Source organism: Bradyrhizobium sp. CCBAU 11361, from assembly GCF_028128935.1.
In the GTDB taxonomy this organism is placed as follows: Bacteria; Pseudomonadota; Alphaproteobacteria; order Rhizobiales; family Xanthobacteraceae; genus Bradyrhizobium; species Bradyrhizobium niftali.
The window spans coordinates 114,746-171,302 of record NZ_LBJZ01000192.1 but is presented as its reverse complement, the minus strand read 5'-3'; the positions used below and the strand labels follow the sequence as shown (position 1 = coordinate 171,302).

The following is a 56,557-nucleotide window of genomic DNA, read 5'->3' as shown; positions in this document are numbered from 1 at the left end:
CGATCGAGGTCGCAGCTCCCAGCAGCCCGTTGCAGGCGGCGTAGTAGCCCTGCCCCCGCGCGATCTGATGCGACGGCACGCGCTGCACCAGGAGGTTCATGGTGCCGACCATGGTCATGCCGAAGGAGAGGCCGTGGCCGAGCTGCACGATCGCGAGCCACGCCAGCGACGGCTCGCTGGCGGTGACGATCCAGCGCACTACGGCGCTTAAGCCCCCGATCGCCATCAGCGTGGATGGATGCGGCGAGAAGCGCGGCGACAGCGCGAACACGACGATCTCGGCGATCACACCCAGCGTCCACAGCCCCGCGATCGTCAGCCCGCCGAGACCATGGAGCTGCCAGGTGATGGCCGAGAACGTGTAAAAGGCGATATGGCTGCTCTGGATCAGCGCCGCCGAGGCGATCACGGCCCAGAAGCCGCTATCGTGCAGCAGCGTCTTGCCGGCATGCGTCTCCGTCGTCCTCCGCCTGACATCGTCGAGCGGCTGAAGCCGCAGGCTGGCTGCGACCGCAACGACGGCCCACGCGACGATGACCCAGATCAGGTCGCGCGCCGCGATGTGGTCTACGAGATAACCGCAGGCGAGCGAGCCGGCGGCGAACGCCGCCGAGCCCCACAGCCGCAAGGGTCCGTAATCGAGTCCGTAACGGGCGACGCCGCGCAGCGCATAGGCATCGGTCAGCGGCATCGTCGGCGTCCACATCGTGCAGGTCAGCCCGTAGATCAGGAACAGCGCCAGCGGCTGCTGCTGCAGGCCGAGGGCCGCAAATCCGATTGCCGTCGCCAGCACCGACACCATGATGCCGGCGCGAATGGCATGTCGCTTTTCGGCGAAGGCCGCGACCTGCGGCAGCGTGGTGAAGCGCGTGATCGCCGGCAGCGCGTTGATGAGGCCGATCCAGGCCGCGTCGATACCGATCGCCTTCAGCCAAACCGGGAAGAAGGGCATATGCGTGCCCAGGACCGCGAAGAAGGCCGAGTAGAACAGGGCCAGGCTCACGGCGAATCGCCGCTTCACGGCGGCTTGCGTGGGGATTTGTGATTCGCCTGCCATCAAACCAATTGCGATTCGGTCGATATCGTGGTGATCGTTACAGTAACGCGCAGTGATTTGCGCGACGAGATTGACATGGCCAACGAAGCATTCGCCCTCTCGCCTATGTCTGCCCGTGCGGCCGAGCCGAACGAGCAGGATTACGACGCGATCCGCGAAGCCTTCATGGAGACCGCGCGCGGCCGCTGGTTCCTCGGCGAATATGCCAAGCGCAACCGCAATGCCGACACGAGCATGGTGCTCGATGCGGTCGCCAAGATCGAAGAAACCCTTGCGGCACAGCGGCAACCGGTCGTCGAGGACCGCCTGCCCGAGGCGCTGGTCGAGATCCGCCGCGCCGTCCGCGAGGCCGAGACCATCGCGATCGCCGCGTTCGACCCCGCCGCGATCGAGGCGAGCCTTGCCCCGATCCCGCGCGGCGTGCGCATCATCAAGGAGATCTCCTGGCGCTGGCGCGAGATCGGCGCCGACGGGCGAATCTGCGACCTCATTGATTCGCAGCTCGCCTCGATCGAGGCCGCCTGCGGACAGATTTCGACCATCGACCCCCGCACTGAGCTCAAGGCCGCATTCGATCTGCTGAAGGATCGGGTCGAGGAGCTTGATGCCGACGGCGACGCAACGCCGCAGGCATCGGCAGTGCCTCCTTCGCCGGCTCCGGTGTGGGAAGCACCGCCGGTCGCAGAGGCTTCGCCTGTCGAGGCCGCGCCCGCCGCGATGGAGAGCGAAGCCCCCGTGGCTTTTACGGAGACGCCGCAGGAGATCACAGCGTCTGCCGAGCCCGAAGCCGCCGCGCAGACGGCCGGCACCGCCGAAGCGTTCGCAATCGCCGAGCAGGCAATGGACGCTGCCGTCGCGCCGGAGATCGCAGCCGAAAGCCGGATCGCGCCTGAAGATGCCGCGCCGGAAGACGCGGCTTTCGAAGAGCCCGCCGCGTTCGCGGAAGTCACCGACGAGTTCTCGCTCGATGCCGCCGCGGAAGCCGAGGACGAGGCCGTGCTCGAGGCCATCGCGCTGGAGATGGCTGCGCCCGATCCGGATTTCGACGAGATCATCGAGCCGGTCGAGATGGCAGCAGCCATTCCCGAGCCGGTGGCTGCGGAGGTCGCAGCACCCGTCGCCGCCGAGCTTGCGCAGCCAGTCGCGCCGGAACACGCCGCCGCGCCGATCGTGAAGGAGCACGCAGAGGAAGCGCCGATCGCGATGGAATCGCTGGCGCGCCTCACCAATGCCATCGCGGAAGCCGCCGCCGAAGTGATGGAGCAGCCGGCCCCGGCCATGGCGGCCACGGCATCCTTCGCAGCAGCGCCGGCCGCGCCGCTGCCGATGCCCTCACCCTTGTCGGCGTCCTTGCCCGAGTCCTCGCTCGGCGCCAGCATCCTCGCCAGCGGCATCCTGCAAAAACCCCGCGCGCCCGCCAACGACCCGCTCGCGCCGATCCGCCGCATGACCCAGGCCGAGAAGATCGCGTTCTTCTCGTAAGGGGCGCTTCCTCCGCATCGTCGTTGCGAGCGCAGCGAAGCAATCCAGAATCCCTCCGCGGAAAGACACTGGATTGCTTCGCTGCGCTCGCAATGACGAAACAATCAACTCCATCATCCCCGCGCAACGGCGAAGCCGTTGTCGCTGGAGGTGCGAGCCATGGGACGCAACGCGTCCCATGGGGAGCCTCGAAGGATGCACGGCCGAGATGCAGCCGGGCCGTCGCCCTTCGAGGCTCGCCGAAGAGGCGAGCGCCTCAAGGGTGACGGTGATTGATGCGAGCGCGCTGCTTACTCCCGTCATTGCGAGCGCAGCGAAGCAATCCAGAGTCTTTCCGCAGAGAAATTCTGGATTGCTTCGCTTCGCTCGCAATGACGGATTGACCGCCGCACCCGCCCCATCATCCGCAATTCCACACCGGGCCAATCGGCGTGCGCGTCCAGCACGGACCGAAACTGCCGCCATTGTAGCGGCCGCCGCCGAAGCCGGGCTGGCCGAAATAGTGCCACTCGCCATCCCAGCGGTAATATTGGGGAACCGGATCGATGTACCAATGCCGCCGGTCGTTGCGCGCAAGGCGCCGCATCGCGTCCTTCTGTTTGTAGAGCGGAATGCTGTTGCTCAGCGGTTGACGGTAGCCCGGCAGGAAGCCGTAGCCATGCCAGACCGGCTTGGGGCGTTTTTGAATTGACGCAGCAGGCGCAACCGCGGGCAGCAGCGACAGGATGACAGCAACAGATAGACACATAAGGCGCGACATGGATCGACCATAGACAGGCGAATATAAGAAGGCCATTCAAATTCGAGTGCGAGACTTATCGTCTCACCAGACTCCGATGAGAGACTAGCCGATCTTCTCGCGCACATGGGCCTCCGCGCGGTCCAGCAGATGATCGAGCGTACTCTCGGCCGTATCAAGCACCAGATGCTCCCGATCCCACGGCTGATAAGTCCGGCTCACGACTTCATCCCAGCTTGGAAGGTTGAGACCATCGATATCGGGTGAACGGCTTTCCACGCGCTGCCTGTGCACCGCCGGTTCGCTGCAAACCACTTCAATTTCGACCATGCATGCCGAGCTCTGCGAGGCAGTCTGTCGCCATGCAACGCGGCTTGCCAGCACCGGATTGACGCAGTCCGCGATGACGATGCGCCCGAGCTTGAGATTCTCGGCCGCCAGCGCATTGGCGACGGCATAGCCGGCTGCGCCGACGATGAGCCCTGCGTCCCGCAATGTCTGCTCGATGGCATCGATACGAAGATATGTCGCCGCCAGCCGAACGGTGAGTTCGCGAGAGATCGTGGTCTTGCCGGTGCCCGGAAGGCCGCCGAACACGATGAGTGCGGATGTAGATGATCGGTTCATAGCGGCCTCTAGCTGATCACGCCCTTGCGGATCAGGAAGCATCCATAGCCCCTGCTGTCGCCGACCTGCACGACGCCAAAGCCCGCCGCCGCCGCGCGATAGAAATCCGGTCGCGCGAGCTTGCCGGGGCTGACGGGGTGACCCACGGCGCGCTCGATCTCCGCCAGCACCGCACGCTGCACGTCGGGCACGCGATCGGGATCGTCCACGGGCATCATCACGCGCACCGGATCGGGATCGAAATCGTCGAGCGGGTATACCGACATGATGGCGCGGGCGGCCGTCTCCATGCGCATGCCCGGCAGCCGGATCAGGCGCTGCGAGGACGTCGTTTTGGCGATACGCGTTGCCGGATGATTGGCGTCGACGAAAACGAGGTCGTCGCCATGGCCCATCGAGGCCAGGAGCCAGAGCAGATCGGGCGTCAGGATCGGATCGATCGATTTCAGCATGTGACGGCATTTCCCCTGAAGGCTTGTCTCTTCTTTCGCCGGCGACACCGGCCATTCACCATAGCAGGTTCCAAGCGTGATTCAGATCACGCAGCCACCCATGGTGATGGCCATCACGGACCCCGGGCTCGAACGCGGCCAAGCTTCCTCGCAACCAATCTCGTATCGAGATCAGTGCCAGAGGAGCACGCCATGTTCCGCCTAAAGCCTTTCCTGATGACAGCTAGCCTCATCGGAAGCCTGTTCGGCTTCGCCTGCGGGCCTGTTTCCGCGCAAGTCGCCCCGGTCGAGCCGGCTCCCACCGCGCTGCAAGGCCCGGAGCAGCGGGTGGCGCTGGTGATCGGCAATTCGAACTACAAGAACGCGCCACAGCTCGTGAACCCCGACAACGACGCCGAGTCGATGGCGAAGTTCCTGAATTCGGCGGGCTTCGAGGTCGTCGCCGCGACAGACCTGACCCAGAACGACATGCTCCGCGTCGTGCAGGATTTTTCCGCCAAGGTGTCCTCACGTGGCCCCAACACGGTGGCGATGGTCTATTACGCCGGTCACGGCGTGCAGCTCGCCGGTGAGAACTATCTCGTTCCCGTCGACGCCAAGGTCTCCAGCCCGACCGAGCTCGTCAACAATTCGGTGCGTCTGGTCGACGTGATGTCGACGCTGGAGACGATCCCGAGCCGCATGCGCATCGTCATCCTCGATGCCTGCCGCAACAACCCGTTCCCGAGCATCAACGACGCCGGCCGCGGCCTTGCCATCGTCGATGCGCCGAACGGCTCGATCGTCGGCTATTCGACCGCGCCGGGCGCCGAGGCGCTCGACGGCACCGGCGGCCACAGCCCCTACACCCAGGCCTTCCTCAACGTCGCGCGCGAGCCCAACGTGCCGATCGAGCAGCTGTTCAAGCGCGTGCGTCTGCAAGTGAACCAGACCACCAGCGGCGCGCAGATCCCGTGGGAGAGCTCCTCGCTGACATCGGACTTCACCTTCTTCGGCGACACCGCTGTCGCCGCCAACCGCGCGCCGGTGAATGCGCCCGTCGTGCAGATGGCCTCCAACCTGCCGAGCCGCTCGACGCGCCAGGCCTATGACTACGTCGTGTCAGAGGGTCGGCCGGAGTACTATCAGGAGTTCATCCAGATGTATCCGCACGACCCGCTGTGCGATCACATCCGCTGGCTGCTCAACAACCTCCTGCTCACGCAGGCCTGGCACAAGGCGGTGCTCGCAAACTCGCCGCTCGGCTACCAGACCTTCTACGACAGCTACGGCACCAGCCCCTATGCCGTGTCCGCGCTGAAGCTCGCAGCGCAGCCGAAGCTGATCCCCTTGATGCAGGCGACGAAGTTCCTGGCCCCGCAGAACATTGCCCCGACCTTCAAGATCGGCAATCTCGGCCAGCCCAAATACATGCCGATGCAGCAGGGCAATGGCGGTGCGCAGATGAATGGCAATCTTCCGGTCGTGCAGAAGCCTGTCGACGGCAATGTCATCGGCAAGCTCGGCAATGGCGGCCAGATCGTCAACCTGCCGGCGGGCAACAACCAGCCGAACGGCACGCCGTCGCAGCCCCCGGGCAAGATCGTCACCCTGCCCGCGCCGACCAACACCACCAACAACAATGGCGGCATCGGCAAGATCGTGACGCTGCCCGCGACCAACAACACCACGCAGAATGGCGGCAACGCCAACGGCAAGCCGGGCAAGATCGTGAGCATGCCGGTGAATGTCGGCAAGGGCGGTTCGACAGTCGAGGCGAAGCCCGTTCAGACCCAGAACAACCCGATCCGCGTCAACAATGGCAACACCGGTATCGTGAAGCTCAACAACAACCCGGTGAACAAGGTGCAGGCTGAGAACAACCAGCAGAACAACCGTCCGCAGCTCAATGCGACCAACCGTATGGTCAACAACGGCGGCAACAACTTCCGGCAGTCGATGAACCAGGCGCCGGCCACGGGCAGCGGCAACAATCAACGCGGCTTCATGCACTGATCGCGCAATAAGCGCAGACGACAAAGGGGCGGAGCAGTGATGCTCCGCCCCTCCTTCGTGTGAGCTCTCAAACGTCGTCATTCCGGGATGCGCCGCAAGGCGCAGGCCCGGAATCCAGACTCATTATCGTGGTTATAGATTCCGGGTTCACGCTTCGCGTGCCCCGGAATGACGACTAAGCCACCAGCTCGGCGAACAGATCCGCGTCGACATTGCCGCCGGAGAGTACGATGACGACGTTCTTGCCGGCGACGTCAAGACGCCCCGCGAGCAGCGCGGCAAGGCCGACCGCGCCGCCGGGCTCGACCACCAGCTTCAGCTCGCGATAGGCGAACGCCACCGCCGCGCCGACTTCCTTGTCGGATGCGGTGACGCCGCGCGCGAGCAGCTTGCTGTTGATCGCAAAGGTCATCTCGCCGGGGATCAGCGCCATCAGCGCATCGCAGATGGTGCGGCCAGCCGGCCCATGCGGCTCGCGATGGCCGGCGGTCAGCGAAATGCCGTGATCGTCGAACGCTTCCGGCTCGGCCACCACGATCTGCGCCTGCGGATATCGCGCCTTCACGGCGGTCGCGACGCCGGCGATCAGGCCGCCGCCAGAGGCCGGTGCCACCACGATGTCGGGGCTGAGGCCCAGCGTTGCCATGTCTTCCGCGATCTCGCGGCCGGCGGTGCCTTGGCCAGCGATCACGAAGGGATCGTCATACGGCCTGACCAGCGTCGCGCCGCGCTTCTCGGCGATGCTGCGCGAGATCGCCTCGCGGTCGTCGCGGTCGCGGTCATACAGCACGACCTCGGCGCCATAGGATTTGGTGCGCTCGCGCTTGGAGAGCGGCGCGTCCGCGGGCATCACGATGGTCGCCTGCATGTCGAGGATCTTGGCCGCCGCCGCCACGCCCTGGGCGTGGTTGCCGGAGGAGAATGCCACGACGCCGCCGGCGCGCTGGTCCTGCGGGATCGAGGCGACCTTGTTGAAGGCGCCGCGGAACTTGAAGGAGCCGGTGCGCTGGAGCATCTCCGGCTTCAGGAACACTTTGGCGCCGACGCGCTCGTTGAGCACGGGAAAGGACAACAGCGGGGTGCGGATGGCGAAGGGCGCGATCACCCGCGCTGCGGCATCGATATCGGCGGGGCCGATCGGAAGGGGCTGTTCGGTCATGGCTGACCTTATCGCGGCGGATGAGGCCCGGGCAAGACACCTCCGCGCGAGGGTTTCGAAAGCGTTTTCGAGCGAAGTGGATACCGGTTCGCGTGAAGAAAACGCGTCAAAACAAGAATCTAGAGCCCGGTCCGATCCATCGGAACGGAAATGGCTCTAGCCCCTTCAGGCGACGAAGCGTGGCTGTTCCCCGCCGTTCCCGCCGGGCAGCACCGCGCCGACCACCCTTATGCTGTCGATGAAGGCCCTCGCCGAGGCTTCCCAGGTGTAGTTGGCGGCGAATTCGACGCAGGCCTGCCGGGAGATGTCGAGTGCGGCAAAGCAGGCATTGCGAAGATCGTGATCGAGTGCACCGACCGGCGCATCGCCGATCACGTCGCGGGGGCCCTTCACCGGGAAGGCCGCGACCGGCAGGCCGCTTGCCAGCGCTTCGAGCAGGACCAGGCCGAACGTGTCGGTCTTGCTGGGGAACACGAACACGTCGGCGGCCGCATAGATGTCCGCCAGCGCCTCGCCGTGCTTCTCCCCGAGGAAGATCGCGTCCGGATAGGCCTCTTCGAGCGAAGCCCGCGCCGGGCCGTCGCCGACGACCACCTTGGTGCCCGGCAGCTTGAGGTCGAGGAACGCCTCGAGATTCTTCTCCACCGCGACGCGGCCGACCGAGAGGAACACCGGGGCCGGCAGGCAGAGATCGATCGCGCGGGGATGGAACAAGTGCGTGTCGACGCCGCGCGGCCACAGCACGACATTGTCAAAGCCGCGCTCGGTCAGCTCGCGGGCGAGCGCCGGGGTCGCCGCCATCACGGCGCGGCTCGGCGCATGGAAGCGGCGCAGCGCCCGCCAGATCAGGGATTCCGGAACCGGCACCCTGGCGCGGACATATTCGGGGAAGCGGGTGTGGAAGCTGGTCGTGAACGGCAGCTTGCGCTGTCGGCAATAGCGGCGGACCATCAGGCCGATCGGCCCTTCGGTCGCGATATGGATGCTGTCGGGCCGGGCTTCCTCGATCAGCTTCGCGATTCGCGCCGGGCGCGGCATCGCGAGCCGCACGTCGCGATAGCTCGGCATCGCGAAGGTGCGAAACGATTGCGGCGTCAGGAACGTGAACTCGACGCCAAGACCTTCAACGTTAACACCTTCAACGTTAAGCCCTTTGGCGGCGTCAGCAAGCTTGGTCAGCGTCCGAACCACACCGTTGACTTGCGGGTGCCAGGCGTCGGTCGCGACCAGAATGCGCATCAAGCGGCCCTTGCTGCGACCTGCGGGACGGCTGCCGGCTTTTGCGCCTGATCCGCCCAGGTGATGATCTCGAAATGGCCGTCGTCGTGCTCGACCAGCGCGGTGCAGCTCTCCACCCAGTCGCCGCAATTCATGTAGCGGATGCCGGCCTCGTCGCGGATCACGGCATAGTGGATGTGGCCGCAGATCACGCCGTCGGCGTCGTGACGGCGCGCTTCGGCGGCGAGCGCCTGCTCGAACGCGCCGATATAGTTGACGGCGTTCTTGACCTTCTGCTTGGCCCATTGCGACAGCGACCAGTAGGGCACCTTGAACATGCGCCGGAAGAAATTGACGAAGCGATTCATCTGGATCGCGAAGTCGTAGGCCTTGTCGCCGAGATGGGCGAGCCAGCGCGCGTTCTGCACCACGAGGTCGAAGATGTCGCCGTGGATGACGAGATAGCGCTTGCCGTCCACGCCGGTGTGGACGGTGTTCTCGACCACGTCGATGCCGCCGAAATGCGTGCCGTAGTAATTGCGCAGGAACTCGTCGTGATTGCCGGGGATGTAGATCACCTTGGCGCCCTTGCGCGCCTTGCGCAAAAGCTTCTGGACGAGGTCGTTATGCGATTGCGGCCAGTGCCAGCTCGATTTCAGCGCCCAGCCGTCGACGATGTCGCCGACGAGATAGATCGTCTCGGCGTCATGGTAGCGCAGGAAGTCCAGCAGAAGGTCGGCTTGCGAACCGCGGGCTCCGAGATGAACGTCGGAGATAAACAAGGTGCGAAAGCGCCTTTCAGGGCTCTCGTCACTCACATCGTAGCTTCCCATGCGACAGCCTGTAACAATATCCCGTGACAGGGGGATGACCATTGAACCTTTGAGGCACCCTCAGATACGAATCAAACCTCGCCTCGCCCTCCCCGCGAATATCAGTCGCATGCGACAATCAGGCGACATGAAGCGGCCATGGCTGTCCCCAAAAGCCCGGACCCGTCGCCTTATTGGTTAACGGCGGGGCCGGCGCGCAGCTCGAGGTCGGCGTCAGTAGAACTTGTGGAAATGATGGATCGGCCCGTGGCCGTGGCCGACGCTGAAGCGGTCGGCAGCCGCAATCGCGGCGTTGATCCAGGCCTTGGCGTTGCGCACCGCCTGTTCGAGAGTCTCGCCGCTGGCAAGACCCGCCGCCACGGCCGAGGACAGCGAGCAGCCGGTGCCATGGGTGTTTCGGGTGGCAACGCGGGGCGCGGCGAGCGCGATCGTGTTTTCGGACGTGACGAGATAGTCGATGCTCTCGGCCCCCTCGCCGTGCCCGCCCTTGATCAGGACGGCACGGCAACCGAGCGCCAGCAGGCGCCGCCCCTGGCTTTCGATCCCGGCCTCGCTGGCCGCGACCTGCTCGTCGAGCAGAGCCGCTGCCTCCGGCAGGTTCGGCGTGATCACCGAGGCCAGCGGCATCAGTCGTGTGCGCAGGGCTTCCACGGCCTCGGAGGCCAGCAGGCGATCGCCTGACGTTGCGACCATCACGGGATCGAGCACCACATGGCGCGGCTTCCAGCGCGCCAGCGCGGCCGCGATCGCATCGATGCTGGCGACCTGGGCCACCATGCCGATCTTCACCGCGCCGACGTCGAGATCGGAGAACACCGCATCGATCTGCGCAGTGACGAAATCAGCCGGCACTGCGTGAATGCCGGTGACGCCGCGCGTGTTCTGCGCCGTCAGCGCCGTGATCGCGGAGGCGCCGTAGACGCCGAGCGCCGCGAAGGTCTTCAGATCCGCCTGGATGCCGGCGCCGCCGCTCGAATCGGAGCCGGCTATGGTGAGCGCCACGGGCGTCGTCATCGCCGGATACAGTCGTTTGAGAGGAACACCGCCATGGCCTGTCCTAGCGCGACCATGGAACGCCAGCAAGCGGGACCGGCCGCGGCAGCGGTGATTTGCGGCACCGCCGATCCGGGCCCAGGCGAGTCAGGCGGAGCCGGTCCCGCGCAGCATTGTCGCCCCGAATCAGGCACATGCTGCAATATACGGCCGACACGGCCTCGGCCCTTGGCCTCCACCATCGATGAGTGAGACCTTGGGCGGCAGAGCCGTCCAACGGCACCAATGCTGCGGGCCGACCCGACCTGCAAGCCTTTCGGGGTGGAACCATGTGGGCCTTCTTCGAACGTCTCCTCGACTCCTCGATGTTCTCGCCACACGGGATCTGCCTGCTCTGGGAGCCCGAACTGATCTGGCTGCACGTCGTCTCGGACGCCTGCATCGCTGCAGCCTATTTCTCGATCCCGTTTGCACTCGCGATCCTCGTCACCAAGCGGCGCGACCTCAAGTTCGGGTGGCTCTACTGGGCGTTCGCGGTCTTCATCATGGCGTGCGGCCTGACGCATCTGCTGTCGATCTACACGCTCTGGGTCCCGGTCTACGGCATCGAGGGCATGGTCAAGGCGGCGACGGCCATTGCGTCGGTCTTCACGGCCGGTGCGCTCTGGCCGCTGCTGCCGAAAATCCTGACGATCCCCTCGGCGTTCGAGTTCCGGCAGGTCCAGGCCGCGCTCGAGGAGGAGGAGACCAAGAGCCGGGATGCGGCCCAGCTGCTCGGACAGGTCCGTGAAGCCCAGCGCGCGCTGCGCGAGAGCATGACGCGCCTCACCGCCGTGGTCGAGACCGCGGTCGACGGCGTCATCCTGTTCGACGCGCAAGCCCACATTCTGCTGTTCAATCCCGCCTGCGAACGGTTGTTCGGCTATCGCGCCGACGAGGTCATGAACCGCGACATCGGCATGCTGATGTCCAGCGAGGCGAGGCCCTCATCCGCGGGTCGTGCGCGGCGCTTCGCAACCGGGGAAGCCGGCGGCCTGCGCAAGGACGGATCGACCTTTCCGATGAATCTGTCGGTGGGCCAGGCGTGGCAGGACGGCGAGCTGATCTACGTCGGAATCGTCCACGACCTGACCAACCGCAAGCTGACCGAGCAGCAGCTTCAGCAGGCGCAGAAGATGGAGACGGTCGGCCAGCTCTCCGGCGGCATCGCCCACGACTTCAACAATCTGCTCACCGTCATCATCGGCAACGCGGAATTTCTCAGTGACCAGCTCAAGGCCCGTCCCGACCTCAGGCGTTTCGCCGACGATATCTGCCTGTCGGGCGAGCGGGGCGCGGAGCTGACGCAGCGGCTGCTCGCGTTCAGCCGCCGCCAATTGCTGCAACCGCGCGCGATCGAGTGCCGCGACCTCCTCGAGTCCATGCACAAGCTGCTCAAGCGGACCTTGCGCGAAAACATCGAGATCAGGACGGCGTTCGGCGCCGGCTCCATCATGGCCTTCGCCGACCGCGCCCAGCTCGAATCCGCAGTCCTCAATCTCGCGCTCAACGCGCAGGACGCCATGCCGGCCGGCGGGCATCTCACCCTGAGCACCGAGCTCGCCGCGATCGACGACGACTATCGCGCGCTTCACCCGGAAGTGGCCTCCGGCAGCTACGCCCTGATCTCCGTCACCGATGACGGCGAAGGCATGACGCCTGACGTCATCGAGCATGCTTTCGAGCCGTTCTTCACCACCAAGGAAGTCGGCAAGGGCTCGGGCCTCGGCCTCAGCATGGTCTATGGCTTCGCCAAGCAATCCGACGGCCATGCCGCGATCTATAGCGAGCAGGGCCTGGGGACGACGGTCCGGCTCTACCTGCCGCGCGCCGGCGCCGGACAATCGGTGGCCGACGTGCAGGAGAGCGAGGAGGCGGCGCCGCGAGGCTACGAGACGATCCTGATCGCGGAAGACGATCCGTTCGTGCGCTCCTCGGCCATCCGCAGGGTGGAATCTCTTGGATATCGCGTGATTGCGGCCGTCAACGGCAAGGAGGCCCTGCAGCGACTGCGCACCGATCCCGGCATCGACATGCTGTTCACCGATATCGTGATGCCGGGAGGCATGAGCGGCTGGGAGCTCGCCGATCAGGCCCGGCTCATTCGCCCCGGTCTCCCGGTCCTGTTCACCTCGGGCTACGCGCTGGAGACCCTGGTCGAGCAGGGCCGAGCGCGCACGCAATCTCTGACCAAGCCCTATCGCAAGATCGAGCTTGCGCAGCGGCTCCGGGATGCATTCGCCGCAACGGCCCTGACCTCGTAGGGCAGGACCGGCGTCCGCGCGCGAGGCGGTCTCTCCCGGGCGCCCAGCAAGTTCGCTTGCCAAGCCCGGCCGGTTTTGGCCTATTAGCCGTCAGATATGCCTTCGGAGTGACTGCAATGGTTCCTTTTTTCGTCCAGATCAAATGCAAGCTCGGCCAGTCCTACACGGTCGCCAATGCGCTCGCCGAAGCCGAGATCGCCTCCGAGATCTACTCCACCGCCGGCCAATACGATCTGCTGGTGAAATTCTACGTCGACAAGGACACCGACATCGGCCACTTCGTCAACGAGAAGGTGCAGGTGCTGCCCGGCATCCAGGACACGCTCACCATCATCACCTTCAAGGCGTTCGGCACGGGCTAGCGCGACAAAGGATGCTGGCGCGATCCCTGCGTGCCAATCGGGGGAAGGACCGGCCCTACGCGCCACCCTCCTTGCGCTTCGGGCGCGGCGGACCGTCCACCGGCGGCAGCGACTTGACGTAGTCCGCCATCGCCGCGATGTCCTCCTCCGACAATTGCGAGGTGTTCTTGATCACACGCGTCATCGCCCCGCCGACGCTGTCGCCCTCGGGCAATTCGCCCGTCTTCAGGAGGTTGGCGATATCCTTCGCGCTCCATTCGCCGATGCCCTTTTGCGTGATGTTCGGCACCCACCCCTCGCCTTCCGGATTGGGCCCGCCGGCGAAGCGCTGCGCGGTGATGATGCCGCCGAGCAGATTGCGCGGGCCATGACACTCCGCGCAATGGCCGAAGCCGTTGACGAGATAGGCGCCGCGATTCCATTGCGGTGACTTCGCGCCGTCGGCGACGATCGGCTTGCCGTCCATGAACAGCAATTTCCAGATGCCGACATTGCGGCGGATGTTGAAGGGGAACGGCAGGTCGTGGTCACGCACCTTGCCGGACACCGGCGGCAGCGTCTTCAGGTAGGCGAAGAGATCGCGAACGTCGTCGACCTTCGCCAGATGGTAGGACGTGTAGGGAAAGGCCGGGAAATAGTGCTTGCCATCGGGCGACACGCCGCGCATCACGGCGCTGACGAAGTCGGCCTCGCTCCAGCGCCCGATGCCGTCGGCGGGATCGGGGGAAATGTTGGGTGCATAGAACGTGCCGAATGGCGAGCCGAGCGCCAGGCCCCCGCCCAGCCGCAATCGGTCTGGCTGGTTGGGCACGGCATGGCAGGATGAGCAGCCGCCGACGTTGAATATCTCCTGCCCGTTGGCAAGATCCGGCGCGCGGGACGGCAACGGCACGGCCGATGCAGCCGGCGCGGTCAGCCACCAATAGACGCCGAAGCCCGCAACGGCGGCCATCAGCATGACAAGAATTGTTCGTCGCGGCATCGAGGTATCCCATGGAGATCAGGCGAACTTACGGATTCGGCGGTGGCTGCTCCAGCCACGAATAATTTAGATGGTTTGAGCCCGATCCGGGAATAAACTCGGACGCGCACTGTTTGCAGGTTCATAGCAATCAGGCGTCAACAGGGAGAGACCCATGAACAGAGCACTTTTTGCCACGCTGGCACTCGGAGCTGCCGTCGCGTTCGCCGCCCCGGCCAGCGCGGAGAAACTGAAGGCGACGCTGGATGGCAAGTCCGAAGTGCCCGCCACCACCACCAGCGGCACCGGAACGGCCGACCTGGACTATGACGCCGCGAGCAAGAAGCTCTCCTGGAAGGTGACCTATTCGGGCCTCTCCGGCCCCGCCACCGCCGCTCATTTCCACGGGCCGGCCGAGGCCGGCAAGAACGCCGGCGTCGCGGTCGCGATCCCGAATGCGGCGTCGAGCCCGGTCGAGGGCTCTGCAACCCTGACCGATGCGCAGGCCGCCGATCTGCTGGCCGGCAAGCTCTACGTCAACATTCACACTGCGGCCAACCCGGGCGGCGAGATCCGCGGTCAGGTGACGAAGTAAGCTTTAGCGGCGGCTTCGTCGGCGAAGGCCGGGTGCTGGAGAGGGCGCCCGGCCGTTTCGATTCACGAGAAGCATTTGAAATCAGTCGCCCGGAGCTTAAGCCGCACTCAGCGCCTGCGCGAGGTCGGCGATCAAATCCGACGGATTCTCGATGCCGATCGACAACCGGATCGTGGAATCGAGAACGCCGATTTTCTGGCGGATATCGGCGGGAACACCGGAATGGGTCATCGTCGCAGGCAGGCTGGCAAGCGACTCCGTGCCACCGAGGCTCACCGCGAGCTTGAGGATTTGCAGCGCGTTGAGGAATTTGACCGCGGCTTCCTTGCCGCCGACGATGTCGAACGAGAACGTGGAGCCCGCCCCCAGGCACTGCCTTGCGAACACGCGTCCGGCCGGCGAGGCCTCTTCATGGTGACCGAGATAGTGGACTTTCGCCACCTTGTCGTGATCGCGCAGGTAATCCGCGACGAGCCGCGCATTCGCATCGGCTTTTTCCATCCGCAGGCTCAGCGTCTCGAGCGAGCGGTTGATCATCCAGCAGGAATGCGGATCGAGCTGGGTGCCGATGGCGCCGCGCAGCGCCTTGATGCCCTTCATGATCGCCTTCGAACCGAGCGCGGCGCCCGCGATCAGATCTGAATGACCGCCGACATATTTGGTCAGCGAGTACAGCGAAAGGTCGGCGCCGTGCTCGATCGGCCGCTGAAACACCGGCCCGAGCAGCGTGTTGTCGCAGGCGATGATCGGCGTGTGTCCCTGGGCCTTTCCGATCGCGTCGGCGATGCGGCGGATCATCGCGACGTCGACCAGGCCGTTGGTCGGGTTGGCCGGGGTCTCGATCAGGATCATCGAAACGCGGCCCTTGCGCATCGCCTCCTCCGAGGCCTGCTTGACCGCCGTCTCGTCGATGCCGTCGGCAAAGCCGACGGCGCCGATCGACAGGCGCGCAAGCGTGTTCGTGAGCAGGGTTTCCGTCCCGCCATAGAGCGGCTGGGAGTGCAGGATGACGTCGCCGGGGCGGACGAAGGCGAGGATCGTGGTCGCGATGGCCGCCATGCCGGAGGAGAACAGCGCGCAGCTCTCGGTGCGCTCATAGACCGCGAGCCTGTCCTCGACGATTTCGCTGTTGGGGTGGTTGAAGCGCGAATAGACCAGGCCCGCGCCCATGCCTTCCGGCGGCTCGCGCCGGCCGGCGACGAAATCGAAGAAGTCCTGCCCGTCCTCGGCCGTCCTGAACACGAAGGTCGAGGTCAGGAACACCGGCGGCTTGATGGCGCCTTCCGACAGCTGCGGATCGTAGCCATAGGTCAGCATCAGCGTTTCCGGATGCAGCATATGGTTGCCGATGTGGGTCTTCGACGGAAAGGGTTTTACCATGGCCAGTCTCGCTGTTGACTAGGATCCGCGCCGCGCGTTGGAACTCCAAACATCGTGAGGCAATCGGGAGCGAGATGCGCCGGCATCCAGCAGGTCGAATCAACGCCGCGGCGGCTCGACCGAAGATAACCACTCTGACAACGATCCGTCAGGCCTTCGGAACAGAATTTGCTCCGGACACTACGCCTGGAACGGGAAAAGCCCGGCACATCTCGACGCACTCCGACCTGAGGCGCGCGACGACCTCATCGTTTCCGTTCGCCTGCAGAGCCGCCGCAATGAACTCGCCGATACGACGCATTTCGGGTTCTCCCATGCCACGCGTGGTCGCCGCCGGTGTCCCGAGGCGAATACCGCTCGGCCTGAGCGGCGGGCGCGGATCGTCCGGAATCACTTGCTTGTTTGTGGTGATGGCGATGGCATCAAGCACATCCTCGGCTGCCCGCCCGTCCAGTCCGACGGACGCGACCGTATCGACGACCATCATGTGATTGTCCGTCCCGTCCGTGACCAGCTTCATCCCGCGCTCCATCAGCGCGCCGGCAAGAACCTTCGCGTTGCGCAAGACCTGCCGCGCGTAGACCTGGAAATCCGAGGTTGCCGCCTTCTTGAGCGTGACGGCAATCCCGGCCACGACGTTCATGTGAGGTCCGCCCTGCAGACCGGGAAATACGGAAGCATCGATCCGACCGGCGTTTTCTTTCCGGCACAGGATGATCCCGCCACGGGGGCCGCGCAGTGTCTTGTGGGATGTCGTCGTCATGACGTCGAAGCCGGCATCAAGCGGATTGCGCATGACATTCGCGGCAACCAATCCGCCATAGTGGCTCACGTCAGCCATCGTGAGCGCGCCAACTTCGTCGGCAATACTCTTGAATGCCGCATAGTCCAGGTCGCGCGGATAGGAGCTGTAACCGCACAACACCATCTTCGGACGCGCTTTACGCGCAATCGCGCGCAATTCGTTGAAATCTATCGCGCCGTTTGACGGGGCCGTCTTGTAGCGAATGAAGTTGAACAAGCGCCCCATGTGGGACACCGGCGCGCCGTGGGTGAGATGACCGCCGTGGGACAGGTCCATGGCGAGAATGGTGTCGCCGGGCTCCAACAGGCCGAGATAGACGGCCTGATTCATCGGTGATCCGGAAAGAGGCTGAACGTTGGCGTGCCCGGCACGAAAAAGCGAGCAGGCCCGCTCGCGTGCGAGGTTCTCGATCTTGTCCGTATACTGCTGGCCGCCGTAGTATCTGCGTCCCGGATATCCCTCGGAATATTTATTGGTGAAGACCGATCCGAGCAGTTCAAGCACCTCCGGGTAGGTGTAATTCTCGGACGGAATCAGTTCGACGCCGTCCTGTTGGCGGCGCTCTTCTCCCGCAAGGGCGGCGGCGATCTCTTGATCGTTGATGGACAGTTCGTTGCGAAACGACGGCATGCTCGGGCTCCTCAACACGCTGTTTTTCCAGCAGATTGGTTGCCCAGGCGATCGGCGTCGAAACCCTTCGCGCTTCACCGTGGTCGATTCCACGTTAGCTCGCCAGTCGCGCGATAGGACGAATGAGCACGGAGACTCTTCGTAAAGTACAACTTAGCCGACCTGCGGACCTGCCGCAACTACCAGTTCCCGCAGGCCGTGCTGGTTGAGGCAACGTTCCGAGCCGCATGAGCGAAGCGACATGCGGGGCCACCTTCCCCGGATATCGCTGCGCTCATCCGGGCTGCGAGGTCGAGCGTGTAAAAAGTGAGGTGGCTACTTCAACTTCAGGCGATACGTCTCGTGGCAGTCGGAGCAACGATCGTTGATTGCGGTATAGGCGGCCTTGAGGCTCGCGACGTCGGTAATCTTGCCCTTGACCTGCGCGATCGCCTTCTGCACCGGCGGGATCTTGGAGTCGAAGTCGGCCTTGTTCTTCCAAACCTTCGGCGACGCTCCATAGGTCGCGTTCACCACGTCCTGCTTTGGATTGACTTCGAAGGTCTTGGCGATTTTGGCGACGTCGGTCTCAAGATTGGTGATCGCCTCGTCGACAGCCTTCTGGTCGTAGGGGATGTCACCCTTGGTCATCTTCAGGATGACCGTGTAGAGGCTCTTGGCCTGCGAGCGCATCAGATTGTCCTGTTGAACCGCGACCTCCTGCTGCGCCATCACGGCACCCGCGCCCAATAGCAGGGTCGTCGCGACAATCATCGTCCGTTTCATTGTTGGTTTCTCCGACTCGCAGATGCCTTGGGATTGGACCCTCCACCCGCTTCACGGGAGTCGCGGTCCATCCATGGATAGAACCCCGCGCGGGGCGTTTATTCCCGCGCGGGAGGATTGTGGCTTACAGGCTGTGACGGCGACGGTGCTCGCTGATCGCGATCCACACCCGCTCCGGGGTTGCCGGCATGTCGATGTGGTCGATCTTGTACTCGCGCCAGAGCCCGTCGACGATGGCGTTGACGACGGCCGGACAGGAGCCGATCGCGCCGGCCTCGCCCGCCCCCTTCACGCCCATTGGATTGGTCTTGCAGGGGACGTTGGCGGTCTCGAACACGAAGTCCGGACCGTCCGCCGCCCGCGGCAGCGCGTAGTCCATGAAGGTCGCGGTGATCAGCTGGCCGTCGCCCGCGCCGTAGACCACCTGCTCCATCAAGGCCTGGCCGATGCCCTGCATGGCGCCGCCATGGACCTGCCCCGCCAGCAGCAGCGGGTTGAGCGTCTTGCCGAAATCGTCGACGATCACGTAGTTGACGATCTTGATGATGCCGGTCGCCGGATCGATCTCGACTTCCGCCACATGCGTGCCGTTGGGATAAGTGCCGTCGGCGCTGGCGAAGGTCGCGCTGCCGTTGAGCTTCGACGGATCGGCGCCGGGGCGCTTGGCGAGGTCGGCGAAGGAGATCGAGCGGTCGGTGCCGGCGATCCGGATCACGCCATCGGTGATCTCGAGGTCGCCCGCGCTCGCTTCCAGCGCCTGCGCTGCGAACTCCTTCAGCTTCTTGCCCAGATCGCCCGCAGCGCGCTCCACGCAGACGCCGCCCGTGGGTATCGAGGCCGAACCGCCGGTGCCGAGGCCCGTGGCGATCTCGTCGGTATCGCCTTGACGGATGTGGACGCGCTCCGGCGCCACGCCGAACTGCTCGGCGACGATCTGTGCATAGGCGGTCTGGTGGCCCTGCCCGCTCGACTGCGTGCCGATCAGGACGGTGACGTCGCCATTGGGATCGAGGCGGACGTTGGCCGTCTCCTCACCCATCACGCCGCAAATCTCGACATAGCTCGCAAGGCCAATGCCACGGATCAGGCCGCTCTTCTTGGCCGCCTTGGCGCGCTTGGGAAATTCCTTCCACTCGGCGATCTCCATCGCGCGCTTCAGATGCGCGGCGAAGTCGCCGGAATCATAGACCTTGCCCGTCGCGGTCTTGTACGGCAACGCCTTCGGCTGAATGAAATTCTTGCGGCGGATGGCGTCCGGCGTCATGTCGAGCTTTCGTGCGCAGGCATCGACCAGACGCTCGATGACATAGGCTGCCTCGGGCCGGCCCGCACCACGATAGGCATCGACCGGGACGCTGTGGGTGAAGATGGTGCGCACCCGGCAGTGGAAGGCCTGGATGTCGTAGAGGCCCGGCAGCATGCCGGCGCCGCCATGCGGAATGTAGGGCCCGAAGGTCGACAGATAGGCGCCCATGTCGCCCATCAGGTCGCAATCCATCGCGAGGAATTTGCCGTCTTCAGTCAGCGCCATCTTCGCGGTGGTGACGTTATCGCGGCCCTGCGCGTCGCCCATGAAATGCTCGGAGCGGTCGGCCGCCCATTTCACCGCCTTCTTCAGCTGCCGCGCCGCAACCGCCATCAGGGCGTATTCGCGATACGGAAACAGCTTCGTACCAAAACCGCCGCCGACGTCGGGGCAGATCACCCGCATCTTCTCGGTCGGGATGTTCAGCACGTTCTGGCAGAGGATGTCGCGCAGGCGGTGGCTGCCCTGGCTGCCGACCGTCAGCGTCAGATGGTCGCGCTTGGCGTCGTATTCGCAGACCGCCGCGCGCGTTTCCATGAAGCTTGCGACCACGCGCGGATTGACGATGGCGATCTCGGCGACCGCATGCGCCTTGGCAAAGGCGGCTTCGGTCGCGGCCTTGTCGCCGATCGAGACGTCGAACAGCACGTTGCCGGGCTTGTCCGGCCAGACCTGCGGCGCGCCCTTCTTCACGGCATTGACGACGCCGGTCACTGATGGCAGCGGGCTCCATTTGACCTCGATCGCCTCGATCGCGTCGCGGGCCTGGTCGATGGTCTCGGCGACCACGAAGGCGATGGAATCGCCGACATGGCGCACTTCATCCTTCGCGAGGATCGGGTAAGGCGGGCCGGTGAAGGGATCGGTCTCGAGATTGAACAGGCACGGCAGATTGCCAAGATCCTTGACGTCGTCGGCGGTCAGGATCAGCGCGACGCCGGGCAGCGTACGGGCACGGCTCGCATCGATGGTGTATTTGGCATGCGCATGCGGCGAGCGCAGCATCAAGCAGCGGAGCGCAGCCTGCGGCGCGTAATCGTCAGTATAGCGGCCCTTGCCGCGGATGAGCGCGTCATCCTCCTTGCGCAGCACACTTTGGCCAACGCCGAACTTGATGGGAGCCGCCATTTTCTTATCCCGTCCTCATGGTTGTTTTGCGGGCATATTGCCGTGGAAAGAGTGGCAAGGCAAACGGGTTTAGCTAGGCGGATTGATCGCAGGCCGGGAAAAGCACCGCTCACACGCATAGCGAAGTTGCACCGAAAGGACGGAGTTCGCTCGTTTCCCGCGGAGGTCGCTGATCCTGCGCCCTCCTCGACACCCTCGGAAACCTCCTCGGAGGCCCCGCCACGCCATCATCGGGCCCCTCATTTTTCGATCAGACGGAGCTGGGGCGACCTGGCGGCGCAACGCGTTTCTTGAGAACCATCAAATTTGCCTGGCGGCAGACTGTTACGCGTTGTGCGTGCGGGCGCGAAACCACCCTCGTTCCGAAGCTCGTCCGCCTCTGGAGGAGAAGGTGTTCAGATTTCGTTCAAAGGTCGGCATGGCTTCGAACCTTCCGGATTGGCTCGATCTAGCGCGCGGGCTCGCAGCCGTCGAGGTCCTGATTTTTCATTCCTATCAACTCCTCTTCGAAGAACAGCTTCCCGGCGCAACCAATGACGGCCCCATCGTTCTCGTCTACTCTGTAATATGGGCCTTGAGCGGGCACGGCGTTGCGGCCGTCATCGTCTTCTTTGTGCTCAGCGGCTATTTGGTCGGCGGGCCGGCATTGGTGCGCGCGAAAAATGGCGAATTGAACGCCATAGATTACTTCTCCGCGAGAGCGTCGCGCCTTTATGTCGTGCTGCTTCCGGCGCTTGCGGTCTCCCTGTTGTTTTATCTGCTGGCCACGCAGTCGGACAAATGGCAGCCATTTGTTGCTTCCCACCAATATCTCCTTGCCGCGTCGGGACTGTTCTCGTCCAGCGTCAGTCCAGCCGCAGCCTTGTGCAACGGGCTGTTTCTTCAGACCATTGCCTGTTCGACTTACGCTGGCAATCTGGCGTTGTGGAGCCTGTCCAACGAATTCTGGTATTACGTCCTGATTTTCGCGTTGGTATCAGTTGGCAAGCGCCCAGCCTGGATTTTGGCGATCGTCGCGATCCTTGCGCTTTTCGTCGTGGCGGAGCGCGCTGATGTGCGCGGCTATCACACTGGACTGAAGTTCGCCTTCTATTTTCTGATCTGGTGTGTCGGCGCCCTCGTTTACGCCGTCGTGTTACCGCTGCGGATGTGGTTGCTCGGCCTTCTGATCTCACTGGCCGGGATTTATATCCTTCAGGCCAAAAGTCTCTTGCCCGGCTGGGCCGCGTATCATCTGACGGTCAGCATGCTCACCGCCGCGGCTATCCTGGGCATCGAGTTTACGAGACTATCGCTGCCTTCATCTTTGTATTTTGCGCGCGATATCGCCAAGTGGAGTTTCTCGCTCTACGCGATTCATTATCCCATCCTGGTCTTCCTCAATGTCAGCATTGCCGCCGAAAAACGCGAGTTTACAATCGGGTCGCTTGCTCTCGATGTGCTGTTCATCCTGTGCGGCCTGCTGGCCGCGTTCATCTTCTATCTCCTGTTCGAGCGACACACGGATGCTGTCAGGGCGCGGCTCCGGACCGTCATAGGAAAACGCCCGTCGAAGCCGCGGATGGAAAAATCCCTGGCTCCGTGACTCGACGGCCCACAGCATTATTCGCAGTTCGATAATGGCCCGCGGCATGCGTCGTCATGATCGTCACCTGTAATGGTGCGGGATCGCATAGGCCGAGCTTTATGATCGCTTACATCACCCCTCGGCTCCATAGGGCCGTGGCGCGATCCCTCAGCGTATCGATGGCGCGTTCAGGCGTGATGTAGTCGATCTCGCCACGCGTCAAGCCGATATCCATCAGCTCCCTGTCACTCAGGTCCTGCAATGTGACCCGTGGGCGCTGCTGCCGCTCCTGAAACGCATGCCAATATCGCCTGAGCAGGCCGAGGACGCTTCGCGTCGATGCGGCTGCTGGTCCGGCAGCATCGCCGTCCGACAAAGCGTCGTCCAGCGCTGCGGCAGACGCCTTGAGACGTGCTGCCAACGCATGGTCGATCGCGTCCTTGGCTTGCGCGATGGAGAGGTTGAGGCCGCGTCCTGCGGCATCGCCCTCAATTTCGGATGATATGCTCGTCAATTGTGGTGGCATCGGATGCTCCTGCTGTTGTGCCGGCAGGGAGCGTGGCCAAACAAAAGGCCCCGTCCGATGCCGGCGGGGCCTGGTGGAAAAGATGTCGTCGTCGAATTACTAGCGCGCGACTCCTTCCACGGCCCAGCCGAAGCGGGTCATGTGCGAGAAGTTGACGTTGCGCGTGCATTTAATCATGGGCGGCTCATACCATGGCAATCTTGCAAAATCAAGGGATGTGCGGCGGTCGGCTGCATCCTGGAGGCGAGTCCCTTGCTCCGGCCAATTCGTCCTTCGTAAAGCGGATGCGACCAATCCCGTGAAGTTCGCCGCAACCGCCTGCCCCAAGGAAGGATGGCGGCTCATCATCATCCTTGCTCGATCCGGATCATCGCGATCCAAACCGATTTTTGGCAGCGTCGCTGACTGGCGTGTAAAGACTCACGAGCGTTCCTTCCGGATCCCGAAACTGGGCCGTGCAATTTCCCCAGGGCATCATCTTCGGCTCATGCACCACCTCCACGTGATGCTTCAGCCTCGCAAATTCAGCTTCCACATCATCGACCTGGAATTCGACGATCGCGGTACGGTTGAGGGCAGGCTCCGCGCTCCCTTCCTTGAATAGCGCCACCGTCTCGACGCCACCAAGGGCGAGCGTTGCCGAAGGAGTGACGATTTCAGCGAATACCGGCGCCAGCCACTCGGCCGTTTTGCCGGTCACCTTCTCATAAAATTCGACGAGCGCCTTGATGTCTGCAGCAATCAGGCGCGTTGAAGCAAATCTCACAGTGTCGTCTCCTGTAGGTCTCCTGCCGCCCCGCGCGACGCCTGACCCGTAACGCCGTGCTGCTGACAGCATGGTGTCAGCAGCAATCCAGCATGCCGGCACTTTGCCGCGCAGCGTCACGCCACCAGGTTTACGGGTACATTCGCCTAACCGCGCACCAGCGACACCAGCCAGCTGCGGCCGAACAGGATGAGGATCGCGAGCGCGTAGACGATCGTGCCGCCGACGGCGAGCAGGGCCAGCGTCGCTTCGTCCCGGAAGGCATGCACGGAGGCAAGAGCGGCCGGGCTGAAGCGCGCAATCAGCCAGAACGCGGCGGCGAGGATCAATCCGGTCAGCAGGAACTTCGCGAGCGACATCAGCCAGGCGCGGTCCAAAACGAGAAAACCCCGCCGTACCGCGAAGAACAGCACCAGCAAGAGATTGGTCCAGACGCCGACGGCGGTCGCCAGCGCGAGGCCGATCTGGGCCAGCGATCCCATCAAGGCGAGTTTCAGGGCGACGTTGACGGCGATACCGGTCAGCGACGCGCGAACCGGCGTCGCGGTGTCCTTGCGGGCGTAGAAGGTCGCGACCGCGCTGCGGATCAGCACGAAGGGGATCAGGCCGATGGCATAGGCCGCGAGCGTCGCGCCGGCAGCGGCGGCATCGGCCTTCGAGAACGCGCCGCGGGCGAACAGCGCGCGCATGATCGCGTCGGGCACGGTGAGAAAGGCCGCGACGAACGGCACCGAGAACAGCAGCGTGAAATCGAAGGCGCGGCGCTGCGCCTTCATCGCGCCGTCATGGTCGCTCGCCGTGATCCGCCGCGACATCTCCGGCAGCAGCACCGTGCCGATGGCAATGCCGATGACGCCGATGGGCAATTGATTGAGGCGGTCGGCGTAATAGAGCGCCGACAGCGCGCCGGCGGGCAGGAAGGTCGCGATGATGGTGTCGGCAAACAGCGCGACCTGAGTGCCCATCGAGCCCAGCGTTGCAGGTCCGAGCGCTTTGAAAAAGCCGCGAACGTCTTCGTCGAGCTTGAGCGGCGCAAAGCGCGGCAGGCCGCCATGGCGGGCGAGATCGCCGGCCAGCAGGAAATACTGCAGGAAGCCGGAGATGAGGACACCCCAGGCCGCGGCATGGCCCGCGGTCGGAAACCAGACGGCAACTGCCAGCGTCATCATCATCGCGACGTTGAGGAAGATCGAGGCGGCCGCGGCACTGGCAAAGCGCTGCATCACGTTGAGCATGCCGCCATAGAGCGTCACCAGCGTGATCAGCAGCAGATAGGGAAAGGTGATCCGGGTCAGCTCGATCGCGAGCTTGCGCTGCTCGGCATCCTCGGAAAAGCCCGGCGCCAGAATGCTCATGGCCTGCGGCATGAACAGCCAGGCGACGATCAGCAGCACCACCTGCGAGGCCAGCAGCAGCGTGAAGATGCGGTCGGCGAACAGGTGTGCCGCCCCCTCCCCGCGCTCGCCATGGACATGCGCATAGGCCGGCACCCAGGCGGCGTTGAAGGCGCCCTCGGCAAAGATCGCACGGAAATGATTGGGCAGCCGCAGCGCCACGAAAAAGGCGTCGGCCACGGGGCCGGCGCCGAGGATCGCCGCGAGCATGATGTCGCGGGCAAATCCCGTCAGCCGCGAGAGCAGCGTGTATCCGCCGACTGTGAAGATACGTCCGAGCATGCGTCTCTTGTAGAGCCTAATCGGTCAATCGATAAGGCTCTTCAGCATGGCGAGATTAGGTCTAGGTGCAAGCTGCAGAAGGGTTTGCTCCCTCCCCTGCTTGCGGCAATTGCACATGAGGCGTGCGTCAGGAACGCCGACAGTCTCCACAGCGTCATGGCCGGGCTTGTCCCGGCCATCCACGCCTTGCCACGCACACAAAGAACGTGGATGCCCGGGCCTTCGCCTCGCCGAAGCGGCTTCGGCCGCGCAGGCGGGACAAGCCCGGGCATGACGACCAGCGCCGCAAACCGGCAAAAATCAGCCCGCAAGCGCGCCGCGGACGGCGGCGATGATTCGCTCCTGGTCGGCTTCGGTCAGGTAGGCGTGCATCGGCAAGCTGATGACGTCCTGCGACAGGCTCTCGCAAGCAGGCAGGCCGCCCTCGGCGACCGGATACTGCTTGTAGGCGGTCTGCTGATGCATCGACTTGCCGTAATAGATCGCGGTCGGCACACCCTGCGCCTTCAGCGCGGCGGCAAAGCCGTCGCGGTCGGTGCCCTCAGGGAGGCGGATCGTGTACTGCGCCCAGACCGAAGTATTGCCCGGCGCCAGACGCGGCACGGTGACGACGTTGGACAGGCCACGCGCGTAGCGCTCCGCAACCCGGTTGCGGGCGGCGATCTCGTCGTCAAAAATCTTCAGCTTCTCGATCAGGACCGCGGCCTGCATGGTGTCGAGCCGGCCGGTCAGGCCGAGGCGGACGTTGTCGTATTTGTCCACGCCCTGCCCGTGCACGCGGATGCTGCGCAGCTTGGCTGCGAGCTCGTCGTCATCGGTGAAGATCGCACCGCCGTCGCCGAAGCAGCCGAGCGGCTTTGCCGGGAAGAAGCTGGTGGCGGTGGCGAGCCCGAAGGTGCCGAGCTTGCGGCCCTTGTAGCTTGCGCCAAAACCCTGCGCGGCATCGTCGAGCACGAACAGGCCTTCGGCCTTGGCGATCTCGGCGATAGAATCGTGATCGGCGGGCTGGCCGAACAGGTCGACCGGAATGACCGCGACGGGCTTGAGGCCGGCCTTGCGGGCGGTGGCGATGCCGCGCTTCAGTGACTCCGGGCTCATGTTGAAGGTCGCCTCGTCCACGTCGACATAGACAGGCGTCGCGCCGGTCCGCGCCACCGGCGAGGCGGTTGCGATGAAGGTGAAGGACGGACACAGCACGGCATCGCCCGGCCCGACATTCATCGCCATCATCACCATCAGGATCGCGTCGGTGCCGCTGGCGCAGCCGATGACGTGCTTGGCGCCGCAATAGGCCGCGAGCTGCTTCTCGAGCTCGGCGACTTCAGGGCCGTTGACGAACTGGCAATGGTCGAGAACGCGCTTGACGGCGGCATCGAGCGAGGCGCCGAGCCGGCGGCGCTGCGAGCCGACGTCGATGAAGGGAATGGGTTCGGAGCGCAGATGCTGGTTCATGGCGCCTTGCTGATTGTCCTGCGAAGTTGGAGAAGCCGACATGGATGGAGATCAGCCGGCGACGCGGCGCGGGCCCTTGAGGGCGGCCGACGTCGCGGCGGGACGCGACGGCGTCTCCAGGCACTGCGTGGCGATCTCGAGGCTGGCGACGCCCTCGTCGCCGGTGACCGCCGGCGTCTCGCCGTGGCGTACGGCCTTGAGGAACGCGATCAGCTCGGCGCGCAGCGGCTCGTCGTGGCCGACGGGCAGATGCCGCATCGAATAGCTGCCGTCGGGCTTGAAGCCGAAGCACTCGGTGACCTGGCGCGTCAGGAGATCGCCCATCACGTATTTGCCGCGGGTCGCGACCGTGACGCTGCGCGCCTTGAACGGCGTCAGCCAGTTGGTGTTGATGTGAGCGAGCACGCCGTTGGCGGTGCGGAACTGCAAGAGCGCGATGTCCTCGCGCTCGGCGACCGCGCTCGACAATTGCGGCTGCACCTCGACGATGTCGGATTCGGTGAACCAGCGGATCAGGTCGATGTCATGCACGGCGAGATCGATGACGACGCCGACATTGGACATGCGCGGCGGGAACGGACCGACGCGGGTGATCGCGATCGAGAGGATGTCCTCGCCCGCGATCGCCTGCTTGACGGCGGCGACCGCCGGATTGAAGCGCTCGACATGGCCGACCATCAGCGTGACGCCGGCCTTTTGCGCGGCGGCGACGATCTCGCGGCCTTCCGCGACCGTGGAGGCGATCGGCTTTTCGACCAGTACGTGGATGTTCTTGGCGATGCAGGCGAGCGCGACCTCGTGATGCAGATGGGTGGGCGCTGCGATGGTGACGGCATCGACGCCGGCGGCGAAGAGCTGGTCGAGCGTCTCGAAGCCCTGGCAGTTGGCAAGCTCGCTGGTGCGCGTCAGGTGCGCCGGCGAGGGATCGACCACGCCGACGAGAGTGACGCCGGGAAGACCCGCGAGCACGCGCGCGTGGTTGCTGCCCATCACGCCGGCGCCAATGACGCCGACGCGCAAGCCTGCCTTGGCAGGTGCTGACCCTTTGGAACTCATTTGAGCAAACCCCGATTCAACGCAAATCCCCGGGCCGCTTCTAGCACGGGCGCCACATTTGTGGCGAATGCGCAGCTTCCGGTCCGGACACGATTTGATTCAAAAAGTTACACGTTCCCCGGGCCTTAAGCCGCTGAAAGATACCGCTCTTTCGGCCCGGGTCGCGTGATTCGGAGCCTGCTGGTTACGACCTTTGATAGTCGTCTTCAATCCGGATGATGTCGTCTTCCCCGAGATAGCTGCCGGTCTGGACCTCGATCAGCTCCAGCATGATCTTGCCGGGATTCTCCATCCGGTGCACCGCGCCCATCGGGATGTAGATGGACTCGTTCTCGTGCACCGTCTTCACGGTCTCGTTGACGGTGACCCGGGCGGCACCACGCACCACGATCCAGTGCTCGGCACGATGATGGTGCTTTTGCAGCGACAGCCGCCCGCCGGGCTTGACCACGATGCGCTTGACCTGGTGACGCTCGCCATTGTCGACCGACTGGTAGCTGCCCCAGGGCCGATGCACCTTGAGATGCTCCTCGGTGACCTTCGGCGCGACCGCCTTGAGCTTGGTCACGAGGCGCTTCAGGCCGTTGGCATCCTTCTGGCGCGACACGAGGACCGCATCCGCGGTCGCGACCACGACGAGATCGTCGACGCCCTCGAGCGCGACCAGCGCGGAATCGGTGGTGACGTTGCAGTTGCGGGAATCCTCGAACACGGCGGCGCCGTGCGCGGCGTTGCCTAGCGCGTCCTTCTCCGACAATTCCCACACCGCGTGCCAGGAGCCGACGTCGGACCAGCCGCATGACACCGGCACGACGGCCGCGCGCGAGGTCTTCTCCATCACCGCGTAGTCGATCGAGATCGCCTTTGCCGAACCGAACGCCTCCGGCTCCAGCGTCACGAAGCCGAGATCGCGGCCGGCGTTGTTGACCGCATTGGAGACCGCCTCCACGCTGGCCGCATCGACCTTGCGGTATTCGTCGAGCAGGACGGTCGCCGGGAACATGAAGTTGCCGCTGTTCCAGAGATAGCCCGAATTGACGTAGTCGGCCGCCTTCACCGCGTCCGGCTTCTCGACGAAGCGCGCGACGGCGTGCACCTCGCCGGAGATCACCTCACCCATGCTGATATAGCCGTATTCGGTCGCCGGCCGCTCCGGCTTGACGCCGAAGGTGACGATGCGCCCGGCGCTCGCGGCGGTGAGGCCTTCGCGGCAGGCCGCGACGAAAGCGGCCTTGTCCTGCACCACGTGATCGGCGGCGAGCGCGAGCACGATCGCATCACTGGCTCGGTTCTGCGCGAACACCGCGCCCGCGGCGATCGCGGGGCCGGAGTCGCGCCGCATCGGCTCGAGAATCACGTCGGCCTCGATGCCGATCTCGGCGAGCTGCTCCAGCACCATGAAGCGGTAGGACGCATTGGTGATGACGATCGGACGCTCGAACAGCGAGGCGTCCGAGACGCGCAGCAGCGTGTCCTGGAAGGTCGAGCGCGAGCCGAACAGCGGCAGGAACTGTTTGGGGCGCACCTCGCGCGAGGCCGGCCACAGCCGCGTGCCGGCACCGCCGCACATGATCAGGGGGATAATGCGTTTGTCCATCGTCATCTCAAACCTTGAAGTAGTCCCGATACCAGGTGACAAAATTACGAACCCCCTGCTCGATCGGCGTTGACGGTGCAAAGCCGGTGTCGCGCATCAGGTCCTCGACATCCGCGAACGTTTCCAAAACGTCTCCCGGCTGCATCGGCAGCAATTCTTTGATCGCCGTCCGACCCAGCTCCTGCTCCAGAAGTCCGACGACGTGCATCAGCTCCTCGGGGCGGTGGTTGCCGACATTGTAGACCTTAGACGGCGCATTTGCGGCAGCCGGGTCGTCGGCCGGCACCCGATCGATCAGCTTGGACACGACACGGGTGACGTCGTCAATATAGGTGAAGTCGCGGCGCATCCTTCCATGGTTAAAGAGCCGGATCGGCCTCTCCGCCATGATGGCGTTCACGAACAGAAACATGGCCATATCGGGCCGTCCCCACGGGCCGTAGATGGTAAAGAAGCGCAAGCCCGTGACCGGCAGCCGGTAGAGATGGCTGTAGGACTGCGCCATCACTTCGTTCGCCTTCTTGGTCGCGGCGTAGAGGCTCACGGGATGATCGGTCCGGTCCTGCACGGCAAATGGCAGTTTTGTGTTGGCGCCGTAAACGGAGGATGACGAGGCGTAGACCAGATGACGGCAGCCGTTGTTGCGGCAGCCCTCCAGCACGTTGAGAAAGCCCTGGAGATTGGAATCGGCGTAAGCCTGCGGATGCTCGATCGAGTAGCGCACGCCGGCCTGGGCGGCCAGATGCACGACCTTGGCAAACCGGTGTCGTCCGAACAGCGCTGCGATCGCCTCGCGGTCGGCAAGGTCAGCCTTGACGAAGGAGAAGCGGGAATCGCTCCGCAACAGCTCAAGCCGTGCGCTCTTCAGCGCCGGGTCGTAATAGTTGTTGAGATTGTCGAGCCCGACGACCGGCCGGCCTTCGGCGAGCAGCTGCCGGGCAACGTGAAAGCCGATGAAGCCGGCGGCCCCCGTGACCAAAATCGCCTGATCCGTCATCTTGTTCCCAAGGGGACCTCTGGCCCTCGCCGCATCTTTAGCCGGTATCGAGGGGTCGCAATAGCCCCGCCATACGTCATAACGGCCGTTCATAACCCACTTCGTCACCGCTATTGCAAGATCGGCGCCAAAACCATACCAAAGCGGCCTAATTCGGCGCCTCGCGTCGGGTTGCCTCAAATCTTCGCAAACCCTGTTCATGCGGACGAGATGCGCCGAATCCTGCTGTCGACGGCCAAGATCCTGATTTCCGGGGCGCTGCTCTACCTGGCGCTGCGCAAGGTCGATCTGACCGAACTGGTGTCGCGCTTCACCGTGACCAGCCTGTTCTGGATCGGGGTCGCGATCGCCATCACCTTCCTGCAGATCTTCGTCGGCGTGCTGCGCTGGCGCGAGGTCAGCGCCGAATGCGGCGCGCCGCTCGAGCTCGAGCGGGCCATGCGCTACAACGTGATCGGATCCTTCTTCAACCAGACCCTGCCTTCGGCGATCGGGGGCGATGCGGTCCGGCTGTGGCTGGTCGCGCGCGCCGGCGCCGGATGGCGCGCGGCCACCTACTCCATCTTTGTCGATCGCGCGATCGGCCTCATCGCGCTCGCGATCCTCATCGTCGCGAGCCTGCCCTGGAGCTACACCCTCATCACCGATCCGCACGGTCGCTCGGCATTGCTGCTCCTCGACCTGGCCGCGCTCGCGGGCGGCCTCGGCTTCGTGGTCTTCGGCGCGCTGAAATGGCGATGGCTGAAGACGTGGTGGGCCACCCACCACATCCACGCCTGCGCGGTGATCGCGAACCGGGTGATCTTCAGCCGCAGGCGCGGGCCGATCGTCGCGATCCTGTCGCTGATGGTGCATGTGCTCGCCGCCGTCGTCGCCTGGTGCGTCGCGCAGTCGATCGCCGCTCCCGTCCGCTTCAGCGACGTCCTCCTGCTGGTGCCGCCGGTGATGCTGATCACGATGATGCCGATCTCGATCGCCGGCTGGGGCCTGCGTGAAGCCACGATGGGCCTGGCGTTCGGCTTCGCGGGACTTGCCGCAAGCGAGGGCGTCAACGTCTCGCTGCTGTTCGGCGCCGTGTATTTCATCGTCGGCGCGATCGGCGGCCTGGTCTGGATCTTCAGCGCGGAGAAAGCCGCGCAAGGGTCGGCCCCACTCGGAGTGCCGGAGTGAACCCGGCCGCCGACGCGCTCGCCGCCGCGCCCTCGCTGCTTGCCGTTGCGATCGCCGCGATGGCGTCGGCCGTCATCACCTGGACCAGCCGTCCCCTGCTCCAGCGCTACGCACTGGCACGGCCCAACGCGCGGTCCTCGCATCGCGTTCCGACCCCGCAGGGTGCGGGCATCGCGGTGATATCCGCGACGCTGCTGGTCGCATCGGCCTGGGCAGCCTGGGCAAACGTCGCGATCCCGCCGGCGCTGATAGCTGCGACGGTCTTGATCGCACTGGTCGGATTCGCCGACGACATTGTATCGCTTCCTGTGCTGTTGCGGCTCGTGCTGCAGGCGGCAGCCGTCGGGGCCGTCGTGTTCACCGCGCCCGAAACGGCGCGCATCGTCCCGGCGGTGCCGCTGGCGCTGGAGCGCGGCCTCGTCGTGCTCGCCGGAATCTGGTTCGTGAACCTCGTCAATTTCATGGACGGGCTCGACCTGATGACGGTCGTGGAAGTCGTGCCGATCACCGCGGCGCTGCTGCTGCTGGGATGGCTCGGCGACTTGTCCTGGCCAGCCGCACTGCTCGCCACCACCCTGTGCGGCGCCATGCTCGGCTTTGCGCCATTCAATCGTCCCGTCGCGAAGGTGTTTCTCGGCGATGTCGGCAGCCTGCCAATCGGCCTTCTGCTCGGCTGGTGCCTGCTGGAGCTCGCCTGGCACGGGCAGCCGGTCGCGGCGCTGCTGCTGCCGGCCTATTACCTCGCGGATGCCACCATCACGCTGTTTCGCCGCATCGCCCGCCGCGAACAATTCTGGTCGGCGCACCGCTCGCACTTTTACCAGCGCGCGACCGACAACGGCTTCAAGGTCCCGCGCGTGGTCGGCGAGGTGTTCGCGCTCAATCTCGTGCTGGCACTGCTGGCGATCCTCACCGTGCGCGCCGCTTCGATGCCGGTCACGCTGCTCGCGTTGCTCACAGGCGCGATCGCGGTCGGCTTCGTCCTGCGCCGCTTCTCCCGCCCTCAGGCGTCCTGAGCCGACAGCGCAAGCCGCAGGCCCTCGTCGAGGGAGACCTGCGGCTCCCAGCCGGTTGCGATCGCCTTGGAGATGTTGAGCTCGAGTGAGCCGATCAGGCTGTCATGCGTATCCTGCCGTCCGATCATGCTGAGCAGCGTGCCGAGCAGGTCCGGCGGCATGCGGAACAGCCGCGGGCTCTTGCCGGATGCTTTCGCCAGGCGCTCGATGAATTCGGGCGTCGAGACCTGCTCCCGGTCCGCCACCAGGAAGATCTCGAAATTGCTGGCGGGGTCGGGATGAGCGAGCCGGCGCAGGATGAACGACGACAGGTTCTGCACGGCCAGGAAGGCACGGTGATTGCGGATCGCGGCAAAGGGCAGCGGCAGCCCCAGGCTCACCGCGCGCGTCAGCAGCGCGAAATTGCCCTTGGCGCCGGCGCCATAGACCAGCGGCGGCCTGATCACCGAGATGCTCATGGCGCAGTCGCGCGCCAGCGTCCTCAAGCCCGCCTCGGCCGCGGCCTTGGACATGCCGTAGAGGCCGCGCGGCGTCAGGATGTCGTTCTCGCTGAACGGCGCGAGGCCCTCGTTGCTGCGGCCGTGCACGAGAACGGTGCTGACGAAGATGAACTGGCGCACGCCGGCCACCGCCGCGCAGCGCGCCAGATGCAGCGTGCCGAGGATGTTGACGTTGCGGTACAGCTGGACGGCTTGCTCCTCGTGCTTGTGGTGCACGCGCGCGGCGAGATGGACGACGGCGTCGACGCCTTCGAGCGCGGCCTTCCAGTCGGTCGCGGGACCGATCGTTTCGATCACGACCTCGTTATCGGCACCCGTCAGACTGCGCACGGCGCGGCGGACCGACCACCCCTCGCGTGCGAGAGCGGGTACGACATGACCGCCGACGAAGCCGCTCGCTCCCGTGACCAGCACGACCGGTTTGCGCTCGCTCATTGCTGCTCCGAAAGATCCGGGTTGCGCAACAATTCGTCGACCAGGGCGGCGTAGGCGTTCATCGCGGTGGCGCGGTCGAACTTCGATGCCGCCTTCACCGCGCGCTCCGCCAAGACGCCGACGTCGGAACGGGACGCCGCGCGGATCGCCTCGGCGAGCTGATCGGCGCGGCCCGGCGTCACGACCCAGCCGAGCCCGTTCTCCACCACCGTCAACGCGGCTTCGGCCTCCGGCTCGGACACCAGCACCACGGGACGGCCGACCGCCAGCAGGTTGTAGAACCGGCTCGGCACCGACACTCCCGCAACGTCCTTCCGGTACGGAATGATCCAGAGATTGGCAGCCGCCAGGAACGCCTCGAGTTCGGTATCCTCGACCCGCGCCACGAAGGAGACATTGGGCAGGTTCGCGGCCGCCTGCAACTGCTTCAGCCGCGCAAAGCCGATGCCCCAGCCGGACAGCAGGAAGTGAATGCCCGCCTCGTCCTTCAAAAGGCGCGCCGCCTCGAACACGATCTCCGGATCATGGGTGAAGCCGAGATTGCCCGACAGGCCCACGACGAAACGCGCGGCGAGCGGCTTGCGGAACGGATTGTCCGGTGACAGCGGACGCGACCCGGGCGCGAGCGTCGCCCAGTTCGGGATGAAGCGGATCTTGTTGCGCTTCATCCCGGCATAGCTCAGCAGCGGCCGCTCCGCATCGCGGCCAATGGTGATGACGGCATTGAGCGCGCGGAACATCAGGCTGTTGGCGAAGCGCATGGTCCGCGTCACCATCGAATCGGGCTTCAGCAGGCCCGCCGTCACGAGCACGTCGGGGAAGAGGTCGTGCAGGATCAGCGCCGAGCGGGCGCGCTTCAGCCTTGCGGCCGCCGCGACCGCGTAAGGCAGCATGAACGGCGCGGTAACGGTGACCACGACGTCGCCGGGCCGGAGCTCCCGCATCAACGCAAGGAACGTGCGCGCCGCGAACAGCAGTTCGGCCGCGCCGCGCCGCACCAGCGCCGCCTTGCCGGTCATGCGGTTCTTGATGGCGACGATCCGCGGCTTGCCGGGGCCGGTCTGCGACGCCGGCAACGCGCCGGGTGAGCCCGACAGCACGACGACCTCGTGCCCCGTGGCGAGACGGCAGGCGATCTCGGCCATGATCGCCGCCGTCGTGCTCGGGTCCGGTGGATAATGCTGGCTCGCAACGACGATCTTGCCGGGGGACTGCATGGTCAGGCCGCGGTCGATCCGAATTCCGGAACTGCGTCCTTCAGGATGGTCCTGATGGTGGCCCGATCGTCGCGCGCGATCGCCTGTTCGAGTGCCGCGATCCACTTGCGCAGGGTCTGCATCGGCGGCTCGTTCGGCTGCGCGGCCATGATGCCGGCGACGCCGATCTCGCGGGTCGGCTCCTCGGAGGCGAACAGGATCTCGTGCAGGCGCTCGCCCGGCCGCATCCCCGTGAACACGATCTCGATGTCGTAGCCGGGCTGAAGGCCGGAAAGGCGGATCATGCGCTCGGCGAGATCGACGATCTTCACCGGCTGGCCCATGTTGAGCACGTAGACCGAGACGTCCGAACGCTGCGTTCCGAGCGCATGCGTCGCCGCTGTGATGACGAGATCGCAGGCCTCGCGGATGGTCATGAAGTAGCGGACCATGTCGGGATGCGTCACCGTCACGGGACCGCCGGCCTCGATCTGGGCCTTGAACTTCGGCACCACCGAGCCGTTTGACGCCAGCACATTGCCGAACCGGACCGAGATCAGCCGCATCGGCGGCTTGGCGCTGTTGCTTGCGGCAAGATCGTGGTCGAGCGCCTGGCAGTACATCTCGGCGAAGCGCTTGGTCAGGCCGAGCATCGACACCGGCTCGATCGCCTTGTCGGTCGAGATCATCACCATGGCTTCGGCGCCGGCGCCGTGCGCGGCGTCGGCAACGTTGATCGAGCCGAAGATGTTGGTCTTGACGCCCTCGCTCCAGTCGCGCTCCAGGATCGGCACGTGCTTGAGCGCGGCGGCGTGAAACACGATGTCCGGCTTGAACTCGGCCATCAGGCGCATGATGCGCTCGCGGTCGCGGATGTCGGCGATCCGCCCCTCGATCGCAGCCGCCGCGCCCTGCGCGGCGAGCGTCTCCGTCACCGCGTAGAGCGCGGGCTCGGAATTTTCCACGATCAGGAGGCGCGCGGCGCCGAACGCGACGACGCGCTCGCAGATCTCGGAACCGATCGAGCCGCCGCCGCCGGTGACGATCACCGCCTTGCCCCTGATCAGGGCTTCGAGCCGCGCATAGTCGATTGTCTCGCTCGGCCGCAGCAGGAGGTCCTCGACCGCAACCGCCGTAAGGCGCGGTGTATCGCCGCTTTCCAGCGACGGCATGCGGTTGACGATCACGCCGAGCTTGCGCGCCCGCATCAGGATCGATTCCGGGTGCGCCTCCGGCTCGAACGCTGACGGCGTCATGATGAGGCGCCCAATCGGCTTGTTGCGCTTGGCAAAGTCGCCGATGACGTCCTCGATGTCGTCGATGCCGCCCAGCACCGGAACGTTGCGGATGAACTGGCCGCGATCCGAACTCGACGGCGACAGCACGCCGACCGGCCAGATGCGTTTGATGGCGCCGCTCTCGATGCCGCGCAGGAGCACCTCGGCGTCGGCGGCGCGGCCGATCAGCAGCGTCGGCGCGGCATGGTCGGTCCGGGCATGGCGCCGCACCCGCGTATAGCGGAAGTAGCGATAGGCCATGCGCGAGGCGCTAAGAAAGGAGACTTCAAGGAACCAGTAGAGGACGATCGTCACCTTGCCGAGGAAGAAGGCGCCGCGGACGTTGGGGGCGACGAAGATGTAGTCGAGCGCGAGCAGCGCAACCGTCAGCACGGTCGCAACGCGAAGGATGTTCAGCGCGTCGGGCAGCGAGATGAATCGCCATTTCGTCGTGGTCAGGTTGAAGACGAAGAACACGACCACGCTGAAGGCGAGGAAGTAGGGCAGGATCTGGAGCAGCAGCGGCAGGCGGTCGTAAAAGCCGTCGCCGCCCTCGAAGCGCAGGTAGAAGGCTGCGAACAGCGCCGCGGTGGTCGCCAGCAGGTCGTGGAGCGCGATCAGGAAATTGCGCAAGGTGAGATGCGAAAGACGCGTCATCCGCCGACCGATGAAATCCCAGTTAGGTGCAACCTGACCGCGCTGATAGCCCATCTCGACAGGACTTGCCAGCCGCGCGGCCGTTCAGGAACCGGCTTCCCCCACCTTCGCTTCGGCGTGTCGGGCCCGGATCACCATGCCACCGGCAACGCCGACGCCGATGACATACATCCAGCCCTCGTGGAAGTCGAACAGATGGGAGTTGAACAGCGAGGTGAAGACGTTCTGCACCACGACCAGCAGGCCAATCCAACAGGCCAGCCCGTCGCCGCGGAACAACAGCAGATGCAGGATCCAGATCGCATAGAGAACGGCGATGCCGATCACGCCCCATTGCACGGCGACATTCAGCGTCTGGTTATGCGGATTCCCGATTACCTCGGCGGACGCCTGGTACTGGACGCCGGGTGTCGCGACGCGCTCGAACAATCCGCGCGTCGAGCCCGTACCGTGCCCCATGACCGGCGCCTCCGCGAAGAAGCCGAGCGATTTCCGCCAGAATTCGAGCCGCAGGCCCAGCGAGGTCGGCTCGCCCCTTTCGACATAGCGCGTGTAGTCGCTGGCAAAGGTGTCGGCGGTCTTGCGCAATTGCGGCGAGGCCTGCCAGGCGAGGACGGCGCAGACGATCAGCGCGGCGGAAATAATCGCAATGCTGCGCCAGCGCAAGTGCAGCAGTGCGAACACGCCGAACATGATCGGAACGGTGACGAGCGCGGTGCGCGATACCACCACGAAGGCCATGTTGACGAAGAAGCTCAGCGCCAGCGCGATCAATAGTCCCGCGAACCAATAGCGCTTCTGACGCAGCAGCATCACGATGGGATAAGCGAGCGCGACCGCGCACAGCGCGAATTCCTGGCTCTGGTCGATGTAGTTCTTGACGAAGATGCCGCGCTCGAGGTGGTCGGGCTTGAGCGTCAGGTTGGGATAGAAGACGACCAGCCACGACATCACCGACAGCAGCGCGCAGGACACCAAGAAGGCGATGAAGATCCAGTGTCCGCGCGGCGAGCGCTCGAAATGATAGAGCAGAACGGGCAGCACGAGCAGCTTGACGGTCGGATTGACCGCATAGAGGCGCGCGCCCCAGGCCGCATCCGACCACAGCGTGCCCACCAGCGCGAGCAGGACCAGCGCGATCGGCGCGGCTGCGATCGGGCGCTTCAGCGATTGCAGGAATGCGCGGACGTCGAGAAACGGCACCATGCAGACCAAGAACAGAGCGTTGAAGATCGCCGCGAGCGAGGTCGACCAGGGCAGCGAGGCCATGGTCAGGATCGCGAACAGGTCGGCCGTCTCGCGCCACGCCGCCGGGGTGCGACAGCGCCGCCACCGCATCTGGCCGGTCGTCTCCCGGGCGAGCGTCGTCACTTGGTCCGTCACTTGCCCCCTCCCCGCGCGCGATGGACCAGCGCGGTGGTGCTGAAGCCCTGGAGGATGTCGACCAGCACGACGGTTCCGCCGGCGGCCTCGACGACCTCATGGCCGACAACCTGCTCACGGGTGTAGTCGCCGCCCTTGACCAGCGCGCTCGGTTTGATCCGGGTGATCAAATCGATCGGCGTGTCCTCCTCGAAGATGACGACGAGATCGACGGCTTCGAGCGCCGCGAGCACTTCCGCACGCGCACGCTCGTCCTGAACCGGGCGATCGGCGCCCTTCAGCCGCCGCACCGAGGCATCGCTGTTAAGGCCGACGACCAGGCGGTCGCAGGCGCCGCGCGCCGCGGTCAGCACCTTGACGTGGCCGGGATGCAGGATGTCGAAACAGCCATTGGTGAAGCCGACCCGCAGGTCCTGCCTGCGCCATTCCGCGAGCTGCGCGTCGAGCGCCGCCGGCTCGAGCACGATCTTCTCCTCGGCCGCGAGATAGGCGTGCGGCAGGATCTTTCGTCGCAGCTCGGCCGTGCTCACAATGGCGGTGCCCTGCTTGCCGACGGCGACGGAAGCTGCGGCATTGGCCACGCGCAGCGCCGTGTCCCAGTCCGCGCCCGCCGCGAGCGAGACCGCGAGCGCGGCAGCGACGGTGTCGCCGGCGCCGGAGACGTCGCGCACCTTCACCGGGACGGCCGGAACGTGAACGGCCGCGCCTTGGCGCGGCACCAGCGTCATGCCGTGCTCGCCTTGCGTGACCAGGATCGCCTCGCAATCGGCGAGCCGCATCACGTCCTCGCTGGCATCGACGATGCTCTGCGGCGTGTCGGCGCGGCTGCGGGTGGCCTCGGCAAATTCCTTGCGATTGGGCGTGAGCAGCGTGGCGCCGCGATAGATCGCCCAGTTCAGGCTCTTGGGATCGACGATCACGGGCTTGCCGAGCTTTCGCGCGGCGTCGATGGTGTGGCGGATCACGCGCGCCGTCAGCACGCCCTTGGCGTAGTCGGACAGCAGCACGATGTCGGCGCGGGCGACCTGCGGCAGGATCGCCTCGATCAGCTTCGCCTCGACCTCGTCGGAAGCAGGCTGCGCCTGCTCCCAATCCGCGCGCAGCATGTGGGTGGAGAAATGCTCGGAGACGAAGCGGACCTTTCGCGTGGTCGGCCGCGACGGATCGCACACCAGCGCGCTTTCGATGCCCCCCTGCTCCGCAAGCGCGGCCGTGAGCCGCTTGCCCGCATCATCCTCGCCGACGAGGCCGACGAAGATGCAGCGCGCGCCGAGGGAGGCAATATTGCGCGCGACATTGCCGGCGCCGCCGATATCGATCTCGCTGCGCTGGGCAACGATGACCGGCGTCGGCGCTTCCGGCGAGATCCGCGACACCTCGCCATAGACGAACTCGTCCAGCATGATGTCGCCGATGCAGAGCACCGTGCGGCTTGAGATCGTTTGCGCGAGGGCGTCGAAATCGAGAATGGGCGTCGGCATGATCCTGGAGCCTCAGCGGAAGCGGTCGGGCCGGTCGAGATAATCCCCGACATAGGCCTTCACCGCATCCTCGAGCGTCGTGAAGCCGCCGTTATAGCCGGCGCGGCAGAGGCGATCGACCTCGCTCTGGGTGAAGTATTGATAGCTGTTGCGGATCTGTTCGGGCATGTCGATATATTCGATGTTGGGCCTCGCCCCGAGCGCCGCATAGGCAGCCAACATCAGATCCCTGAAGCTGCGCGCCTTGCCGGTGCCGACATTGAACAGCCCGGATACCGAGGGCGTTGCCAGCAGCCACATGATGACGCGCACGACATCGTCGACATAGATGAAATCGCGGCGCTGGTCGCCGTCGGCGATGCCCTCGCGATGCGACTTGAACAATTGCACGGCGCGGCCCGCCCTGACGTCGTCGAAGCGCCGCGCCAGCACGCTCATCATCGAGCCCTTGTGATACTCGTTGGGGCCGAACACGTTGAAGAATTTCAACCCCGCCCATTGCGGCGGCAGCTTCTCGCCGCGTGCGACGCGCTCGGCAACGGCGAGATCGAACTGGTGCTTGCTCCAGCCGTAGAGGTTCATCGGCCGCAGTTTTTTCAGCGCGGGCAGCGAGGCATCGTCGTCAAAGCCTGCCTCGCCGTCGCCATAGGTCGCCGCCGAGGAGGCGTAGATCAGCGGCACCGCATTGGCCGTGCACCAGTCGAGCAGGCGCGTGGAAAGGCGGAAATTGGTTTCGAACACGAGATCGCCGTCGGTCGCGGTGGTCGCGGAAATCGCCCCGAGATGGATCACGGCGTCGAGCTTGCGGCCGTTCAGCCAGTCCAGCAGCCCGGCCGGGGGGACGATATCCACAAGCTGCCGCTTGGCGAGATTGCGCCACTTGCCCTCGGTGCCGAGGAAATCACAGACGACGACCTCACTGCGGCCGGCGTCGTTCAACGCGGCCACGACATTCGACCCGATAAAACCGGCTCCGCCGGTCACCAGCAACATTCCAACCACCCTGCCCGATCTTCGCGGCCCGATACCTGCCGTAGCGCATCATCTGCCAAAGTGTAAGCATTTTGGGATCAACGCGCTCCCGGCTTTACCTGCCGGCCGGGAGCGGCTAACCGAACCGCCAGATCAGTCCGTCCTCGGTCCTATTAACGAATGAACCAAAATTCACAATTTAGTGGAAGCGCAGATCGGAGCGACACCCGCCCGATCCTGATCGTTCCCTACATGTGGATCGGCGATTTCGTCCGGAATCACACCGTGGTCCGGGTCCTGAAGGAGCGCTGGCCGAACCGGCCGGTCGATCTCCTGACCACGTCCCTGTGCGCGCCGCTGGTGGACTACATGCCCGGCGTGCGCGAGGGTATCGTCTGGGACCTGCCGCGCGGCCGGCTCGCCGTCGGCCGCCAGTTCGGCCTGGCAAAGCTCCTGCGCGAGCGGAACTACGGCACCGCCTTGGTGCTGCCCCGGACCTGGAAGGCCGCCATCGCGCCTGCGCTGGCCGGGATCCCCGAACGGGTCGGCTTCGTCGGCGAGTTCCGGTTCGGCCTGCTCAATCGCTGGCGCTGGGGCGAGAAAAAGCTGCCCCGCTTCATCGACAAGAACGCTGCGCTGGCCCAGCCCGACGGCGCCCCACTGCCGCCGGAATGGCCGGTGCCGCAATTGCGGGTCCCGGCCGAGGACATCGTCCGCTGGCGGCAGGCCAATGGCCTCAGCGCCGGCGCGCCCGTGGCGCTCGCCCCCGGCTCGGTCGGCGTCTCGAAGCGCTGGACCTACTATCCGGAGGCCGCCCGGCTGCTGGTCGAGCGTGGCCTCGAAGTCTGGGTCGTGGGCGGCCCCGCCGAAAAGGGCCTCGCCCAGGAGATCGTCGCGGCCGGCGGCCCTGGCGTCCGAGACCTCACCGGCACCGATTTGCGCAACGGCGTGCTGGCCATGGCCGCGGCCGGCGTCGCCATCTCCAACGATTCCGGCCTGATGCACATCGCGGCCGCACTGGGCACGCCCACCATGGGCATCTTCGGCCCGACCAGCCCCTACCTCTGGGCCCCCCTCAACGGCCTTGCCGCCACCGTAGTCCAGGACAAGAGCGTGCTGTCGTGCCAGCCCTGCCAGAGCACGATCTGCAAGATGAACGACCACCGCTGCATGCGCGATATCGCAGCGTCCGAGGTGGTGGCGATTGCGGAGAAGGTGCTGAGTGAGGCGGGGACGCGGGCCGAGACGTGAGGCCGCCGGAGCTTCGCCGATGATGACATCATGCTGGTGTCTTGCCCGACGAGTCAAACGGGTTTCGTAAAATCAGCAGCGAATCGACCCCGCCGCCAACCCATTGATTTCGCTAACCCCGGCTACTGTGCATGGGGTTGTTTTCGCGCTTTTTGTTTCGCGGGCGCGACAGCGGCGTTTCAGAGCAGCGGACGATAGACCTCGCCGATCCGCGCCGCTTCGGCATCGAGGCTGAACTTTTCAAGCACCCGCGCCCGTCCGCGCTCGCCCATTGCGGTTGCGGCAGCCACATCGCGCATCAGCGGCTCCAGCGCCGCGGCGAGCGCATCGGCATCGCCCGTCGGGATCAGCACGCCGGTGACGCCATCTTCGACGACAAGCTCGGCCGCACCGGCGCGCGCGGCGACGAGTGCACTTCCCGCCGCCATCGCCTCGATCAGCGTCAAACCAAAACCTTCGTTGCGCGAGGTGAAGGCGTAGATCGTCAGCCGCTGGTACCAGCGCTGCACCGCTTCGATCGGCAGCTCGCCGGTGATGACGATGCGCGATTGCAGGTTGGCTGCCTCGATGCGCTTCTTCAGGTCGTTCGCGAAAGGCGTCTGCTCGGTCGTGACCTGACCGACGATGATTGCGGTGAAGTCAGGATAGCGCGGCAACAGCCGGCACATCGCATCGACGAACACGTCGGTGCCCTTCTGGGCGCGCACGCGACCGAAGCAGCCGATCGCGTAGCGGCCCTGCAGCGCGGTTTCCGCGAACGCCGCTGAACGATCCATCGGCGGCGCATAGACGTCGGTGTCGACGCCATGCGGGATCACCGTGGCCTTCACCTTCAGGAACGCGGCCGAGAGATCCGACGTCGCGATGATCGCGTCCATGCGGCGGATCAGCCAGCGCGTGATCCAGCTGTGGTGCCGCTGCGCCGCCGAGGTGAAGACCAGCTTGAGCGGCCAGCCGAGTGCGCGCAGCACGACGCCCGCGATCATCTCGTTGTTGCGGCGCGCATGCCAGATCAGCGGCGTCTTGCGGCGCCATAGCCTGAGGAAATCGGCCACGCTCAGCCGCGCGATCCCTTCCGGCGCGTCCGAGCCGAACCACGCCGCGCGATACAGTCTTGCCAGCCGCGGCGCCACCATCCGGTTGGTCGCGGTGACCCCGGAATAGCGCCTGTGCAGATTTGGCACGATCACTTGCAGATCGCCCGGGGAATTCGCCACGTCATGCTCCGTTTAGCAGACCCCCTATACGCAACATTAAGCATAGTGACCAGTTCAGCCGCGCCGATACCCCCTCTTCACCACGCAAACGGTAGCTTGGAGCGTTGATCGAAGACGGGTGAGATCATGACTGTGCTAGTCACCGGCGGCGCCGGCTACATCGGAAGTCACACGGTCCTGGCGCTGGCGGAAGCCGGCGAGGACGTCGTCGTGATCGACGATCTCTCCACCGGTTTCTCCGCCTACCTGCCGGAAGGCGTGCCACTGTTCATTGGCGATGCCGGCGACGAGAACCTGCTCGAGGGCGTGATCGCCCAGCACAACATCGAGAGCATCATCCATTTCGCCGGCTCGGTGGTCGTGCCGGAGTCGATGCGCGATCCGCTCGGCTACTACCGCAACAATTTCATGACCGCGCGCAACCTGCTCAATGTTGCCGTCAAGCGCGGCATTGGCCGCTTCATCTTCTCCTCGACCGCCGCCGTCTACGGCAATCCGGACGAGGTGCCCGTGCCCGAGCATGCGCCGACGCGGCCGCTGTCGCCCTACGGCTCGTCGAAGCTGATGACCGAGATCATGCTGCACGACGTCGCCGCCGCCTACGGCATGCAGTACGTGACCCTGCGCTATTTCAACGTCGCCGGCGCCGATCCGCAGGCGCGCATCGGCCTTGCCACCGTCGGCGCCACGCATCTGCTCAAGATCGCGGTCGAGGCCGCGACCGGCCAGCGCGCCAAGATCGACGTGTTCGGCACCGATTATCCGACCCCGGACGGCAGCTGCATCCGCGATTTCATCCACGTCACGGACCTGTCGCAGGCCCACCGCTCGGCACTGGCTTACCTGCGCAATGGCGGCGCCTCGACCACGCTGAATTGCGGCTATGGCCGCGGCTATTCGGTGCTGGAGACCATCGACGCGGTGCGCCGGGTGTCCGGGCGCAGCTTCGCCGTGCAATACGCCCCGCGCCGGCCCGGCGACATCATGACCATGGTCGCCGACACCAGCCGCATCCGCGGCCTGCTCGACTGGAAGCCGCAATACGACGACCTCGAGACCATCGCGGCCCACGCGCTGGCCTGGGAGGACAAGCTGTTCCGCGAGCGCCATGGCGAGCTCCGCCACGCCGTCTCCGCCTAGATTCCATCCGGACGCAAGCCCTTAATTGGGCTTGAAAAGCCCCGCTTTAGCGGGCACAGAGGCCCATCGATCCCTGACGCGCGGGCAGGCTTTTCCTTGCGCCGTCAATGGACTACGGATGGCCCAGTTTCCAAAGAAAATCACCGACGATCCCTATACGGCAGCGGTCCTGATTCGCCGCCTGGTCACGGAACAGGGGATCGTCTATTGGCGGCGTTACCTCGTCGCCTTCGCCCTGATGGCGCTCGCCGCCGGGTCGACCGCGGGCGCGACCTACGTGCTCGGCCAGGTCATCAACCAGGCCTATGTCGACAAGAACATCCCGGGCATCGCGATGTTCTCAGGGCTCACGGTGATCCTGCTGTTCATCAAGGGCGTGGCGACCTACGGCCACATGGTGATCCTGACCAAGATCTCCAACGCGATCCTCGCCACCAACCAGCGCCAGCTGTTCGCCAAGCTGATGCGTGAGAGCATCGGTTTCTTCTCCGAGCGGCATTCGTCCGAATTCCTGGCGCGGCTGACGGCCGGCGCCAAGTCGATCACCGACGTGCTCAACATGCTGGTCAACGCCATCGGGCGCGACTTGCTGATGCTGCTCGCAATGATCGGCGTGATGGTGTGGCAGGATCCGCTGATGTCGTTCATCGGCCTCGTCGCGGTGCCGCCGGCGATGCTGGTGCTGCGCAAGCTGGTCAAGCGCATCAAGGGCCTCGCCTTCAACCAGTTCACCGGCACCGCCGACATCATGGAGACGATGCAGGAATCGCTGCAGGGCATCCGCACGGTCAAGGCGTTCACGCTCGAAGAGACCATGCAGAAGCGCATCGACGAGAACATCGCGATCGTCGAGCGCAACGCCAACAAGATGGCCCGCGTCGCCAACCGCTCCAATCCGCTGATGGAAATGTTGGGAGGCTTCGCAGTCGCCGGCTGCCTGATGTACGGCGGCTATGCCGTGGTCGCGCTCAACGCCACGCCCGGCGCGTTCTTCTCCTTCATGACCGCCTTCCTGATGGCGACCGAGCCGGCCAAGCGGCTGGCGCGGCTTAACATCGATCTGAACAGTCAGCTCGTCGGCGCGCGCATGCTGCTGGAAGTCGTCGACAGCCCGGCGAGCGAGCATTCCGACGACGACAAGCCGGCGCTGAAGCTGTCGGACGCACGGATCGAGCTGCGCGATGTCAGCTTCTCCTACCGGACTGGCGAGACCGTCCTCAACCGCATGAGCTTCACCGCCGAGCCCGGCAAGGTCACCGCGCTGGTCGGCCCGTCCGGCGGCGGCAAGTCCACCGTGCTGGGGCTGCTGCTGCGCTTCTACGAGGTGACGCAAGGCGACATCGTCATCGACGGCCAGTCGATCGGCGCGGTCTCGCGCAAGTCGCTGCGCGCGCAGACCGCCTATGTCGGCCAGGACGTCTATCTGTTCCGCGACACCATCCGCAACAACATCGCCTTCGGCAAGCCGGGCGCGACCGAAGACCAGATCATCGACGCCGCGAAAGCGGCCTGCGCGCATGATTTCATCGTGAGCTTCCCGCTCGGCTACGACACGCCGGTCGGTGAGCACGGCACGCAGCTCTCAGGCGGCCAGCGTCAGCGCATCGCGGTGGCGCGCGCGCTGATCAAGAACGCGCCGATCATCCTGCTGGACGAAGCCACCGCCGCGCTCGACTCCGAGTCCGAGAAGCAAGTGCAGGAGGCGATCGAGCATCTCTGCCAGAACCGCACCACCATCGTGATCGCGCACCGCCTGCACACCATCATGCACGCAGACGCGATCCTGGTGGTCGAAGGTGGCGAGATCGTCGAGCAGGGCCGGCACGACGAGCTGATCCGCCGCTCGGGTCGCTATGCCTCGTTCTTCCGCCTGCAACATCACGACGCCGGCACTCTGGCGCCGATCAGCGCAACCGCATAGAATTCCCTTCACCTCAAGAGCAGCGAGACCGCTTCATGAACGCCGCCTCCTACGTCATTCCGCTTCCATCGCAACCATCGCTTCCCGTCGTCGGAGAGGCCGGCCGCTACCCGGTGCGCCGCATCTGGTGCGTCGGCCGCAACTATCTCGAGCACATCCGCGAGATGGGCAATGACGAGCGCGCGCCGCCGTTCTTCTTCGCCAAGCATGCCGACATGCTGGTGCCCGATGGCGCCACCATCCCCTATCCGCCACTGACCAAGGACCTGCATCACGAGGTCGAGCTGATCGTCGCGATGAAGAGCGGCGGCCTCAACATTCCCGCCGACAAGGCGCTCGACCATGTCTACGGCTACGCCGTCGGAATCGACCTCACCCGCCGCGACCTCCAGATCGCCTCGCGCAAGAAGGAGCGTCCGTGGGAGATCGGCAAGTCGTTCGACTATTCCGCGCCCTGCTCCGCCGTGCAGCCGGCCGCGAAGATCGGCCATCCCGCCAAGGGCAAGATCTGGCTCACGGTCAACGGCAAGGAAGCGCAGAAGGGCGACCTCACCGAGCTGATCTGGAACGTGCCCGAGATCATCTGGCAGCTCTCGCAGCAGGTGAAGCTCGCCGCCGGCGACATCATCATGACGGGCACGCCGGCCGGCGTGTCGCAGCTCCAGCCCGGCGACAAGCTCGAATGCGGCGTCGACGGCATCGGCACACTGAAGGTCTCGATCGGCCAGCCGGAATAGGCTGCACGACATCTCGAAATCGAAAGGCCCCGGACATGTCCGGGGCCTTTTTGATTCGGATCGCATCTACCAGGCCTTCACCGGCCGATTGGCGTGGCTCGCCTGCGGGACGCCGCGATTGAGCGACATGTGGGAATGCACGCACAGCCAGCCGTCGGCGGTCTTGGAGAATACCATGGTCGCCCGGCCCGGACGCGGATACGCGCTGCCGTCGGGATGATAGCCGGTGCTCGTCCACGGCGCGATCACGGTCGCCATCGCGCCGTCGGGGGATGCCAGAACCGAGGTCTGCTCGAGCACGAAACGAAAGTCGGCCGTCTTCGGCCAGACGTTGTCCCATTGCGTGGTGACCCATTGGTCGAGGCCGGGGATGACATCGTTGTGCGTGCCGAAGGCAAGCACCTCGGGGTGAAACAGCGGCCTCGCCGAAGCGTAGTCGACCTCGCGGACGTAGCCCGCGAAGGTCTCCAGCCATCGGCGGAAGAATTGCACTGTCTCGGTGTTCGCGGTCGGCAAGGGGGCCATTCGCACCTGCTTCATCGCAGCGCCGACATCACGATGAGGCCGAGGATCAGCGCCGTCAGCGAGTATTTCAGCGTGTAGTAGACGTTGCGGTTCCACTCCTTGACCTTGCGGCTGGCGAGGTGGATCTCATAGAGCTTGCCGAACACCTTGTTGAGCACGCCGACGCTCTCGCCGTCGACGTTCTGGGTCGCCGACGCCTTGACGATGTGATGGCTGACCCAGCGGTTGATCGCGGTCATGAAGCCGAACTTCATCGGGCGCTCGACGTCGCAGAACAGGATGATGCGGTTGACGTCGGTCGCATTCTCGGCGCTGTGGATGAAGGTCTCGTCGAACATGAAGGCCTCGCCGTCGCGCCAGACGCATTCGACGCCGTCGACCAGGATGCGGCACTTGTTCGAGTTCGGCGTGACGAGGCCGAGGTGATAGCGCAGCGAACCGGCGAACGGATCGCGGTGCGCGCCCAGCTTGCCGCCGGGCGGCAGCATCGCGAACATCGCGCCGTGCACGCTCGGAATCGCATTGAGCAGCTCCACCGTCTTCGGGCACAGCGTGCGCGCCGAGGGCAGGAAGTCGTCGTACCATTTCAGGTAAAAGCGCTTCCAGCCGCTCTTGAAGAACGAGTAGAAGCCCCAGTCGTTGTTCTTGGCGGCCGCGCGGATGAAGCCTTCGTCGAACAGGCGCACGGCCTCGTCGCGGATGGTCTCCCAGTTCTCGCTGAGGGGCTTGAGCTCGGGAAACTGCTCGACCGGGATCACCGGCTTGTTCGGCACCGCCGAGCCCGCATACATCAGCACATTGTAGGGGGCGAGATAGGTCGAGTGATCGCCAAGCTGGCGCGCGAAGCGCAGCCGCTGCTTGCCGCGGAAGTGAACATAGATCGTCGATGCCGCGAGCACATACAGAATGACCAGTTGCGGCGCAAAAAGCTGTTTCAGCATTTCCCCAGTTCCCGAGTGACCCAGCCGGGGACGTCATCTACTCCGAGCTGGCCCGAGCGGCAAGATATTCACCGCTGGGTTGCAATCACGCTGGGGAGAGCGGCGGCCCGGAACCTGGGGGTCAAAACTGGCCGAAACGAGCCGAATTACGCCCGCGCCAGCGCCTGAAGACCCTTGAAGGTCAGGCGCTTGGGGTCGGTGACGCCGGCGAGATAGAGTCGGCGGATGAACGCGATGACGGCGTCGCGGTCGCAATCGGTCAGCGCAACGACGGCGTCGACCGCGATCTTCTGGGCTTCCATTGGGCTCACCTCGGCCTTGCGAGTAACCCCGGCCGAGACAGGCTAGGACTCGTCGGTTAATCCGGCGTTAACCGTTCGGGCAGCATCGCCGATTCAGCCCGGCAGCCGTATACGCAAAACAACGCATTGCCGGACGCATAGCGGCTCAGCGCGCATTGATGCTCTTCTTCAACAGCGCGAACTGCTTCTTCAGTCGCGGCACGGCAAAGTCGGTGAACGCCCGCACCTTGGGCACCGAGAGCCGCCCCTGCGGGCAGATCAAATGCGCGGGCATCTCCGGATCCTGGTCGGCGGCTAGCACGATCTCGAGCTCGCCGCGCGCAACCTGCTCGGCCACCTGGTACGAATACATCCGCGCCACGCCGCGCCCGGCGACCGCGGACGCCACGGCCGCATAGGTGCTGTTGACGACGAGGCGCGGGGTGAACTGGACCGTCCGGGCTGCCGACGAGCCCGCCTGTGGCGCGAAGGTCCAGGAATTGGGCAGATGCGCCATCGCCACGATCTGATGCTTGGCGAGATCGCCGGGGTCAGTGATGCGCGGATGCTGCTTCAGGTAGCGGGGAGCCGCCACCACGACGCGGCTGATCTCGCCGATCCGCATCGCCACCATCGCCGAATCCGCGAGATGGCCGATGCGAAGCGCGATGTCGACGCCCTCCTCGATCAGGTTGACCGCGCGGTCGAACAGCAGGAGCTTTGCCGACACGGTCGGATAGGCGTCGAGAAACGCATCGAGGATCGGCCGCAGCACCATCTCCCCCGAGACCACCGGCGCGCTGATCGTGAGCAGGCCACGCGGCGCCGTGCGCGGTCCGGCCGCTATGTCGTCGGCCTCCTCCAGTTCGGTGAGTACGCGGCGGCAGATCGCGAGATAGCGCTCACCCTCCTCGCTCAGCTTGATCGACCGCGTCGTCCGGTGCAGCAGCTCGGCACCGACCCGCTCCTCCAGGAAGGCGATGGCGCGGCTCACCGCCGCCGGCGAACGGCCGAGCTTGCGCCCCGCCGCGGCGAGGCTGCCCTCGTCCACCGCAAGGACGAACACCTTCATCGCATCCAGACGATCCATGCGCTTTCCGCCGCCCCCTGAGATTCCGGCCGAAGGCTAGGCGTTCGCGCCGGCCGCCACAACCGCCGCCGCGCGCCGATCCGGCATTCGTTCGCGCCGCGAAAGAGTGTCTGCCGGACAGCGCGTATTCGCAGCCGGGCCGCCGCGGCGTACCTCACCACCCAAGCCGGCCGCTGCCGGCGCAGTTCTCAAGCCAACAAAAGGAGCCCGTCATGGGTATCGAGCAGAAGGTCGCCATCATCACCGGTGCATCGCAGGGTATCGGCGCCGCCCTGGTCAAGGGTTTTCGCGATCGCAACTATCGCGTCGTCGCAACGGCGCGCTCCATCAAGCCGTCGGGCGACGACGACGTTCTCGCCGTTCCCGGCGACATCGCCGACCGGGCCACCGCCGAGCGCGTGGTTTCGCAGGCCGTCGCCCGCTTCGGCCGCGTCGACACGCTGGTCAACAATGCCGGCATCTTCGTCGCAAAGCCGTTCACGCAGTACACCGCCGAGGACTATGCGGCGGTGATGGGCACCAACGTCGCCGGCTTCTTCAACATCACGCAGCTCGCCATCGCCGAGATGGAGAAGCAGGGTTCTGGCCACATCGTGCAGATCACGACGACCCTGGTCGATCACGCGAATTCCAACGTGCCCTCGGTGCTGGCGTCACTGAGCAAGGGCGGCCTCAACGCCGCGACCAAGTCGCTCGCGATCGAATACGCGAGGCGCGGCATCCGTGTGAACGCCGTGGCGCCTGGCGTCATCAAGTCGCCGATGCATCCGGTTTCGACGCATGCCGAGCTCGGCGCGCTGCATCCGGTCGGCCACATAGGCGAGATGTCCGACATCGTCGATGCCGTGCTCTATCTCGAGGGTGCGTCCTTCGTCACCGGCGAGATCCTGCATGTCGACGGCGGCCAGAGCGCCGGCCACTGAGCGAGAGGAGAGACACCATGCCCATCGTCACCATTCAAGTGACCCGCGAGGGAACGACGCCCGGGGCGGCGTCGCTCACGGCGGAGGAGAAGGCCGCGCTGATCAAGGGATCGAGCCAGCTCCTGCTCGACGTGCTCGGCAAGCCGCTCGATTCCACCTTCGTCGTGATCGAGGAGGTCGACACCGACAATTGGGGCTGGGGCGGCGTGCCCGTGCCGGAATTCCGGCGTCGCCGCGCCGCCCAGACAGGATGATCCGGCGCGACAAGGCGCGCAGGAGGATGACATGACCAACGCAGATACGAAGCAGCACGCCACGACCCGGCCGCATCAGCGGCCGGGATCGGCATCACGGCAAACCTGGCGATATGCGGTGGCAGGATTGTCCGCATCGCTGGTCGGGCTTGGCCTCGCCCGCTTCTCCTACACGCCGCTGATCCCGGCGCTGATCGCAGCAAGGTGGTTCAGCGCGTCGGACGTCGTCTATCTCGGCGCGGCGAACCTTGCGGGTTACCTCGCAGGCGCACTCGCGGCCCGGGCCGTCGCCGACCGCATCGGCGCGGTCCCCGCGTTGCGTGCGATGATGCTGCTCGCCACGCTCTCTTTCTTGGCCAGTTCAACCCCGGTGTCGTTCAGCTGGTTCTTCGCCTGGCGGACGCATCCATGAGCTCGTGCCGCACTCCTCCGCGCAGCAGCGCGCGACATGGAGCCATGCAACAACCAGCTTTGCGCTGTTCCAGGCGGCCGCGGCTTACGGCTTCTCCTGGATCTATGCGCAGACCGGCGGCGACTATCTCGTGCTGTTCGGTTTAGGCGGCGGCGCAGTGGTCCTGGCGCTCGCGATCGATCTCGGCCTCGCACTGATCATCCCGCGCAGCTCCTGAGCGCGATGACGGCAGGCGAGCGGTGCTACCCGGCACCGGGCTTTGTCATGATTTGAGTAAGCGATCTCAGCACCTCGGCTTGCTTCAGGACCAACTCACATTGCTGTCGTGCATGCGTGCTCGACAGCTCAACCAACTCCGCCAGTGTTCTCGCACGGCCCAGCTCCCGCGCATACTCCAAGGTCGCGCCCGCATTGACTTTCATCATTTCGAGCACGACGACACGACACTCCGTTGCCGTTCCAATCGCCTCGATGAGGTGGCTTTCTGCGGCAGCGATTCCATTGGCCTCCGATGCCACATCGGCCGGCCGTGGCTTGGTGAGGTCCCTGGCATAATCCAGCGCAGCGTGAGCACCGGTCTTCATGCCGTCCAAAGCACGCGCCTGACAATCCTTGGCCATGTCCACGATGAGATCAATGGTGGTAGCGCCCGGAGGTTCAGGTGTTGCAACCATGACGCTGGCCGCTTCCTGTACCGGAACAGTCATCGGAGCGGGCGCTGCTTGCGCAATCTGCGGCGCATCTTGCAGGACGACGGCGACCGGGGCCGGCGGCATGGCCAAGCCCTCGTCGACGGCACGGCTCACTTCCGCCGCCAGTTCCACCAGCGAGCGACGTCCGGCGCGTGCCATGTCAGCAGGCTGTCTTGAGCGCGGCTTGCCCATGATCATTCGACTCCATGATAAGACGTTCCGAGATCCAACCCCACAGGGCCGCAATTTCCTCCGAGGCTTTTCCCTCCGGCGCGAACTCGGTCACGCCCAGCCCTGCCCCGAGCGCATCCTGGTGGTCGTTGCGCTGCCCAATGCAGGGGAGCGCAAGCACGCCGAGCGAGTTGAGCGACGTGGCAGCTTCGCTCAGCCGCCCCCCCCGTGTGGGTGTCTGATTGAGGATGAAGGCAAACCGGCGATCGAGCCTGCGGGTCGCGATCAGCGTAGGTATTGCGGCTTCGATGTCGGCCGGGCTCGGACGAGCCGGGATGAGACAAAGATCGGCACAGGCAATGGCGCGCGTCGCCAAGGCATTGTTTGTGGCGGCTGTGTCGATGATTGCGAGCCAGACCCCTTCGGCCTTGAGGCGGGATATCACCGGCTCGATTTCGGTGGGATCCGTAACGCAATCGACGCGAGGATAGGGTTTCTCACGGCGCCCTTTCCATCTCGAGATCGTACCCTGCGCGTCCGCCTCGATGAGAGCGACGCGCTCTCCGCGCTGCATCGCTGCCACCGCTAGTCCAACGGACAGCGTACTCTTGCCGCTTCCGCCTTTCTGCGTGACCAAAGCAAGGACGTACATGTTCCGCGTTCTCCACAGGACGGCAACAACGTGGAACCCGGACATCGCCGGAAATAAATTTCTTGCAACGCAACAATTCTACCCTAAGTCGCGATTCGTCTCAAGCATCGCGAGCCTCCCCCGGTAATTTACGTAGCAAGATCAGGAATATTGCATCACGCCGTCGTCGATCCGGCCGAAGCGCAAGGAGACGATGTCGAGGGCGTAGTTCTGGTACAGCCGCCACGGCTGCTTCGAGCCTTGCTTGGGCATCTTCGCGACCGAGCGCTGCACATAGCCCGAGGTAAAATCGAGCGAGGGCTGCGCGGTGATCGTGGGATCGTCATTGTGCGGCATGCACTGGCGGAAATTGTGCCGGTCCATGTAGTTGACGAGCCGGCAGACATATTCGCAGGTGAGATCGCATTTCAGCGTCCAGGACGCGTTGGTGTAGCCGAAGGCCGACGCCATGTTCGGCACGTCGGCATACATCATGCCCTTGTAAGTCAGCGTATTGGCGAAATCGACGGCGCGGCCGTCGACGCTGACCTCAAGTCCGCCGACGACCTGAAGCACCAGCCCCGTCGCGGTGACGATGATGTCGGCCGCAAGCTCTCGGCCGTCCTTCAGGCGGATGCCGTCGCGCGTAAAATTGTCGATCTCGCTCGTCACGACGGAAGCCCGCTGCTCGCGGATTGCCTTGAACAGATCGCCGTCAGGCACGAGGCACAGCCGCTGGTCCCAGGGATTGTAGCGCGGCGTGAAATGGGTCGCGACGTCGTAGTCGGGCCCGAGCGCCATCTGCACGCCCCTGAGGATGAGGTCCTTCACCTTCGCCGGCCTGCGCCGGCTAAGCTGGAAGAAGAACATCCCCCACATCACGTTGCGCCAGCGGATCAGATGATAGGCAAGCCGCGCCGGCAGATTGCGGCGCAATTTGTTGGCGAGGGGATCCTGCGCCGGGCGCGACACAACGTAGGTCGGCGAGCGCTGAAGCATGGTGACCTGCGCGGCCTTCTTGGCCAGCTCCGGCACCAGCGTCACTGCGGTTGCGCCCGAGCCGATCACGACGACGCGCTTGCCCGCGTAGTCGATGTCCTCGGTCCATTTTTGCGGGTGCACGATGCGGCCGGCGAAATCCGCCGCACCCTTGAACTCCGGTGTATAGCCCGCCTCGTATTTGTAATAGCCCGAGCACATGAACAGGAAATTGCAGGTGAAGCGCACAAGCTCGGTTGCACCCTCCCCCGTCATGCGCTCGGCCTCGACGGTCCAGCGCGCGTCCGGCGTCGACCACGCCGCACGCTTGACGCGATGGCGGAAACGGATGTGCGTCTCGATGCCGTTCTCGCTAGCTGTCTCGCGCACATAGCTCAGGATCTGCGGCCCGTCGGCGATCGCCTTCGGATCGGTCCACGGCTTGAACGAATAGCCGAGCGTGAACATGTCGCTGTCGGAGCGGACGCCGGGATAGCGAAACAGATCCCAGGTCCCACCGATGCAGTCGCGCCCCTCCAGGATGACGTAGCTCTTGCCCGGGCACTTCGTCTGAAGGTGATAGCCCGCGCCGATGCCGGACAGGCCGGCACCGACGATGAGGACGTCGAAATGTTCTTCAACCATGGCGTTCTCCCGCCGCACAGGATGGGCGGCGCCGCGCCGAATTGCAACCGTCAGGGGATGGTCGCGCCGTAGACACAGGCGGTGTCGAAATACTCGTGGAATTCGACTGCCTTGCCGTCCTTGAAGCGCCAGAAATCGACCTTCGGCGTCTTCGCGACCTTTTTGGTCTTCTTGTTGGTCCACGCGCATTCGCCGCGCGCGACGACGGTATCGCCCTGCGCGACGTACTCGTTCATCGTGTAGTACTGCATGCTCCAGTCGGCCAGCAGGCCGTCGAAATAGCCGCGGAGCTCGGTACGGTCGTCATAGCGCTTGGCAAAAGGTACCGGCTCGGCACCCCGCGGAATCGAATCGAACTTGATCTGCGGGCCAATGACCTTGTCGAACCAATAGTCGACGCTGGCTCCCTTGCTGTCGTTCCACTGGCGATAGGCTTCCTTCAACAGCTGAACGTTGGCTTCGCTGAACATCGCATTCCCTCCATATGCATTCTGAAAATGAACTGGGAAAGGCGGCCGCCCGCTTCGAAAGTGGCAGGCTTGTTTTGGCTCTACCTCCGAGCGTACCACAGAGAATGGCGACAAAAAAAGCCCCGGATCGCTCCGGGGCTTTCGTGTCGCAGCTGGATAAATTCTCAGTAGCGGTAGTGGTCGCTCTTGTACGGACCTTCCTGCTTCACGCCGATGTAGTCGGCCTGGTCCTTGCGCAGCTCGGTGAGCTTGACGCCGATCTTGGCGAGGTGCAGGCGCGCGACCTTCTCGTCGAGGGTCTTCGGCAGCACATAGACTTCCTTCTTGTACTTGCCGTCCTTGTTGTTGGCGAAGAGCTCGATCTGCGCCAGCGTCTGGTTGGTGAAGGACGCCGACATCACGAAGGACGGATGGCCCATCGCGTTGCCGAGGTTCACGAGGCGGCCTTCCGACAGCATGATGATGCGGTGCTTGTCGGGGAATTCGATCTCGTCGACCTGCGGCTTGATGTTCGTCCACTTCAGATTGCGCAGACCCGCGATCTGGATCTCGTTGTCGAAGTGACCGATGTTGCAGACGATGGCGCGATCCTTCATCGCGCGCATGTGCTCGATGGTGATGATGTCCTTGTTGCCGGTCGCGGTGACGAAGATGTCGGCGCGGGGCGCCGCGTCTTCCATCGTCACGACCTCGTAGCCTTCCATCGCGGCCTGGAGCGCGCAGATCGGATCGACTTCCGACACCATCACGCGGCAGCCGGCCTGGCGCAGCGAGGCGGCCGAGCCCTTGCCGACGTCGCCGAAGCCCGCGACCATCGCGACCTTGCCCGACATCATCACGTCGGTGCCGCGGCGGATGCCGTCGACCAGCGATTCACGGCAGCCATAGAGGTTGTCGAACTTGGACTTGGTGACGCTGTCGTTGACGTTGATCGCCGGCCACAGCAGCGTGCCGGCCTTCTGCATGTCATAGAGACGATGCACGCCCGTGGTGGTCTCTTCGGAAACGCCCTTGATGCTCTTGGCGATCTCGGCGAAGTAGCCCTTCGGCTTTTCCTTGAGCTGCTTCTTCAGAAGCGCGAAGAAGACTTCCTCTTCCTCGGAGCCGGGCTTGTCGAGGAAGGCGGTGTCGCCGTTCTCGGCGCGCAGACCGAGATGGACGTACATGGTGGCGTCGCCGCCGTCATCGAGGATCATGTTCGGGTGACCGCCGCCGTGCCAGTCGAACAGTTTTGCGGTGTAGTCCCAGTACTCCGCCAGCGTCTCGCCCTTGACCGCGAAGACGGGAATGCCGGCTGCCGCGATCGCGGCGGCAGCGTGATCCTGCGTCGAATAGATGTTGCAGGAGACCCAGCGAATGTCGGCGCCGAGCGCTGCCAGCGTCTCGATCAGCACGCCGGTCTGGATCGTCATGTGCAGCGAGCCGGCGATGCGCGCGCCCTTCAGCGGCTGCTTCGGGCCATACTCCTCGCGGGTGGCCATCAGGCCGGGCATTTCGGTCTCGGCCAGCGAGAGTTCCTTGCGGCCGAAATCGGCGAGCGAAATGTCCTTGACGATGTAATCGGTGAAGCCGGGCTTCGCGTTCATAGGGGGTTCCTGTTTGTTTGGCTCGGCATTCGGGGGCGCTCGCAAAACGAGCGAACCCGGAAGCCGGAGGTTCGAGATTCCGGGGTCGCCGCTGTCGCGGCGCCCCGGAACGACGCGAGAGAACTAGAGCGCGCGCTTGAGCGGCTCGACGAGATCGGTCTTCTCCCAGGAGAAGCCG

Annotated in this window: 51 protein-coding genes, 1 pseudogene and 1 riboswitch (2 of these 53 cut by a window edge); of the genes and pseudogenes, 15 read left to right on the top strand and 37 right to left on the bottom strand. The window is 65.0% G+C overall.

Going from position 1 to position 56,557, the window contains the following annotated elements; all coding sequences use genetic code 11:
• Window positions 1-1,057, bottom strand: partial view of an MFS transporter gene (locus tag XI08_RS32765; protein ID WP_271577569.1) — the 5' portion only. 140 nt of this gene lie to the left of the window's left edge; the window shows 1,057 of its 1,197 coding nt (coding positions 1-1,057); its start codon is at window positions 1,055-1,057; its stop codon lies beyond the left edge, outside the window.
• A 75-nt stretch (window positions 1,058-1,132) separates the two neighbouring features.
• Between XI08_RS32765 and XI08_RS32760 the strand changes: the two genes are divergently transcribed.
• Window positions 1,133-2,539, top strand: a complete 1,407-nt coding sequence (locus XI08_RS32760; protein WP_271577568.1) for a hypothetical protein — start codon at window positions 1,133-1,135, stop codon at window positions 2,537-2,539.
• Between the two features lie 400 nt (window positions 2,540-2,939).
• Here the strand turns inward: XI08_RS32760 and XI08_RS32755 are convergent, their stop codons facing one another.
• The 3 genes from XI08_RS32755 to XI08_RS32745 all read right to left on the bottom strand — a co-directional run bounded on the left by XI08_RS32755 (window position 2,940) and on the right by XI08_RS32745 (window position 4,357).
• Entirely contained in the window at window positions 2,940-3,299 is a 360-nt protein-coding gene (locus tag XI08_RS32755; protein WP_271577567.1) for a hypothetical protein, read from the bottom strand.
• An 84-nt stretch (window positions 3,300-3,383) separates the two neighbouring features.
• The gene (locus XI08_RS32750) at window positions 3,384-3,905 is read right to left on the bottom strand and encodes an AAA family ATPase (RefSeq protein ID WP_271577566.1); all 522 of its coding nucleotides are present in this window, start codon (window positions 3,903-3,905) and stop codon (window positions 3,384-3,386) included.
• An 8-nt stretch (window positions 3,906-3,913) separates the two neighbouring features.
• Window positions 3,914-4,357, bottom strand: a complete 444-nt coding sequence (locus tag XI08_RS32745; protein ID WP_271577565.1) for an RbsD/FucU family protein — start codon at window positions 4,355-4,357, stop codon at window positions 3,914-3,916.
• A gap of 192 nt (window positions 4,358-4,549) precedes the next feature.
• On the opposite strand from XI08_RS32745, the gene XI08_RS32740 reads away from it, so the two are divergent.
• The gene (locus tag XI08_RS32740; protein ID WP_271577564.1) at window positions 4,550-6,352 is read left to right on the top strand and encodes a caspase family protein; all 1,803 of its coding nucleotides are present in this window, start codon (window positions 4,550-4,552) and stop codon (window positions 6,350-6,352) included.
• A gap of 175 nt (window positions 6,353-6,527) precedes the next feature.
• Here XI08_RS32740 and XI08_RS32735 read toward each other — a convergent pair whose 3' ends face one another.
• The 4 genes from XI08_RS32735 to thiD all read right to left on the bottom strand — a co-directional run bounded on the left by XI08_RS32735 (window position 6,528) and on the right by thiD (window position 10,576).
• Window positions 6,528-7,511: a threonine/serine dehydratase gene (locus XI08_RS32735; protein ID WP_271577563.1), complete on the bottom strand. Its 984-nt coding sequence runs from the start codon at window positions 7,509-7,511 to the stop codon at window positions 6,528-6,530.
• Window positions 7,512-7,676: 165 nt separating this feature from the next.
• Window positions 7,677-8,750 (bottom strand): glycosyltransferase family 4 protein, encoded by a 1,074-nt coding sequence (locus XI08_RS32730; protein ID WP_271577562.1) that lies wholly within the window; start codon window positions 8,748-8,750, stop codon window positions 7,677-7,679.
• Window positions 8,750-9,562, bottom strand: coding sequence for a UDP-2,3-diacylglucosamine diphosphatase (locus tag XI08_RS32725; RefSeq protein WP_011088645.1), 813 nt, complete (start codon window positions 9,560-9,562; stop codon window positions 8,750-8,752). The genes XI08_RS32730 and XI08_RS32725 overlap by 1 nt, the downstream gene beginning before the upstream one ends.
• Window positions 9,563-9,775: 213 nt before the next feature.
• Window positions 9,776-10,576, bottom strand: coding sequence for a bifunctional hydroxymethylpyrimidine kinase/phosphomethylpyrimidine kinase (gene thiD / locus XI08_RS32720; protein ID WP_271577561.1), 801 nt, complete (start codon window positions 10,574-10,576; stop codon window positions 9,776-9,778).
• Window positions 10,577-10,884: 308 nt separating this feature from the next.
• Here thiD and XI08_RS32715 point away from each other — a divergent pair, with 308 nt between their 5' ends.
• Complete coding sequence (locus XI08_RS32715; protein WP_271577560.1) at window positions 10,885-12,858, top strand: PAS domain S-box protein; 1,974 nt, start codon at window positions 10,885-10,887, stop codon at window positions 12,856-12,858.
• Window positions 12,859-12,974: 116 nt separating this feature from the next.
• Window positions 12,975-13,220 carry an Lrp/AsnC ligand binding domain-containing protein gene (locus XI08_RS32710; protein ID WP_018642903.1) on the top strand — a complete coding sequence of 82 codons (246 nt, stop codon included), beginning with the start codon at window positions 12,975-12,977 and terminating at the stop codon, window positions 13,218-13,220.
• A 55-nt stretch (window positions 13,221-13,275) separates the two neighbouring features.
• Here XI08_RS32710 and XI08_RS32705 read toward each other — a convergent pair whose 3' ends face one another.
• Window positions 13,276-14,202 (bottom strand): c-type cytochrome, encoded by a 927-nt coding sequence (locus XI08_RS32705; RefSeq protein ID WP_271577559.1) that lies wholly within the window; start codon window positions 14,200-14,202, stop codon window positions 13,276-13,278.
• Window positions 14,203-14,356: 154 nt separating this feature from the next.
• Here XI08_RS32705 and XI08_RS32700 point away from each other — a divergent pair, with 154 nt between their 5' ends.
• A complete protein-coding gene (locus XI08_RS32700; RefSeq protein ID WP_271577558.1) occupies window positions 14,357-14,776 on the top strand; it encodes a CHRD domain-containing protein in 420 nt (139 codons plus the stop codon).
• 96 nt (window positions 14,777-14,872) lie between these two features.
• Here XI08_RS32700 and XI08_RS32695 read toward each other — a convergent pair whose 3' ends face one another.
• From XI08_RS32695 to XI08_RS32680, 4 genes are all read right to left on the bottom strand, one after another.
• The gene (locus XI08_RS32695; protein WP_271577557.1) at window positions 14,873-16,156 is read right to left on the bottom strand and encodes a cystathionine gamma-synthase family protein; all 1,284 of its coding nucleotides are present in this window, start codon (window positions 16,154-16,156) and stop codon (window positions 14,873-14,875) included.
• Between the two features lie 148 nt (window positions 16,157-16,304).
• Complete coding sequence (gene glyA, locus XI08_RS32690) at window positions 16,305-17,591, bottom strand: serine hydroxymethyltransferase (RefSeq protein WP_271577556.1); 1,287 nt, start codon at window positions 17,589-17,591, stop codon at window positions 16,305-16,307.
• Between the two features lie 34 nt (window positions 17,592-17,625).
• Window positions 17,626-17,711: riboswitch (ZMP/ZTP riboswitch) on the bottom strand.
• 195 nt (window positions 17,712-17,906) lie between these two features.
• Window positions 17,907-18,356, bottom strand: coding sequence for a cytochrome c (locus XI08_RS32685; RefSeq protein WP_271577555.1), 450 nt, complete (start codon window positions 18,354-18,356; stop codon window positions 17,907-17,909).
• A gap of 124 nt (window positions 18,357-18,480) precedes the next feature.
• Window positions 18,481-20,790 (bottom strand): xanthine dehydrogenase family protein molybdopterin-binding subunit, encoded by a 2,310-nt coding sequence (locus XI08_RS32680; RefSeq protein WP_271577554.1) that lies wholly within the window; start codon window positions 20,788-20,790, stop codon window positions 18,481-18,483.
• A gap of 391 nt (window positions 20,791-21,181) precedes the next feature.
• On the opposite strand from XI08_RS32680, the gene XI08_RS32675 reads away from it, so the two are divergent.
• Window positions 21,182-22,375, top strand: coding sequence for an acyltransferase family protein (locus XI08_RS32675; protein ID WP_271577553.1), 1,194 nt, complete (start codon window positions 21,182-21,184; stop codon window positions 22,373-22,375).
• Between the two features lie 109 nt (window positions 22,376-22,484).
• On the opposite strand, the gene XI08_RS32670 is transcribed toward XI08_RS32675, so the two are convergent.
• From XI08_RS32670 to XI08_RS32640, 7 genes are all read right to left on the bottom strand, one after another.
• A complete protein-coding gene (locus XI08_RS32670; protein ID WP_271577552.1) occupies window positions 22,485-22,883 on the bottom strand; it encodes a DUF1127 domain-containing protein in 399 nt (132 codons plus the stop codon).
• A gap of 367 nt (window positions 22,884-23,250) precedes the next feature.
• Entirely contained in the window at window positions 23,251-23,649 is a 399-nt protein-coding gene (locus tag XI08_RS32665; protein WP_271577551.1) for a VOC family protein, read from the bottom strand.
• A gap of 146 nt (window positions 23,650-23,795) precedes the next feature.
• Window positions 23,796-25,325: a murein biosynthesis integral membrane protein MurJ gene (gene murJ / locus XI08_RS32660; protein ID WP_271577550.1), complete on the bottom strand. Its 1,530-nt coding sequence runs from the start codon at window positions 25,323-25,325 to the stop codon at window positions 23,796-23,798.
• A 300-nt stretch (window positions 25,326-25,625) separates the two neighbouring features.
• Window positions 25,626-26,777: a DegT/DnrJ/EryC1/StrS family aminotransferase gene (locus tag XI08_RS32655; protein ID WP_271577549.1), complete on the bottom strand. Its 1,152-nt coding sequence runs from the start codon at window positions 26,775-26,777 to the stop codon at window positions 25,626-25,628.
• 51 nt (window positions 26,778-26,828) lie between these two features.
• On the bottom strand, window positions 26,829-27,833 hold the full coding sequence (locus XI08_RS32650) for a Gfo/Idh/MocA family protein (RefSeq protein WP_027545134.1): 1,005 nt from the start codon (window positions 27,831-27,833) through the stop codon (window positions 26,829-26,831).
• A gap of 184 nt (window positions 27,834-28,017) precedes the next feature.
• Window positions 28,018-29,430 carry a mannose-1-phosphate guanylyltransferase/mannose-6-phosphate isomerase gene (locus XI08_RS32645; RefSeq protein WP_271577548.1) on the bottom strand — a complete coding sequence of 471 codons (1,413 nt, stop codon included), beginning with the start codon at window positions 29,428-29,430 and terminating at the stop codon, window positions 28,018-28,020.
• A 7-nt stretch (window positions 29,431-29,437) separates the two neighbouring features.
• Window positions 29,438-30,427, bottom strand: coding sequence for an SDR family NAD(P)-dependent oxidoreductase (locus XI08_RS32640; RefSeq protein ID WP_271577547.1), 990 nt, complete (start codon window positions 30,425-30,427; stop codon window positions 29,438-29,440).
• A 210-nt stretch (window positions 30,428-30,637) separates the two neighbouring features.
• Here XI08_RS32640 and XI08_RS32635 point away from each other — a divergent pair, with 210 nt between their 5' ends.
• Both XI08_RS32635 and XI08_RS32630 read left to right on the top strand, forming a co-directional pair.
• Window positions 30,638-31,597, top strand: coding sequence for a lysylphosphatidylglycerol synthase transmembrane domain-containing protein (locus XI08_RS32635; RefSeq protein ID WP_271577546.1), 960 nt, complete (start codon window positions 30,638-30,640; stop codon window positions 31,595-31,597).
• Window positions 31,594-32,613 (top strand): MraY family glycosyltransferase, encoded by a 1,020-nt coding sequence (locus tag XI08_RS32630; protein WP_271577545.1) that lies wholly within the window; start codon window positions 31,594-31,596, stop codon window positions 32,611-32,613. Before XI08_RS32635 ends, XI08_RS32630 begins: the two co-directional genes overlap by 4 nt.
• Here the strand turns inward: XI08_RS32630 and XI08_RS32625 are convergent.
• From XI08_RS32625 to rfaD, 6 genes are all read right to left on the bottom strand, one after another.
• Entirely contained in the window at window positions 32,601-33,548 is a 948-nt protein-coding gene (locus XI08_RS32625) for an NAD-dependent epimerase/dehydratase family protein (protein WP_271577544.1), read from the bottom strand. The two genes, XI08_RS32630 and XI08_RS32625, sit on opposite strands and share 13 nt — an antisense overlap.
• Window positions 33,545-34,765, bottom strand: a complete 1,221-nt coding sequence (locus XI08_RS32620) for a glycosyltransferase family 4 protein (protein WP_271577543.1) — start codon at window positions 34,763-34,765, stop codon at window positions 33,545-33,547. The genes XI08_RS32625 and XI08_RS32620 overlap by 4 nt, the downstream gene beginning before the upstream one ends.
• Before the next feature lie 2 nt (window positions 34,766-34,767).
• Window positions 34,768-36,678, bottom strand: a complete 1,911-nt coding sequence (locus tag XI08_RS32615) for a nucleoside-diphosphate sugar epimerase/dehydratase (RefSeq protein WP_271577542.1) — start codon at window positions 36,676-36,678, stop codon at window positions 34,768-34,770.
• A gap of 84 nt (window positions 36,679-36,762) precedes the next feature.
• The gene (locus XI08_RS32610; RefSeq protein ID WP_271577613.1) at window positions 36,763-38,049 is read right to left on the bottom strand and encodes an O-antigen ligase family protein; all 1,287 of its coding nucleotides are present in this window, start codon (window positions 38,047-38,049) and stop codon (window positions 36,763-36,765) included.
• An 8-nt stretch (window positions 38,050-38,057) separates the two neighbouring features.
• Complete coding sequence (gene rfaE1, locus XI08_RS32605; protein WP_271577541.1) at window positions 38,058-39,542, bottom strand: D-glycero-beta-D-manno-heptose-7-phosphate kinase; 1,485 nt, start codon at window positions 39,540-39,542, stop codon at window positions 38,058-38,060.
• A gap of 12 nt (window positions 39,543-39,554) precedes the next feature.
• The gene (gene rfaD / locus XI08_RS32600; RefSeq protein ID WP_271577540.1) at window positions 39,555-40,535 is read right to left on the bottom strand and encodes an ADP-glyceromanno-heptose 6-epimerase; all 981 of its coding nucleotides are present in this window, start codon (window positions 40,533-40,535) and stop codon (window positions 39,555-39,557) included.
• A gap of 159 nt (window positions 40,536-40,694) precedes the next feature.
• On the opposite strand from rfaD, the gene waaF reads away from it, so the two are divergent.
• Window positions 40,695-41,765, top strand: coding sequence for a lipopolysaccharide heptosyltransferase II (gene waaF, locus XI08_RS32595; RefSeq protein ID WP_271577539.1), 1,071 nt, complete (start codon window positions 40,695-40,697; stop codon window positions 41,763-41,765).
• A 179-nt stretch (window positions 41,766-41,944) separates the two neighbouring features.
• Here the strand turns inward: waaF and XI08_RS32590 are convergent, their stop codons facing one another.
• Entirely contained in the window at window positions 41,945-42,982 is a 1,038-nt protein-coding gene (locus XI08_RS32590; RefSeq protein ID WP_271577538.1) for a glycosyltransferase family 4 protein, read from the bottom strand.
• Window positions 42,983-43,108: 126 nt separating this feature from the next.
• Between XI08_RS32590 and galE the strand changes: the two genes are divergently transcribed.
• The 3 genes from galE to XI08_RS32575 all read left to right on the top strand — a co-directional run bounded on the left by galE (window position 43,109) and on the right by XI08_RS32575 (window position 46,780).
• Window positions 43,109-44,122 carry a UDP-glucose 4-epimerase GalE gene (gene galE, locus XI08_RS32585; protein WP_271577537.1) on the top strand — a complete coding sequence of 338 codons (1,014 nt, stop codon included), beginning with the start codon at window positions 43,109-43,111 and terminating at the stop codon, window positions 44,120-44,122.
• A gap of 118 nt (window positions 44,123-44,240) precedes the next feature.
• Window positions 44,241-46,043 (top strand): ABC transporter ATP-binding protein, encoded by a 1,803-nt coding sequence (locus tag XI08_RS32580; protein ID WP_271577536.1) that lies wholly within the window; start codon window positions 44,241-44,243, stop codon window positions 46,041-46,043.
• 35 nt (window positions 46,044-46,078) lie between these two features.
• Window positions 46,079-46,780, top strand: coding sequence for a fumarylacetoacetate hydrolase family protein (locus XI08_RS32575; protein ID WP_271577535.1), 702 nt, complete (start codon window positions 46,079-46,081; stop codon window positions 46,778-46,780).
• Window positions 46,781-46,846: 66 nt separating this feature from the next.
• Here XI08_RS32575 and XI08_RS32570 read toward each other — a convergent pair whose 3' ends face one another.
• The 4 genes from XI08_RS32570 to XI08_RS32555 form a co-directional block, all read right to left on the bottom strand.
• Complete coding sequence (locus XI08_RS32570; protein ID WP_271577534.1) at window positions 46,847-47,305, bottom strand: YybH family protein; 459 nt, start codon at window positions 47,303-47,305, stop codon at window positions 46,847-46,849.
• Window positions 47,306-47,316: 11 nt separating this feature from the next.
• Window positions 47,317-48,246, bottom strand: a complete 930-nt coding sequence (locus tag XI08_RS32565) for an aspartyl/asparaginyl beta-hydroxylase domain-containing protein (protein WP_271577533.1) — start codon at window positions 48,244-48,246, stop codon at window positions 47,317-47,319.
• A gap of 146 nt (window positions 48,247-48,392) precedes the next feature.
• A complete protein-coding gene (locus tag XI08_RS32560; protein WP_165448167.1) occupies window positions 48,393-48,548 on the bottom strand; it encodes a hypothetical protein in 156 nt (51 codons plus the stop codon).
• Between the two features lie 145 nt (window positions 48,549-48,693).
• Window positions 48,694-49,617, bottom strand: coding sequence for a LysR family transcriptional regulator (locus XI08_RS32555; protein ID WP_271577532.1), 924 nt, complete (start codon window positions 49,615-49,617; stop codon window positions 48,694-48,696).
• 212 nt (window positions 49,618-49,829) lie between these two features.
• Here XI08_RS32555 and XI08_RS32550 point away from each other — a divergent pair, with 212 nt between their 5' ends.
• The 3 genes and pseudogenes from XI08_RS32550 (at window position 49,830) to XI08_RS32540 (ending at window position 51,423) form a co-directional block, all read left to right on the top strand.
• Window positions 49,830-50,540, top strand: a complete 711-nt coding sequence (locus XI08_RS32550) for an SDR family NAD(P)-dependent oxidoreductase (protein ID WP_271577531.1) — start codon at window positions 49,830-49,832, stop codon at window positions 50,538-50,540.
• 17 nt (window positions 50,541-50,557) lie between these two features.
• Window positions 50,558-50,794, top strand: a complete 237-nt coding sequence (locus tag XI08_RS32545; RefSeq protein ID WP_271577530.1) for a tautomerase family protein — start codon at window positions 50,558-50,560, stop codon at window positions 50,792-50,794.
• A gap of 31 nt (window positions 50,795-50,825) precedes the next feature.
• Window positions 50,826-51,423 (top strand): annotated as a pseudogene (locus tag XI08_RS32540) (YbfB/YjiJ family MFS transporter).
• A 25-nt stretch (window positions 51,424-51,448) separates the two neighbouring features.
• Here the strand turns inward: XI08_RS32540 and XI08_RS32535 are convergent.
• The 6 genes from XI08_RS32535 to metK form a co-directional block, all read right to left on the bottom strand.
• On the bottom strand, window positions 51,449-52,090 hold the full coding sequence (locus XI08_RS32535) for a phasin family protein (protein WP_271577529.1): 642 nt from the start codon (window positions 52,088-52,090) through the stop codon (window positions 51,449-51,451).
• The gene (locus XI08_RS32530) at window positions 52,059-52,721 is read right to left on the bottom strand and encodes a ParA family protein (protein WP_271577528.1); all 663 of its coding nucleotides are present in this window, start codon (window positions 52,719-52,721) and stop codon (window positions 52,059-52,061) included. The genes XI08_RS32535 and XI08_RS32530 overlap by 32 nt, the downstream gene beginning before the upstream one ends.
• Window positions 52,722-52,862: 141 nt before the next feature.
• Window positions 52,863-54,323, bottom strand: coding sequence for a flavin-containing monooxygenase (locus XI08_RS32525; RefSeq protein ID WP_271577527.1), 1,461 nt, complete (start codon window positions 54,321-54,323; stop codon window positions 52,863-52,865).
• A gap of 50 nt (window positions 54,324-54,373) precedes the next feature.
• Window positions 54,374-54,793: a nuclear transport factor 2 family protein gene (locus XI08_RS32520; protein WP_271577526.1), complete on the bottom strand. Its 420-nt coding sequence runs from the start codon at window positions 54,791-54,793 to the stop codon at window positions 54,374-54,376.
• A gap of 164 nt (window positions 54,794-54,957) precedes the next feature.
• Entirely contained in the window at window positions 54,958-56,379 is a 1,422-nt protein-coding gene (gene ahcY / locus XI08_RS32515) for an adenosylhomocysteinase (protein ID WP_027545108.1), read from the bottom strand.
• A 123-nt stretch (window positions 56,380-56,502) separates the two neighbouring features.
• On the bottom strand, window positions 56,503-56,557 hold the end of the coding sequence (gene metK / locus XI08_RS32510) for a methionine adenosyltransferase (RefSeq protein WP_027545107.1). Its footprint extends 1,142 nt past the window's final position; 55 of the gene's 1,197 nt are visible here — the last part of the coding sequence; its start codon lies beyond the right edge, outside the window — the gene reads right to left on this strand; its stop codon occupies window positions 56,503-56,505.

Bases quoted from the DNA above. Each gene is read 5' to 3' on its own strand.
- XI08_RS32760 (WP_271577568.1), top strand. From the start codon at position 1,133: ATGGCCAACGAAGCATTCGCCCTCTCGCCTATGTCTGCCCGTGCGGCC.
- XI08_RS32755 (WP_271577567.1), bottom strand. From the start codon at position 3,299: ATGTCGCGCCTTATGTGTCTATCTGTTGCTGTCATCCTGTCGCTGCTG.
- XI08_RS32750 (WP_271577566.1), bottom strand. From the start codon at position 3,905: ATGAACCGATCATCTACATCCGCACTCATCGTGTTCGGCGGCCTTCCG.
- XI08_RS32745 (WP_271577565.1), bottom strand. From the start codon at position 4,357: ATGCTGAAATCGATCGATCCGATCCTGACGCCCGATCTGCTCTGGCTC.
- XI08_RS32740 (WP_271577564.1), top strand. From the start codon at position 4,550: ATGTTCCGCCTAAAGCCTTTCCTGATGACAGCTAGCCTCATCGGAAGC.
- XI08_RS32735 (WP_271577563.1), bottom strand. From the start codon at position 7,511: ATGACCGAACAGCCCCTTCCGATCGGCCCCGCCGATATCGATGCCGCA.
- XI08_RS32730 (WP_271577562.1), bottom strand. From the start codon at position 8,750: ATGCGCATTCTGGTCGCGACCGACGCCTGGCACCCGCAAGTCAACGGT.
- XI08_RS32725 (WP_011088645.1), bottom strand. From the start codon at position 9,562: ATGGGAAGCTACGATGTGAGTGACGAGAGCCCTGAAAGGCGCTTTCGC.
- thiD (WP_271577561.1), bottom strand. From the start codon at position 10,576: ATGACGACGCCCGTGGCGCTCACCATAGCCGGCTCCGATTCGAGCGGC.
- XI08_RS32715 (WP_271577560.1), top strand. From the start codon at position 10,885: ATGTGGGCCTTCTTCGAACGTCTCCTCGACTCCTCGATGTTCTCGCCA.
- XI08_RS32710 (WP_018642903.1), top strand. From the start codon at position 12,975: ATGGTTCCTTTTTTCGTCCAGATCAAATGCAAGCTCGGCCAGTCCTAC.
- XI08_RS32705 (WP_271577559.1), bottom strand. From the start codon at position 14,202: ATGCCGCGACGAACAATTCTTGTCATGCTGATGGCCGCCGTTGCGGGC.
- XI08_RS32700 (WP_271577558.1), top strand. From the start codon at position 14,357: ATGAACAGAGCACTTTTTGCCACGCTGGCACTCGGAGCTGCCGTCGCG.
- XI08_RS32695 (WP_271577557.1), bottom strand. From the start codon at position 16,156: ATGGTAAAACCCTTTCCGTCGAAGACCCACATCGGCAACCATATGCTG.
- glyA (WP_271577556.1), bottom strand. From the start codon at position 17,591: ATGCCGTCGTTTCGCAACGAACTGTCCATCAACGATCAAGAGATCGCC.
- XI08_RS32685 (WP_271577555.1), bottom strand. From the start codon at position 18,356: ATGAAACGGACGATGATTGTCGCGACGACCCTGCTATTGGGCGCGGGT.
- XI08_RS32680 (WP_271577554.1), bottom strand. From the start codon at position 20,790: ATGGCGGCTCCCATCAAGTTCGGCGTTGGCCAAAGTGTGCTGCGCAAG.
- XI08_RS32670 (WP_271577552.1), bottom strand. From the start codon at position 22,883: ATGCCACCACAATTGACGAGCATATCATCCGAAATTGAGGGCGATGCC.
- murJ (WP_271577550.1), bottom strand. From the start codon at position 25,325: ATGCTCGGACGTATCTTCACAGTCGGCGGATACACGCTGCTCTCGCGG.
- XI08_RS32655 (WP_271577549.1), bottom strand. From the start codon at position 26,777: ATGAACCAGCATCTGCGCTCCGAACCCATTCCCTTCATCGACGTCGGC.
- XI08_RS32650 (WP_027545134.1), bottom strand. From the start codon at position 27,833: ATGAGTTCCAAAGGGTCAGCACCTGCCAAGGCAGGCTTGCGCGTCGGC.
- XI08_RS32645 (WP_271577548.1), bottom strand. From the start codon at position 29,430: ATGGACAAACGCATTATCCCCCTGATCATGTGCGGCGGTGCCGGCACG.
- XI08_RS32640 (WP_271577547.1), bottom strand. From the start codon at position 30,427: ATGACGGATCAGGCGATTTTGGTCACGGGGGCCGCCGGCTTCATCGGC.
- XI08_RS32635 (WP_271577546.1), top strand. From the start codon at position 30,638: ATGCGCCGAATCCTGCTGTCGACGGCCAAGATCCTGATTTCCGGGGCG.
- XI08_RS32625 (WP_271577544.1), bottom strand. From the start codon at position 33,548: ATGAGCGAGCGCAAACCGGTCGTGCTGGTCACGGGAGCGAGCGGCTTC.
- XI08_RS32620 (WP_271577543.1), bottom strand. From the start codon at position 34,765: ATGCAGTCCCCCGGCAAGATCGTCGTTGCGAGCCAGCATTATCCACCG.
- XI08_RS32615 (WP_271577542.1), bottom strand. From the start codon at position 36,678: ATGACGCGTCTTTCGCATCTCACCTTGCGCAATTTCCTGATCGCGCTC.
- rfaE1 (WP_271577541.1), bottom strand. From the start codon at position 39,542: ATGCCGACGCCCATTCTCGATTTCGACGCCCTCGCGCAAACGATCTCA.
- rfaD (WP_271577540.1), bottom strand. From the start codon at position 40,535: ATGTTGCTGGTGACCGGCGGAGCCGGTTTTATCGGGTCGAATGTCGTG.
- waaF (WP_271577539.1), top strand. From the start codon at position 40,695: ATGAACCAAAATTCACAATTTAGTGGAAGCGCAGATCGGAGCGACACC.
- galE (WP_271577537.1), top strand. From the start codon at position 43,109: ATGACTGTGCTAGTCACCGGCGGCGCCGGCTACATCGGAAGTCACACG.
- XI08_RS32580 (WP_271577536.1), top strand. From the start codon at position 44,241: ATGGCCCAGTTTCCAAAGAAAATCACCGACGATCCCTATACGGCAGCG.
- XI08_RS32575 (WP_271577535.1), top strand. From the start codon at position 46,079: ATGAACGCCGCCTCCTACGTCATTCCGCTTCCATCGCAACCATCGCTT.
- XI08_RS32570 (WP_271577534.1), bottom strand. From the start codon at position 47,305: ATGGCCCCCTTGCCGACCGCGAACACCGAGACAGTGCAATTCTTCCGC.
- XI08_RS32565 (WP_271577533.1), bottom strand. From the start codon at position 48,246: ATGCTGAAACAGCTTTTTGCGCCGCAACTGGTCATTCTGTATGTGCTC.
- XI08_RS32560 (WP_165448167.1), bottom strand. From the start codon at position 48,548: ATGGAAGCCCAGAAGATCGCGGTCGACGCCGTCGTTGCGCTGACCGAT.
- XI08_RS32555 (WP_271577532.1), bottom strand. From the start codon at position 49,617: ATGGATCGTCTGGATGCGATGAAGGTGTTCGTCCTTGCGGTGGACGAG.
- XI08_RS32550 (WP_271577531.1), top strand. From the start codon at position 49,830: ATGGGTATCGAGCAGAAGGTCGCCATCATCACCGGTGCATCGCAGGGT.
- XI08_RS32545 (WP_271577530.1), top strand. From the start codon at position 50,558: ATGCCCATCGTCACCATTCAAGTGACCCGCGAGGGAACGACGCCCGGG.
- XI08_RS32535 (WP_271577529.1), bottom strand. From the start codon at position 52,090: ATGGGCAAGCCGCGCTCAAGACAGCCTGCTGACATGGCACGCGCCGGA.
- XI08_RS32530 (WP_271577528.1), bottom strand. From the start codon at position 52,721: ATGTACGTCCTTGCTTTGGTCACGCAGAAAGGCGGAAGCGGCAAGAGT.
- XI08_RS32525 (WP_271577527.1), bottom strand. From the start codon at position 54,323: ATGGTTGAAGAACATTTCGACGTCCTCATCGTCGGTGCCGGCCTGTCC.
- XI08_RS32520 (WP_271577526.1), bottom strand. From the start codon at position 54,793: ATGTTCAGCGAAGCCAACGTTCAGCTGTTGAAGGAAGCCTATCGCCAG.
- ahcY (WP_027545108.1), bottom strand. From the start codon at position 56,379: ATGAACGCGAAGCCCGGCTTCACCGATTACATCGTCAAGGACATTTCG.